This window comes from Microcoleus vaginatus HSN003, assembly GCF_022701255.1.
GTDB classification, from domain to species: domain Bacteria; phylum Cyanobacteriota; class Cyanobacteriia; order Cyanobacteriales; family Microcoleaceae; genus Microcoleus; species Microcoleus vaginatus_B.
The window spans coordinates 3,219,441-3,277,111 of record NZ_CP031705.1; the positions used below are offsets into that span (position 1 = coordinate 3,219,441).

General features: G+C 46.1%; 55 protein-coding genes and 1 pseudogene (2 of these 56 cut by a window edge). 26 read left to right on the forward strand and 30 right to left on the reverse strand.

Annotated features, from left to right (window positions below):
• The 3 genes in view from D0A37_RS13930 to D0A37_RS13940 are tightly spaced (at most 20 nt apart) and all read right to left on the reverse strand, a layout consistent with a single transcriptional unit that may run on beyond the window.
• Positions 1 to 365, reverse strand: the 5' end (the start) of a protein-coding gene (locus D0A37_RS13930) for an Hsp70 family protein (protein WP_242724974.1). The gene continues 1,267 nt to the left of window position 1, outside the view; 365 of the gene's 1,632 nt are visible here — the first part of the coding sequence; the start codon lies at positions 363 to 365; its stop codon lies off the left edge, out of view.
• A gap of 20 nt (positions 366 to 385) precedes the next feature.
• Positions 386 to 1,168: a nucleotide exchange factor GrpE gene (locus tag D0A37_RS13935; RefSeq protein ID WP_242724976.1), complete on the reverse strand. Its 783-nt coding sequence runs from the start codon at positions 1,166 to 1,168 to the stop codon at positions 386 to 388.
• A gap of 11 nt (positions 1,169 to 1,179) precedes the next feature.
• Positions 1,180 to 1,392: a DUF2997 domain-containing protein gene (locus D0A37_RS13940; RefSeq protein ID WP_006633566.1), complete on the reverse strand. Its 213-nt coding sequence runs from the start codon at positions 1,390 to 1,392 to the stop codon at positions 1,180 to 1,182.
• A gap of 82 nt (positions 1,393 to 1,474) precedes the next feature.
• On the opposite strand from D0A37_RS13940, the gene D0A37_RS13945 reads away from it, so the two are divergent.
• On the forward strand, positions 1,475 to 2,497 hold the full coding sequence (locus D0A37_RS13945) for a threonine aldolase family protein (protein WP_242724980.1): 1,023 nt from the start codon (positions 1,475 to 1,477) through the stop codon (positions 2,495 to 2,497).
• 196 nt (positions 2,498 to 2,693) lie between these two features.
• On the opposite strand, the gene D0A37_RS13950 is transcribed toward D0A37_RS13945, so the two are convergent.
• Together D0A37_RS13950 and D0A37_RS13955 are read right to left on the reverse strand one after the other, a co-directional pair.
• Entirely contained in the window at positions 2,694 to 3,092 is a 399-nt protein-coding gene (locus D0A37_RS13950) for a DUF4112 domain-containing protein (RefSeq protein WP_242724983.1), read from the reverse strand.
• A 70-nt stretch (positions 3,093 to 3,162) separates the two neighbouring features.
• The gene (locus tag D0A37_RS13955; RefSeq protein ID WP_242724986.1) at positions 3,163 to 3,501 is read right to left on the reverse strand and encodes a winged helix-turn-helix transcriptional regulator; all 339 of its coding nucleotides are present in this window, start codon (positions 3,499 to 3,501) and stop codon (positions 3,163 to 3,165) included.
• A gap of 116 nt (positions 3,502 to 3,617) precedes the next feature.
• On the opposite strand from D0A37_RS13955, the gene D0A37_RS13960 reads away from it, so the two are divergent.
• From D0A37_RS13960 to D0A37_RS14025, 14 genes and pseudogenes are all read left to right on the forward strand, one after another.
• Entirely contained in the window at positions 3,618 to 4,316 is a 699-nt protein-coding gene (locus D0A37_RS13960; protein ID WP_242724989.1) for a pirin family protein, read from the forward strand.
• Positions 4,317 to 4,463: 147 nt separating this feature from the next.
• Positions 4,464 to 4,670 carry a hypothetical protein gene (locus D0A37_RS13965; protein ID WP_242724992.1) on the forward strand — a complete coding sequence of 69 codons (207 nt, stop codon included), beginning with the start codon at positions 4,464 to 4,466 and terminating at the stop codon, positions 4,668 to 4,670.
• A 161-nt stretch (positions 4,671 to 4,831) separates the two neighbouring features.
• A complete protein-coding gene (locus tag D0A37_RS13970) occupies positions 4,832 to 6,475 on the forward strand; it encodes a WD40 domain-containing protein (protein WP_242724995.1) in 1,644 nt (547 codons plus the stop codon).
• Between the two features lie 412 nt (positions 6,476 to 6,887).
• Positions 6,888 to 7,958 (forward strand): annotated as a pseudogene (locus tag D0A37_RS13975) (ABC transporter ATP-binding protein); the annotation flags it as partial.
• Positions 7,959 to 10,554: 2,596 nt separating this feature from the next.
• Positions 10,555 to 11,355 (forward strand): ABC transporter permease, encoded by an 801-nt coding sequence (locus D0A37_RS13980; protein WP_242724998.1) that lies wholly within the window; start codon positions 10,555 to 10,557, stop codon positions 11,353 to 11,355.
• Positions 11,356 to 11,489: 134 nt separating this feature from the next.
• Positions 11,490 to 12,392 (forward strand): Rpn family recombination-promoting nuclease/putative transposase, encoded by a 903-nt coding sequence (locus D0A37_RS13985; RefSeq protein WP_242725001.1) that lies wholly within the window; start codon positions 11,490 to 11,492, stop codon positions 12,390 to 12,392.
• A gap of 44 nt (positions 12,393 to 12,436) precedes the next feature.
• Positions 12,437 to 14,629 carry a GldG family protein gene (locus D0A37_RS13990; RefSeq protein WP_242725003.1) on the forward strand — a complete coding sequence of 731 codons (2,193 nt, stop codon included), beginning with the start codon at positions 12,437 to 12,439 and terminating at the stop codon, positions 14,627 to 14,629.
• Positions 14,630 to 14,820: 191 nt separating this feature from the next.
• On the forward strand, positions 14,821 to 15,486 hold the full coding sequence (locus D0A37_RS13995; RefSeq protein ID WP_242725005.1) for a DUF4340 domain-containing protein: 666 nt from the start codon (positions 14,821 to 14,823) through the stop codon (positions 15,484 to 15,486).
• A 261-nt stretch (positions 15,487 to 15,747) separates the two neighbouring features.
• Positions 15,748 to 16,878 carry an ABC transporter ATP-binding protein gene (locus tag D0A37_RS14000; RefSeq protein ID WP_242725007.1) on the forward strand — a complete coding sequence of 377 codons (1,131 nt, stop codon included), beginning with the start codon at positions 15,748 to 15,750 and terminating at the stop codon, positions 16,876 to 16,878.
• Positions 16,851 to 17,063 (forward strand): hypothetical protein, encoded by a 213-nt coding sequence (locus D0A37_RS14005; RefSeq protein ID WP_242725009.1) that lies wholly within the window; start codon positions 16,851 to 16,853, stop codon positions 17,061 to 17,063. The genes D0A37_RS14000 and D0A37_RS14005 overlap by 28 nt, the downstream gene beginning before the upstream one ends.
• A 16-nt stretch (positions 17,064 to 17,079) precedes the next feature.
• Complete coding sequence (locus D0A37_RS14010; RefSeq protein WP_242725011.1) at positions 17,080 to 18,210, forward strand: ABC transporter substrate-binding protein; 1,131 nt, start codon at positions 17,080 to 17,082, stop codon at positions 18,208 to 18,210.
• A gap of 154 nt (positions 18,211 to 18,364) precedes the next feature.
• Entirely contained in the window at positions 18,365 to 19,276 is a 912-nt protein-coding gene (locus tag D0A37_RS14015; RefSeq protein ID WP_242725013.1) for an ABC transporter permease, read from the forward strand.
• Complete coding sequence (locus D0A37_RS14020; RefSeq protein ID WP_242725015.1) at positions 19,266 to 19,463, forward strand: hypothetical protein; 198 nt, start codon at positions 19,266 to 19,268, stop codon at positions 19,461 to 19,463. Before D0A37_RS14015 ends, D0A37_RS14020 begins: the two co-directional genes overlap by 11 nt.
• The gene (locus D0A37_RS14025) at positions 19,447 to 20,247 is read left to right on the forward strand and encodes an ABC transporter permease (protein WP_445242530.1); all 801 of its coding nucleotides are present in this window, start codon (positions 19,447 to 19,449) and stop codon (positions 20,245 to 20,247) included. Before D0A37_RS14020 ends, D0A37_RS14025 begins: the two co-directional genes overlap by 17 nt.
• A 135-nt stretch (positions 20,248 to 20,382) precedes the next feature.
• Here the strand turns inward: D0A37_RS14025 and D0A37_RS14030 are convergent, their stop codons facing one another.
• Together D0A37_RS14030 and D0A37_RS14035 are read right to left on the reverse strand one after the other, a co-directional pair.
• Positions 20,383 to 21,201 carry an acyl-CoA desaturase gene (locus D0A37_RS14030; protein WP_242725020.1) on the reverse strand — a complete coding sequence of 273 codons (819 nt, stop codon included), beginning with the start codon at positions 21,199 to 21,201 and terminating at the stop codon, positions 20,383 to 20,385.
• A 359-nt stretch (positions 21,202 to 21,560) separates the two neighbouring features.
• Positions 21,561 to 22,373: an acyl-CoA desaturase gene (locus tag D0A37_RS14035; RefSeq protein ID WP_242725023.1), complete on the reverse strand. Its 813-nt coding sequence runs from the start codon at positions 22,371 to 22,373 to the stop codon at positions 21,561 to 21,563.
• Positions 22,374 to 22,453: 80 nt separating this feature from the next.
• Here D0A37_RS14035 and D0A37_RS14040 point away from each other — a divergent pair, with 80 nt between their 5' ends.
• A complete protein-coding gene (locus tag D0A37_RS14040) occupies positions 22,454 to 23,686 on the forward strand; it encodes a methionine gamma-lyase family protein (protein WP_242725026.1) in 1,233 nt (410 codons plus the stop codon).
• A 190-nt stretch (positions 23,687 to 23,876) separates the two neighbouring features.
• Here D0A37_RS14040 and D0A37_RS14045 read toward each other — a convergent pair whose 3' ends face one another.
• Both D0A37_RS14045 and D0A37_RS14050 read right to left on the reverse strand, forming a co-directional pair.
• A complete protein-coding gene (locus D0A37_RS14045) occupies positions 23,877 to 24,194 on the reverse strand; it encodes a DUF2834 domain-containing protein (RefSeq protein WP_242725029.1) in 318 nt (105 codons plus the stop codon).
• Positions 24,195 to 24,243: 49 nt separating this feature from the next.
• On the reverse strand, positions 24,244 to 24,876 hold the full coding sequence (locus D0A37_RS14050; protein WP_278187202.1) for a Vat family streptogramin A O-acetyltransferase: 633 nt from the start codon (positions 24,874 to 24,876) through the stop codon (positions 24,244 to 24,246).
• 93 nt (positions 24,877 to 24,969) lie between these two features.
• Here D0A37_RS14050 and D0A37_RS29030 point away from each other — a divergent pair, with 93 nt between their 5' ends.
• The 3 genes from D0A37_RS29030 to D0A37_RS14060 are packed head-to-tail and all read left to right on the forward strand — an operon-like array spanning position 24,970 to position 25,995.
• Entirely contained in the window at positions 24,970 to 25,104 is a 135-nt protein-coding gene (locus D0A37_RS29030) for a hypothetical protein (RefSeq protein ID WP_278187203.1), read from the forward strand.
• Between the two features lie 8 nt (positions 25,105 to 25,112).
• The gene (locus D0A37_RS14055; RefSeq protein ID WP_242725033.1) at positions 25,113 to 25,574 is read left to right on the forward strand and encodes a GNAT family N-acetyltransferase; all 462 of its coding nucleotides are present in this window, start codon (positions 25,113 to 25,115) and stop codon (positions 25,572 to 25,574) included.
• 49 nt (positions 25,575 to 25,623) lie between these two features.
• Complete coding sequence (locus D0A37_RS14060; RefSeq protein ID WP_242725530.1) at positions 25,624 to 25,995, forward strand: DUF2237 family protein; 372 nt, start codon at positions 25,624 to 25,626, stop codon at positions 25,993 to 25,995.
• Between the two features lie 119 nt (positions 25,996 to 26,114).
• On the opposite strand, the gene D0A37_RS14065 is transcribed toward D0A37_RS14060, so the two are convergent.
• From D0A37_RS14065 to D0A37_RS14075, 3 genes are all read right to left on the reverse strand, one after another.
• Positions 26,115 to 27,374, reverse strand: coding sequence for a leucine-rich repeat domain-containing protein (locus D0A37_RS14065; RefSeq protein ID WP_242725035.1), 1,260 nt, complete (start codon positions 27,372 to 27,374; stop codon positions 26,115 to 26,117).
• A gap of 187 nt (positions 27,375 to 27,561) precedes the next feature.
• A complete protein-coding gene (locus tag D0A37_RS14070; protein WP_242725038.1) occupies positions 27,562 to 28,596 on the reverse strand; it encodes a M28 family peptidase in 1,035 nt (344 codons plus the stop codon).
• A 98-nt stretch (positions 28,597 to 28,694) separates the two neighbouring features.
• Entirely contained in the window at positions 28,695 to 29,897 is a 1,203-nt protein-coding gene (locus D0A37_RS14075; RefSeq protein ID WP_242725040.1) for a Coenzyme F420 hydrogenase/dehydrogenase, beta subunit C-terminal domain, read from the reverse strand.
• Between the two features lie 318 nt (positions 29,898 to 30,215).
• Between D0A37_RS14075 and D0A37_RS14080 the strand changes: the two genes are divergently transcribed.
• Positions 30,216 to 30,776 carry a hypothetical protein gene (locus D0A37_RS14080; protein ID WP_242725042.1) on the forward strand — a complete coding sequence of 187 codons (561 nt, stop codon included), beginning with the start codon at positions 30,216 to 30,218 and terminating at the stop codon, positions 30,774 to 30,776.
• A gap of 135 nt (positions 30,777 to 30,911) precedes the next feature.
• On the opposite strand, the gene D0A37_RS14085 is transcribed toward D0A37_RS14080, so the two are convergent.
• The 6 genes from D0A37_RS14085 to psbZ form a co-directional block, all read right to left on the reverse strand.
• Positions 30,912 to 31,172 carry a hypothetical protein gene (locus D0A37_RS14085; RefSeq protein WP_242725044.1) on the reverse strand — a complete coding sequence of 87 codons (261 nt, stop codon included), beginning with the start codon at positions 31,170 to 31,172 and terminating at the stop codon, positions 30,912 to 30,914.
• 2 nt (positions 31,173 to 31,174) lie between these two features.
• Positions 31,175 to 31,360 (reverse strand): hypothetical protein, encoded by a 186-nt coding sequence (locus D0A37_RS14090; RefSeq protein ID WP_242725046.1) that lies wholly within the window; start codon positions 31,358 to 31,360, stop codon positions 31,175 to 31,177.
• Positions 31,361 to 31,450: 90 nt separating this feature from the next.
• Positions 31,451 to 32,938, reverse strand: a complete 1,488-nt coding sequence (locus D0A37_RS14095) for a DEAD/DEAH box helicase (protein WP_242725048.1) — start codon at positions 32,936 to 32,938, stop codon at positions 31,451 to 31,453.
• A 774-nt stretch (positions 32,939 to 33,712) separates the two neighbouring features.
• Complete coding sequence (gene rimO, locus D0A37_RS14100; RefSeq protein ID WP_006633596.1) at positions 33,713 to 35,023, reverse strand: 30S ribosomal protein S12 methylthiotransferase RimO; 1,311 nt, start codon at positions 35,021 to 35,023, stop codon at positions 33,713 to 33,715.
• A gap of 214 nt (positions 35,024 to 35,237) precedes the next feature.
• Positions 35,238 to 35,831, reverse strand: coding sequence for a 6,7-dimethyl-8-ribityllumazine synthase (gene ribH / locus D0A37_RS14105; protein ID WP_242725051.1), 594 nt, complete (start codon positions 35,829 to 35,831; stop codon positions 35,238 to 35,240).
• A gap of 221 nt (positions 35,832 to 36,052) precedes the next feature.
• Positions 36,053 to 36,244 (reverse strand): photosystem II reaction center protein PsbZ, encoded by a 192-nt coding sequence (gene psbZ, locus D0A37_RS14110; RefSeq protein ID WP_190745261.1) that lies wholly within the window; start codon positions 36,242 to 36,244, stop codon positions 36,053 to 36,055.
• Positions 36,245 to 36,560: 316 nt separating this feature from the next.
• On the opposite strand from psbZ, the gene D0A37_RS14115 reads away from it, so the two are divergent.
• Complete coding sequence (locus tag D0A37_RS14115; protein ID WP_242725054.1) at positions 36,561 to 39,491, forward strand: CBS domain-containing protein; 2,931 nt, start codon at positions 36,561 to 36,563, stop codon at positions 39,489 to 39,491.
• A 447-nt stretch (positions 39,492 to 39,938) separates the two neighbouring features.
• Entirely contained in the window at positions 39,939 to 40,082 is a 144-nt protein-coding gene (locus D0A37_RS14120; RefSeq protein WP_242725532.1) for a DUF2127 domain-containing protein, read from the forward strand.
• Between the two features lie 244 nt (positions 40,083 to 40,326).
• On the opposite strand, the gene D0A37_RS14125 is transcribed toward D0A37_RS14120, so the two are convergent.
• From D0A37_RS14125 to D0A37_RS14140, 4 genes are all read right to left on the reverse strand, one after another.
• Positions 40,327 to 40,545, reverse strand: a complete 219-nt coding sequence (locus D0A37_RS14125) for a hypothetical protein (protein WP_242725057.1) — start codon at positions 40,543 to 40,545, stop codon at positions 40,327 to 40,329.
• A gap of 233 nt (positions 40,546 to 40,778) precedes the next feature.
• Entirely contained in the window at positions 40,779 to 42,485 is a 1,707-nt protein-coding gene (gene bicA, locus D0A37_RS14130; RefSeq protein WP_242725059.1) for a bicarbonate transporter BicA, read from the reverse strand.
• A 49-nt stretch (positions 42,486 to 42,534) separates the two neighbouring features.
• Positions 42,535 to 43,413 (reverse strand): universal stress protein, encoded by an 879-nt coding sequence (locus tag D0A37_RS14135; RefSeq protein WP_242725063.1) that lies wholly within the window; start codon positions 43,411 to 43,413, stop codon positions 42,535 to 42,537.
• 30 nt (positions 43,414 to 43,443) lie between these two features.
• On the reverse strand, positions 43,444 to 44,916 hold the full coding sequence (locus D0A37_RS14140; RefSeq protein WP_242725066.1) for a SulP family inorganic anion transporter: 1,473 nt from the start codon (positions 44,914 to 44,916) through the stop codon (positions 43,444 to 43,446).
• A gap of 1,104 nt (positions 44,917 to 46,020) precedes the next feature.
• Between D0A37_RS14140 and prfC (D0A37_RS14145) the strand changes: the two genes are divergently transcribed.
• Positions 46,021 to 47,655: a peptide chain release factor 3 gene (gene prfC / locus D0A37_RS14145; RefSeq protein ID WP_242725068.1), complete on the forward strand. Its 1,635-nt coding sequence runs from the start codon at positions 46,021 to 46,023 to the stop codon at positions 47,653 to 47,655.
• Between the two features lie 1,187 nt (positions 47,656 to 48,842).
• Here the strand turns inward: prfC (D0A37_RS14145) and D0A37_RS14150 are convergent.
• Positions 48,843 to 49,187, reverse strand: a complete 345-nt coding sequence (locus D0A37_RS14150) for a DUF4870 domain-containing protein (RefSeq protein ID WP_242725070.1) — start codon at positions 49,185 to 49,187, stop codon at positions 48,843 to 48,845.
• Between the two features lie 98 nt (positions 49,188 to 49,285).
• Here D0A37_RS14150 and prfC (D0A37_RS14155) point away from each other — a divergent pair, with 98 nt between their 5' ends.
• Complete coding sequence (gene prfC, locus D0A37_RS14155; RefSeq protein WP_242725072.1) at positions 49,286 to 50,914, forward strand: peptide chain release factor 3; 1,629 nt, start codon at positions 49,286 to 49,288, stop codon at positions 50,912 to 50,914.
• Positions 50,915 to 51,002: 88 nt separating this feature from the next.
• Here the strand turns inward: prfC (D0A37_RS14155) and D0A37_RS14160 are convergent, their stop codons facing one another.
• Positions 51,003 to 51,230: a type II toxin-antitoxin system RelE family toxin gene (locus tag D0A37_RS14160; protein WP_242725074.1), complete on the reverse strand. Its 228-nt coding sequence runs from the start codon at positions 51,228 to 51,230 to the stop codon at positions 51,003 to 51,005.
• Positions 51,231 to 51,325: 95 nt separating this feature from the next.
• Complete coding sequence (locus D0A37_RS14165) at positions 51,326 to 51,589, reverse strand: type II toxin-antitoxin system Phd/YefM family antitoxin (RefSeq protein ID WP_242725076.1); 264 nt, start codon at positions 51,587 to 51,589, stop codon at positions 51,326 to 51,328.
• A gap of 390 nt (positions 51,590 to 51,979) precedes the next feature.
• Between D0A37_RS14165 and D0A37_RS14170 the strand changes: the two genes are divergently transcribed.
• On the forward strand, positions 51,980 to 52,249 hold the full coding sequence (locus D0A37_RS14170) for a hypothetical protein (protein ID WP_242725078.1): 270 nt from the start codon (positions 51,980 to 51,982) through the stop codon (positions 52,247 to 52,249).
• A gap of 262 nt (positions 52,250 to 52,511) precedes the next feature.
• On the opposite strand, the gene D0A37_RS14175 is transcribed toward D0A37_RS14170, so the two are convergent.
• The 5 genes from D0A37_RS14175 to D0A37_RS14195 all read right to left on the reverse strand — a co-directional run bounded on the left by D0A37_RS14175 (position 52,512) and on the right by D0A37_RS14195 (position 57,173).
• Positions 52,512 to 52,925 carry a PIN domain-containing protein gene (locus D0A37_RS14175; protein ID WP_242725080.1) on the reverse strand — a complete coding sequence of 138 codons (414 nt, stop codon included), beginning with the start codon at positions 52,923 to 52,925 and terminating at the stop codon, positions 52,512 to 52,514.
• Complete coding sequence (locus tag D0A37_RS14180; RefSeq protein ID WP_242725083.1) at positions 52,922 to 53,272, reverse strand: hypothetical protein; 351 nt, start codon at positions 53,270 to 53,272, stop codon at positions 52,922 to 52,924. Before D0A37_RS14180 ends, D0A37_RS14175 begins: the two co-directional genes overlap by 4 nt.
• A gap of 141 nt (positions 53,273 to 53,413) precedes the next feature.
• Positions 53,414 to 53,749 carry a DUF5615 family PIN-like protein gene (locus D0A37_RS14185; RefSeq protein ID WP_242725086.1) on the reverse strand — a complete coding sequence of 112 codons (336 nt, stop codon included), beginning with the start codon at positions 53,747 to 53,749 and terminating at the stop codon, positions 53,414 to 53,416.
• Positions 53,749 to 53,979, reverse strand: a complete 231-nt coding sequence (locus D0A37_RS14190) for a DUF433 domain-containing protein (RefSeq protein WP_242725088.1) — start codon at positions 53,977 to 53,979, stop codon at positions 53,749 to 53,751. The genes D0A37_RS14185 and D0A37_RS14190 overlap by 1 nt, the downstream gene beginning before the upstream one ends.
• 257 nt (positions 53,980 to 54,236) lie before the next feature.
• Positions 54,237 to 57,173 (reverse strand): tetratricopeptide repeat protein, encoded by a 2,937-nt coding sequence (locus D0A37_RS14195; RefSeq protein ID WP_242725091.1) that lies wholly within the window; start codon positions 57,171 to 57,173, stop codon positions 54,237 to 54,239.
• 298 nt (positions 57,174 to 57,471) lie between these two features.
• Between D0A37_RS14195 and D0A37_RS14200 the strand changes: the two genes are divergently transcribed.
• Positions 57,472 to 57,671, forward strand: the 5' end (the start) of a protein-coding gene (locus D0A37_RS14200; protein ID WP_242725094.1) for a M48 family metalloprotease. It continues 2,353 nt past the right edge of the window; the window shows 200 of its 2,553 coding nt (coding positions 1–200); the start codon lies at positions 57,472 to 57,474; its stop codon lies beyond the right edge, outside the window.

The following is a 57,671-nucleotide window of genomic DNA, read 5'->3' on the forward strand; positions in this document are numbered from 1 at the left end:
TTCCAAATACTTGTGATGAACTGTTCTGCTACTGATTCGGGTGTGTAGGTTTCGCTGTCGATATTGCGGGGCGGCGGCTGAAAGTCGGCGGCTAAATTGCGTTTAAAAGCTTTGAAAAACCGCTCTGGCTGGGATTGCCCCAAACGCTGCGATCGCACTTTTTCTCCCAACACCAATTCTCCCGCATTTTTCACAAAAACTAAAGTCGGCACTACAGAGATTTCTCGAACATCTCCGCTCAAACTATTAGTTTTGAAAATCCGGGAGATGTCGCCCAATCTCAAAGTTTCTGGTGTTTTCGTATCCGGGTTAAGAATGCAGACAACCGTATTGCTGGTGCCGAAGTCAATGGCAACTGTAGTCATGTTGATTTAAAATTTAAAATTTAATTTTTCATTCCCGCTGGAAGGGTGCGACTAACTTTAGCAGGAGTAAGAATTCGCTCTCCCTCTCGATAGCCGACAAACCGAATATAAACTAATTCTCCTTCGGTTATATCCTCAACATCCGGCTGGTGCAACTGCGGATTGTAAGCAGTTTGTTCCCACGCAGAACCAATCGTTTCAAAATCCCAACTTGACAAGAGATTTTCTAAGGGAGTAAACAAAGCTGAGAGATTTTTGGCGGGCATATCCGGCTTGGCTTCTGCCATTTTGCGGGCGGCGGGATAGTTTGTTAACAAAGTTTGCAACTGTTCAAAGGTAGCGCGGCGAAAATCGGCCGTTAGTTGAGCTTTTTGCTGCTGCAATTCTGATCGCAGCCGGAAACACTGCTGCCTCAATTCTTCAATTTCGCTGGGATGAGTTGTGATTGTAGCCGATATGGGCAGTGCGAGCAAAGTGCGATCGAACTCTTGAAAATTCAAATTCAGCACTGTTGCCAGCCGTCTCAGTTGGTCTACCGTGAGTTTTCCCACGTCTCCCTGCCGCACTAAGCGAACCCCAAAGCGACTTAAGCCTGCTTTTTCGCCTAAGTCTTGCCAATCGAGAATGTCTAGCCGATTCATGCGTTCCCGCAGAATTTTATCGTACTTAAACTCGATCGCATCTCCCGCCTCAGATGCAGCATAAAGGTAGACTAAAATGAGAAAAATGCCCCCGACAGCCAGCGCGAAGCTGAAGGCAGGCACTGTTGTTGCATCAACTGTTGCACCGAGGATATCAAACATCTTTAACTCTTCTAAACTTGTTTTAAAGTCTGCGTTTGTTCAACGACCAAATTTTCTTCGCCTTGGTAGTATTCTGGCAGCAAGTCTTGAGATTCTACTTTTCCGAGGGCTTTTTCAATTCCGGCGGTGGTTTCGGTGCAACTAGAACCGGTGGCGTTGAGGACGGTTTCGGTAATTTTGCCGTCTTTGCCGATTCGGTATTCTATTTGGCGGTATTCTGCCATAATTCTGCCTCTTAGTTTAATGCTTGAGTGTTGACTGCTGAGTGTTGAGTTATATTATAGATTCTATTTACCAATTATTCTAATGAATTTTTGTAGCGACAATGCAACCGGGGTTTCGCCGGAGATTATGGCTGCGATTGCAGCGGCTAATTCGGGTGCTGTGATGTCTTACGGAGATGATGAATATACACAGCGTTTGCAAGTTAAATTTTCGGATCTGTTCGAGACATCGGTGAGTGTTTTTCCGGTAGCAACAGGTTCTGCTGCTAATGCTCTGGCCCTTGCGGTTATGACTCCTCCTTACGGGGCGGTTTACTGTCACGCGGAATCTCATATTAATCTAGATGAATGCGGCGCGCCGGAGTTTTTTACAGGCGGTGCAAAGTTAGTTACAGTAACAGGAAATCATGGTAAAATAGAGGCAGAAACTTTAGGAAAAATACTCGATCGCGCTGGTGCAGGTGTCGTCCATCACGTACAGCCGGCAGCCGTCACCATCACTCAAGCAACCGAAGCCGGGACAGTCTACAATCCAGCGGAAATTTCCCACATTTCGGAAGTGGTGCGCGCTCACAATTTGCACCTGCACATGGATGGAGCTCGCTTTGCAAATGCTGTTGTCAGTTTGGGCTGTTCTCCGGCGGATGTCACTTGGCGCGCTGGTGTAGATATTCTATCGTTTGGAGCGACAAAAAACGGCGCAATGGCGGCGGAAGCTGTGGTTTTTTTTAATCAAGAATTAGCAAAGACTTTCCCTTTTTACCGCAAGCGCAGCGGGCATCTTTTCTCGAAAATGAGGTTTTTGTCGGCGCAGTTGGAAGCGTATATCACGGATGATTTGTGGCTGAAAAATGCGGCTCATGCAAATAATATGGCAGCCAAATTAGCCGAAGGTTTGGCGGGAGTTGAGGGAGCGAAGTTTTGCCATCGGGTTGAAGCCAACGAGATTTTTATTCAACTTCCCGAATCGGTAATTGCATCGGTTTTAGCTGAGGGTTTTCTGTTTTATCGGTGGGATGAATGTACTGTTAGACTGGTAACGGCTTTTAATACTCTGGAAGCGGATGTTATTGCTTTGGTGGACGCTGTTAAACGACATCAGTAATTATTTCGTAAGGGCGAGTTTTACGAATAATATCTGACGAGTACCAACAATCTAGATAAACCCGCCCCCCAACAGAACCCGCATCAACATTACATTTGGATCGAATGCGGAAAATGTACATTGCGGTTTTTCGTTTGATGGGGAAGGGTTTGAGAGATTGTTGGTTATTTACAATTATTGTTTGTGAAACCAGCTCCTACATTTTAATAGGTTGAGGAATAGGTTCTGCAACTGCGGCTAGTTCCGGTTCAACTTCTTCGAGGTGTGCTTCTAAAAGCGCCAGATTTCTCATGTTTGATTTATAAAAAGCATCGAAGATATCTCCTACTAAAGGTACTGAACCAACCACGGCTTCTAGACCGATGTTGTAAATCATTTTCCCTAGAGTTTTTTGGGGAAGGTTGAATCGAGTTGCTAAATAAATTAGGTAGGCGGAAAACGCGGTATCTACTATGTCGCCCGCACCGGGAACTAAACCGATAATGGGGTCTAAACCAATGCGAAATTTAGTACCGGGGATGCCAATGGCGGTATCCATCAGGCGGCTGAGTTTGCGGATGCGGTTGAGGGTGGCGAGACGCTCTATGTTGTTCATATTATTATTGTTGAACTAGGTTGAAAGTTTGAAATCTGTCGGAAGACGGAAAAAAACATCTAGAAACCGCTCATTTTCCATCTTCGCTAATATGCTGAATTCCCCATTCGTGCATGGCATTAATAATCGGTTTGAGACTTTCGCCCAAAGGCGTTAGCGAATATTCAACTTTTGGCGGCACTTGCCGGTAAATTTCCCGGTGCACGATCGCGTCTGATTCCATTTCCCGCAGTTGCTGCGTCAGCATCTTCTGAGTAATGCCGTTGACAGCTCGTTGCAGCTCGTTAAAGCGCTTCACTCCTTGAAACAACTCCCGCAGAATCAAGACTTTCCAGCGCCCGCCAATCACCTCTAGAGTGCGTTCTACAGGGCAATTTGCTCGATCGACCTTTACTTCTTGGACTTGCATAGTATCTTTTTGGTAAGTATCGCACTTTTAAGTGCGTACTATCCATAATAACTTGACTCGGTTTAAAATAAAAACATCAAAGAAACACCCGATAAATTACACTGAGGATTCAGCAAATGATTACCGTCAGAAAAAGTGAAGCAAGAGGACACGCTAATCACGGTTGGCTGGACAGTTACCACACATTTTCTTTTGCTGGCTATTACGATCCAAATTATATGAATTTTCGATCTTTGCGGGTAATTAATGAGGATGTCGTTAGCCCCGGCAAAGGTTTCGGTACTCACGGACACAGCGACATGGAAATCATTACTTATGTATTAGAAGGAGCATTAGAACACAAGGACAGTTTGGGTACTGGTGCAGTGATTAAACCCGGTGAAGTGCAGCGGATGACTGCGGGTACAGGTATCCAGCACAGCGAGTTCAATAACTCGCAAACAGACCCGGTTCATTTGCTGCAAATCTGGCTTTTACCCGATACAAAAGGCTTGCCGCCGAGTTACGAGCAGCGGGATTTTCCCCTAGCAGAAAGGCGCGGAAAACTACGCTTAGTGGCGGCACGAGATGCGAGAGAGGGTGCTGTGAAAGTGCATCAAGATGTGGATTTGTATGCGGCTGTTTTGGATAAAGACTCGCGGGTTTCTCATGCTTTGCAGCCGAATCGCCACGCTTGGGTGCAAGTTGCTCGCGGCTCGGTTTTGCTCAACGGTTTGCCTTTGAAAAATGGCGACGCTGCGGCGGTTAGTGGCGAGGCTGAGGTGGTGATTGAAGCGGCAGCAGATGCAGAAATTTTGCTGTTTGATTTAGCATAAAATTGGGCAGCCTACCTACTCAGTAAGGTGCGTAATTCGCACCCTACTTAGGGTGGGTTACTACTTAGGAAATAAGTAAATAGGAGGAAGAAAGTAAATTTTATTTGTGGTATTTTTGCTAAAGTTAAGTGTTTAGGATAAATTTTTATGCAACAAAACCCGATCGCCCGAAAGCATCTTGTTTGGAGCCTGATCACTGGTTTAGCAGTCGGCGCGATCGCAGGCGCACCCCTCGGCTGGATGGCTAATGGGTATTATTCCGATCAGCGTTTGGCTCAAATTCTGATTTGCCGAGAAAAGAATAGAGATCAGCCAGTGGCTATTGTTGAGGCTAGGTGCGGTTCCCGATTCTAAATTTTTCTGCTAGCCAGACGGCTGTGTCAAATATTGTGAGGCTTGTGCGAATGTCGAAAGTTCGATCGCGCAGGCGTTTTGGCGTTGTCAACCGTCAATATGCCACAAACCGGAAAAGTTATCCGTCAGTTGATATGTGGGTATGTTAAATTGACACAATAATGAATTACAGCAGAACAATTCCGGCTATTTTGAGTGCTACGATCGCCCTGAGTTCGATCGCCCTCATCCCACTGACATCACCTCAAATTGCCCTAGCATTAACCGCCGACAAAGTTAAAACCGTTGCCCAACAAATTACTGTTCGCATCCAGGGGCCAAAAGGCGGTTCAGGAGTAATTTTAGAGAAAAAAGGCAGCACATACTATATTCTCACAAACTGGCACGTTGTCGATAAAGCCGGCGATTACGAGGTCGTAACTCCTGACGGCAAAGCTCACTCTGTATACTATAGCCTCGTGCGGCGAGTGCCAGGGATGGATTTAGCCGTCGTGCCCTTCAGCAGCGCTCAAAGCTATCCCCTGGCTCAATTAGCCAATTCCGCAGCAACTAAGGGAAACAAAGCTTATGTGGCCGGCTGGCCGATATCCGGCGGTTCTCTGAGACAGCCGATTTTTCTCGCCACCGAAGGTCAGCTTACCGGTCGCCAAACTCCCTGGAACGGCTATACTTTGGTATACAACAACTTAGTGAGAGCGGGCATGAGTGGCGGCCCGGTGCTCGACGATGCAGGGCGAGTTGTCGCAATTAACGGCATTGTCAGGTTAGAGGATAACTCTGATAAAATTGTGGCGGCGGGGATAGAAATTAATACTTTCAGGAAATGGCGATCGAGTGTTTCGCTGCCAGTAGTTCCCCAATCTCCTACTGCGGGAAACCCGAAAACTCCGGCGAATAATGCGCCTCGCACGCCCGCAAGTGCGATCGCCTTTGCTGCCACAAATACCCTCAAAGGGCCTTCAGAAGTTGTCAGTTCCCTTGCCCTAGCTTCAGCTTATTTTACTACAGGAAATAGCAACGGCACAATCTCAGTTTGGAATTTTCCCAGCGGGCAATTAAAAACTACCCTGCAAGGACACACGGAAGCAGTAAACGCATTGGCCGCGAGTGCGGATGGCAAGGTTTTAGCTAGTGCCAGCGACGACAAAACTGTGAAAATTTGGAATTTAGAAACTGGCGCGGCTGTACGCACTTTAAGCGGGCATTCCAATGCAGTTTCGAGCGTTGCCGTTAGTCCCGACGGTCAATTTGTAGCCAGCGGTAGTTGGGACAAAACGATTAAGATTTGGAACCCGAAAACGGGGCAATTGCTGCGGACTTTGACCGGGCATTCTGGGTTGGTGAATGCTGTTGCAATTAGTCCCGACAACAAAACTTTAGCTAGTGGCAGCAAAGACGGTTCAATTAAGTTGTGGAATTTAGCTACAGGCCAAGCAATTCGCACGATTAGCGGCAAAAACTTGTCTGTTTTGTCGCTAGCTTTTACTCCCGACGGCAAAAGTTTAGCGGCGGGAAACAGCAATGGTACAATCGGTTTGTGGAATGCCGGAAATGGACAGTTAATTAGGCGTTTAAGCGGGCATACCGACGGAGTTTGGTCGGTGGCATTCAGTCGGGATGGCACTACGCTGGTTACTGGCAGTTGGGATAAGAGTGTGAGACTTTGGGATGTGCGATCGGGCGAATTGAGAGGTAATTTGAGCGGTCATGCTGGCTACGTTAGTGCTGTGGCGATTAGCAGCGACGGTAAGACTATTGTTAGTGCGGGTTGGTTGGGGGAAATCAAGATTTGGAAAAGGAGTTGAGATTTTTTTGAACGAACCGCGAAGGCGCGTTAGGCGGAGGGGCGCGTAAGCGCTACTCAAGCTAGAAACAGCCCCGCGTCTGTAGCGAAGCCAGCTACTTGAGGGCTCGGTTAGGCAAAGAATCTACTGGTAGGGTGCGTCAGTTGGTAGCGATTCGATGTACATCGGCTAATCGTTTCCGCCCTGGGCACCCTACTACCTAGCATTTTGTTTCAAAGTCCGATCGACCCTTATGATAGATTTGGTTCTTGCCAGACTACACTGGAAGACAAAATCAAATTAAAAATTTCGCCATAAATTCGATCGACCCGCCGATCGGGCGGGACTCTCCACTTGGTGGAACAGGCGTCCCGCCTGTGGTTGGCAAAGTAAATCTAAAATCTAAAATCTAAAATTGCGTGACTTCTGACAAATGATTGAAGTAGAACACTTAAGCAAAACTTACGGTTCGACCGCAGCGATCGCGGACGTGTCTTTTTCGGTCGAATCAGGAGAAATTCTCGGTTTTTTGGGGCCAAACGGCGCGGGCAAAACCACAACGATGCGGATTTTGTCGGGATATTTGCCGGCATCCAGCGGTACGGCCCGCATCGCCGGCCTGGATGTTCACGAAAACTCGATGGCAGTCAGACAGCGAATCGGCTATCTGCCGGAAAACCCGCCACTGTATCCAGAAATGACTGTGGAAGGGTTTCTGTTTTTTGTCGCCAGGATTAAGCAAGTACCTGCAGGTGATCGCGCGCGACGAGTTACCTCCGCGATCGAACGCTGCGGCCTGGTTGATAAACGCAAAGTTTTAATCCGCAAGCTTTCTAAAGGATTTCGGCAGCGCGTCGGTATCGCGCAGGCGATCGTCCACGATCCGCCGGTCATTATCTTAGACGAACCAACCGTCGGCCTCGACCCCCGACAAATCATCGAAGTCCGCAATTTAATCAAAAGTCTTGGCGGCCAGCACACAATCATCCTTTCCACACACATTCTGCCGGAAGTCAGCATGACTTGCAACCGCGTCACCATCATCAATCGCGGTAAAATCGTCGCTGCGGGTACTCCCGAAAATTTGATGGGAGAGTTGGCGGTGGGAGAGGGCTACGAAGTCGAAGTTGAAGGCGAGGGTGATTTGGTAAACAGTCTGCTGTTGCCTTCTGTGGAAAATTTGCCGGGAGTTCGATCGGTCGAATTGATTCCAAACAATCAATTTTTAGTGGGTCGTTACCGCCTGCGGGCATTGTGCGAAGCCGACATAGAACCCGGACGAGAAATTGCCGCAGCTATCCTCGCCTCTGGATTCGGACTCTGCGAAATGCGTCGCTCTCGCGCTACTCTGGAAGATGTGTTTTTAAGGCTGACAGCGGCTGAAAAGAAACCGGAAGAAAATCTGGTTCACACCGAACCAGAGGTCGATCGAAATCTGCAAGAAGCTGCAGAAATTCAAGACTCGATCACGGATTCTCATCGATCCGAATCGCAACCGATTATCGAAAATCTGCAAGTTTCAGATCGGCAAGAGTCTATCTATGATTCTCATTCAGCATCGGAACCCGTTCCAGAAACTGAAGAGTTGCTTTATGATTCTCATTCAGCATCGGAACCAGTTCTAGAAACTGAAGAGTTGCTTTATGATTCTCATTCAGCATCGGAACCAGTTGCAGAAACCGTAGAGTTGAGAGAACATCCTCAACCAGAATCAGAACCAGTTGCAGAAACCGTAGAGTTGAGAGAACATCCTCAACCAGAATCAGAACCAGTTCCAGAAACCGTAGAGTTGAGAGAACATCCTCAACCAGAATCAGAACCAGTTGCAGAAACCGTAGAGTTGAGAGAACATCCTCAACCAGAATCAGAACCAGTTCCAGAAACCGTAGAGTTGAGAGAACATCCTCAACCAGAATCAGAACCAGTTGCAGAAACCGTAGAGTTGAGAGAACATCCTCAACCAGAATCAGAACCAGTTCCAGAAACCGTACAGCCGATAAAAGGGAAGCATCTCAGTTTGGGTGTCACAGGAACCAGATCATCTTACTCGCTACAGATATCTAAACAAGCAAGCAGGATGCTCACTTTTGTAAAAAATGTTTTTTACAAAAGTGAGATACTCCCGATAGAACCTTCTCCACCAGAACCGATTGTCCAAAATCTAGAAGTTTCAGAAACCGTAGAGTCGATCGAGCATCCTCAACCAGAACCGATAGTCGAAAATCTGCAAGTTGTAGAAACAGTAGAGTCGATCGAGCATCCTCAACCAGAATCAGAACCAGTTGTAGAAACAGTAGAGTCGATCGAGCATCCTCAACCAGAACCGATTGTCGAAAATTTGCAAGTTGTAGAAACAGTAGAGTCGATCGAGCATCCTCAACCAGAACCGATTGTCGAAAATCTGCAAGTTGTAGAAACAGTAGAGTCGATCGAGCATCCTCAACCAGAATCTGAACCAGTTGTAGAAACAGTAGAGTCGATCGAGCATCATCAACCAGAACCGATTGTCGAAAATCTAGAAGTTTCAGAAACAGTAGAGTCGATCGAGCATCATGAACCAGAACCGATTGTCGAAAGGCAAGAGTCGATCGACTATTCTCAACCAGAATCCGAGCCAATTACAGAAACAGCAGAGGAAATAAGCGATTTAGAACCAGGAATGCAACCAGTGGCAGATTTTCTGGAAACTGTAGAAAGACAAGAGTCGATAGAACATCCTCAACCAGAACCGGTTGTGGAAAATCTACTTATTGTAGAAACAGTAGAGTCGATCGAGCATTCTCAACCAGAAAAGATCGAAAATCTAGAAGTTTCAGACACGGTAGAGTCGATCGAGCCTTCTCAGCCAGAACCGGTTGTCGAAAATCTACTCATTGTAGAAACAGTAGAGTCGATCGAGCATCCTCAACCAGAACCGATTGTCGAAAATCTACTTATTGTAGAAACGGTAGAGTCGATCGAGCCTTCTCAGCCAGAACCGATTGTCGAAAATCTAGAAGTTTCAGAAACGGTAGAATCGATCGAGCATCCTCAACCAGAACCGATTGTCGAAAATCTACTTATTGTAGAAACAGTAGAGTCGATCGAGCATCCTCAACCAGAACCGATTGTCGAAAATCTACTTATTGTAGAAACGGTAGAGTCGATCGAGCATCCTCAACCAGAACCGATTGTCGAAAATCTACTCATTATAGAAACAGTAGAGTCGATCGAGCATCCTCAACCAGAACCGATTGTCGAAAATCTACTTATTGTAGAAACAGTAGAGTCGATCGAGCATCCTCAACCAGAACCGATTGTCGAAAATCTACTTATTGTAGAAACAGTAGAGTCGATCGAGCCTTCTCAACCAGAATCCGAACCGATTTTAGATTCACCAAAGTCGATCGAGCATTCTCAACCAGAAGCCGAACCGATTTTAGATTCACCAAAGTCGAGCCAACCTTCTCAACCAGAACCGATTGTCGAAAATCTCGAAGTTTCAGAAACACCAAAGTCGAGCCAACCTTCTCAACCAGAACCGGTTGGCGAAAATCTCGAAGTTTCAGAAACACCAAAGTCGAGCCAACCTTCTCAACCCGAACCGGTTGTCGAAAATCTCGAAGTTTCACAAACACCAAAGTCGATCGACGAGCATTCTCAACCAGAACTGATTGTCGAAAATCTCGAAGTTTCAGAAACACCAAAGTCGAGCCAACCTTCTCAACCAGAACCGATTGTCGAAAATCTCGAAGTTTCAGAAACACCAAAGTCAAGCCAACCTTCTCAGCCAGAATCGGTTGTCGAAAATCTCGAAGTTTCAGAAACACCAAAGTCGAGCCAACCTTCTCAACCAGAACCGGTTGTCGAAAATCTCGAAGTTTCAGAAACACCAAAGTCGAGCCAACCTTCTCAACCAGAATCCCAACCAGTTGTAAAAAAACGGCCACTTAAAAAAAAGCCACAACCGACTAGCGATTCTCAACTAGAACAGCCACCTGTTACCAAAAAGCGACAAATAGAAAGAAAAAAACAGGATAGCGACGGCACCGAAACACCACCCGCAGGCGACTCAGAATGAACCAATTACCAATGCCCAATTACCCATTCCCAATTCCTAAATGTTAGTAATGATTAGTAATATTATCGCAATTTACCGCAAAGAACTACAAAGCTATTTTGCCTCACCATTAGCCTATGCCATAGCAGCAGTCTTTTGGCTAATCACAGGCTACTTTTTGATAGCCATCCTCCTCGCCCCCGACGGGTTAATTCCCCAAATTGGTCAGCGAGACCAAATGGGAATTACCGAACCTCCCATCGACGTAGCCTACGAATTCCTGCAACTCTTCCTGCGAATAATGGGTTCCCTTTCCTTGTTCGTATTACCCGCACTCTCAATGGGACTTTACGCAGAAGAACGCAAACGTGGAACCTTAGAACTATTAGCCACATCGCCCTTAACAAACTGGGCCGTTGCTACCGGCAAACTCCTCGGTGTTTTAACATTTTATACCACAATGTTGCTGCCCCTGCTGTTCTGCGAGGCGATCGCCCTCAGTTCCTCAAACCCACCCGTACCCCTGGGAGTTATTCTGCTAGGACACGGCGGCTTAATATTACTAGCAGCAGGAGTATTATCCCTGGGAATGTTTATTTCCTCCCTCACCGACAGCACAATTTTATCCGCCATCCTCACCTTCGCTCTAGTATTATTTCTCTGGGTGATCGATGCAGCCGCCGTCGCTCTCGGTGGCCCCTTTGGAACAGCATTAGGACATTTGTCGCTCCTAACACATTACACCAATCTTGTCAAGGGAGTTTTTGATACCACCAGTTTAATTATGTTTGCCAGTTACATCATTTTAGGAGTATTTCTAACCGCCCAATCCATCGATGCCTTGCGATATCAGCGTTCTTAGAAAAATCAAGGAAGGGTTCCGGGAATAAAGAGGGGAGAGTCGGAGATTCGGAGATTAAACGAGAGGCCACCAATTCCCCATTCCCAGTTCCTAATTCCCAATTAATGTTAGTTATTCCACTAATTACTTGAAAAATGAGATTTATTAATCCCAAAATCGACTTTGCGTTCAAAAAAATATTCGGTTCCAGCGACAGCAAAGACATCCTGATTAATTTTTTAAACGCCATCCTTTATGAAGCACAGCCGGTCATCGAAGACTTAGAAATAATCGACTCCCCACCAGAACCTCAAACTGTCGCAACCCAAGAGACACACCTAGATGTCAAAGCCACAATTAACGGCGACAGAATCGCCCTCGTTGAAATTCAACTGATCAACGTGCCTTCCTTCGGGAATAGAGTTTTGTACAACGCTGCCAAAAGCTACAGCCAGCAATTAACAGGAAAAGAACGCTACGAAAGGCTAAAAACAGTAATTTCCTTGAAAATTGCCGACTTTGAAATGTTTGAAAATCAGCCGGAATTTATGTCTCGGTTTGTGTTTCAAGAAAAAGAGCAACAATTTGAGTGTCCCGATACTGCAATAGAATTAGTATTTATCGAACTGCCAAAATTTAGCAAGGAATTAGCAGAATTAGAAACAACAGCCGACCAATGGATTTACTTTCTCGAAAATACTAGCACTCTGGAGACAGTACCAGAAACACTCAGTGCAGTTCCCGAAATTCAGAAAGCTTTTAGAATTGCCAGCGAGGACAACTTCAGTCCGGAAGAATTAAATGAATTGCAGAAGCAAGAACTGTGGATTCAAGACCAGCAGATTGCCATAGATTTAGCAAGAGAACAGATGACAAAAACCGCTCAACTATCGTTAATATTGCGTCAGCTAGTGCGACGTTTAGGCACAATACAACCGGAAACCGAAAACTGCATCCGTCAATTAGGTATACAAGAATTAGAAGAACTAGGAGATGCCGTGATCGATTTCAACAAGCCGTCAGATTTAACAGCATGGTTGCAGGCTAATGCGATATAGAATAACATCCTCGAACCGGAATTTTTTCCCTCAATATTTACATTATGAAAATTAGCAAAACAAATTGGAAATACGTTTTTTTGCTGGGCCCCCTCCTCATCGCAGCGGGGGTAACAGCAGCACTTGTATCTGGAGTATGGGACCCCCTGACAGTCGGTTTAGTTATTGCCGGAGCAGTGACGATCGCACTTTGGCTGCTATATTTGAGTTACGAACAAAGCTTTTGGGGGCAGCGTTCCACTCAAGCCAGCACCAACGCCCTGATTGCCACCCTCGCCGTCTTTGTGATTCTCGGAGTAATTAACTTCATAGCCGTTCGCTATCCCGTTCGCATCGACTTAACCGAAAGCCAACAATTTACCCTCGCCCCGCAGACTCAACAAATACTGCGAAACCTGCAACAAACAGTCAAAGTTTGGGTATTTGACCCCACCCAAAATCCCCAAATCAAAGAATTGCTGCAAAACTACAAACGCGAGGGAGGCCAAAAGTTTCAATTCGAGTTTGTTGACCCGCTAGCCCAACCTGGAAAAGCGCGGGAATTTAGCATTACCAGCATCGGGGAAGTTTACCTGCAATCCGGCGACAAAAAACAAGTTCTGCAAAAAGGTGGCACTGCTTTCGGTAGCGACCCAAATCAAGGTCTTTCAGAGATCAAACTTACCAATGCCTTAGAAGAAATCCTGAGCACTCGCGTTGCTACAGTTTACTTTTTGCAAGGCAAAGGAGCCCGCCCGCTACAGGAAGGTCAAGGCGGAATTCAGCAAGCTGAAAAAGCTCTAAAAGATAAATACTACAACGCCCAAACGCTGAATTTGACCGAACGCAAAGAAGTGCCAGAAGATGCAGATGCTTTAATCATTCCTGGGCAGGACAAACCGTTTTCCGATGCAGAAATTAAAGCACTAAGAGCTTATCTCGATCGCGGCGGCAGTGTATTGTTAATGGTAGACCCGGCAACTGATACGGGATTGGACAAGTTGCTGCAAGAATGGGGGGTCAAACTAGACACCCGTTTGGCCATCGATGCTTCGGGCACTGGTCAAAGATTTGGCCTGGGCCCTACGGTTCCCACAGTCAGGCGCTACGGCGAACATCCGATTACTCAAAGTTTTGGCAACGGTATTTCATTTTATCCATTTGCGCGTGCTGTGGAAACCTCGCCAGTAGCAGGGATAGAGGAAAAACCGCTGATTTGGACGAGTCAGGAAAGTTGGGCGGAAAGCGATTTGACGACTAAGAAATTGGAGTTCGATCAAAAGACCGATCGACAAGGCCCGCTATTATTAGGTGTAGCTTTAGTTCGATCGTCCACTGACAGCACTCCCTTAAAGCCCTCACCTTCACCAACACCAACTTCGCCCTCGCCTTCACCCCAAGCCTCACCGACAGATTCACCATCGCCGACAGATTCACCATCGCCGACAGATTCACCATCGCCGACAGATTCACCATCACCGACAACTTTCCCATCGCCGACAGATTCACCATCACCGACAACTTCGCCATCACCGACAACTTTCCCATCGCCGACAGATTCACCATCACCGACAACTTTCCCATCGCCAACAGATTCACCATCACCGACAACTTCGCCATCACCGACAACTTTCCCATCGCCAACAGATTCACCATCGCCGACAACTTCACCATCACCGACAACTTCGCCATCACCGACAACTTTCCCATCACCGACAACTTTCCCATCGCCAACAACTTCACCATCACCGACAACTTCGCCAACAGCTTCCCCAATCAGCTATTCGGTGATTGTCTCGCAAGAAGCTACGCCTCCAGCATTACCGACGACTTCGCCAACACCGGCAGCATCTCCCACAGAATTTCCCACAGAATTTCCCACAGAATCGGCAGAAAGTTCGCCAACACCAACACCCGCAGCATCTCCCGCAGCATCTCCCACAGCATCTCCCAGTCCAACCACAACTCCTTCTGTACCTTCAGCTTCTGGAAAAACATCGCGAATGGTAGTAATTGGCACATCTCAATTTGTGACTAACGGTTGGTTTGACCAACAACTCAATAGCGACGTGTTTCTCAATTCAGTCAGTTGGTTGAGTAAACCCGACCAGCAAAGCTTTTCTATTAGTCCGAAAAAAGCTACCAACCGCCGCCTTAACATGACGGCCATTCAAGTAGGATTGCTGGTTTTAGCTTGGCTAATTTGGCCTTTACTCGGACTGGGAATTGGTGGCGCTATCTGGTGGAAGAGAAGATAAGTTAGTTGACTGTTGATTGTTGACAGTTGACTGTTGTCAGTGGGTAATTGTCAGTTGTCAGTGGGCAATTGTCAGTTGTCATTTGTTAATCCTTTGCTGTGGCTAATAACAAATAACCAATAACATTAATCAACAGTCAACAGTCAACAGTCAACAGTCAACAATGCCCAATGCCCAATGCCCAATGCCCAATGCCCAATGCCCAATTCTCAGTTATTATGAAATTGCAGAAAAATACCTTAGTATTGATAGCCGTCGCGTTGAGCATGACTGGGCTGGTTGCTTTGTTCGAGATGCAAGTGTCTCCGAAACAGGAAGCCGCTAAGGAAGAAAAACAGAAAATTTTTGCTTTTAACTCCGATCGCATACAATTCTTTACAGTCAAAACTCCCGAAAAAATCTTGACTTTTGAACGAGTTTATGCGACAAAAGGAGGCAAGTCTAGCTGGGAAATGAAATTGCCAGTGCAAGCACACGCGAGTCAGGCATCGGTGGATTTTTTGCTAGACAGGCTGGCAACAGGAAAGAGCGATCGCACGATTAATACTACTGCTGCTCAACTGCCAGAATTCGGTCTCGACCAACCCCAAGCTACAGTCACAGTAAAACTGGACAACCAAGAAACTCACCGCCTAGTTTTAGGCAAAACAGACTTTAGCGGCCGCTTCTTGTACGCTCAAGCCAATCCGCCGGAAGCGCCCCCTCAAAATTCAGCCGAAAATTTGCCCGTGCTGCTAGTGCCTTTTGACTTTAAAAATGCCCTCCAGCGACCTTTGTCAGAGTGGAAAAAAGCAGAACCACCCAAAGCAGAGAAACCGCAAAAACCCTCTCCCACGCCAAGTCCTGAGAATCAATAGATGGCCGTTCGATCTGAGTGAGATGTTGCACCATTCTCAATAAGCCTTTTATGAACAGGCTTTCGGGCCTGTTCCACAAAGAGTGAATTTTCTTGTGGAACAGGCCCGAAAGCCTGTTGCTGACAATGGTGCCCTCTGGGATAGAATTTAAAGAACAAATCCCAAAACCTGTTACATCCAACATTCCTCACCTAAAATACAGAAAAGTCTAAACTTAAACTGTATTTAAGTGGCGTGCATTACCCCCAGGAAAGGGCGAATATGTTTCAGACAGCACTCAACCAAGGTACGACAGCAACGGATACAGCGCTTGACGTTGAACTCCGCAAGGTCTTTAAGGTATTTAACGGCGAAACCGCAGTCCGTGGAGTTGACCTCAACATCCGCCAAGGAGAATTTTTTAGCATCCTCGGGCCTAGCGGCTGCGGCAAGACTACGACGCTGCGCTTAATCGCTGGCTTCGAGACTCCCTCGGCGGGCGAATTGATGATTCGTGGCCAGTCGATGACCAACACTCCAGCTTACCGCCGTCCGGTAAATACTGTGTTTCAAAGCTATGCTTTGTTCGGACACATGAATGTCTGGGATAACATCGCTTTTGGATTGCGGATCAAAAAGCTGGGGAAAGCGGAAATTGAAGAACGGGTACGGGAAGTTTTGCAATTGGTGAAAATGGAATCTTTCGCCAACAGGTTTCCCGGTCAAATGTCGGGCGGCCAGCAGCAGCGGGTGGCTTTGGCGAGAGCTCTGGTAAATCGACCGGCGGTTTTGCTGCTGGACGAACCCCTCGGTGCTCTGGATTTGAAGTTGCGGAAGCAGATGCAGTTGGAACTGTCGAATTTGCATCAAGAATTGGGTTTGACTTTTGTGATGGTGACTCACGACCAAGAAGAGGCGATGAGTCTGTCTGACCGGATTGCGGTGATGCACGAGGGGAGGATTGAGCAAATTGGCTCTCCGGAAGAAATTTATGAGTGCCCGCAGACGGCTTTTGTGGCCGATTTTATTGGCGATACGAATTTGTTTGCGGGTACGGTAGAATCGATCGACCGATCGACTATCACAGTTCGCACCTCAGCCAATCTGAAAATAGTCGTTCAGCAGTCGGATATGTGGAGTGGTGTCACAGGCGACTCGGTTGTGGTCAGCGTTCGGCCCGAAAAAGTATATTTGAATCTCTACCAGCCGGAAGTGTCGGTCAACTGTTTTGAAGGGCGGCTCAAAAATACTATGTATATGGGGACGCACGTTCATTACGTGGTTGAGTTGGCGTCGGGCGATAAAATTACGGTGCGCCAGCCAAATACCGGCGGCTCTTTCCCAGACCCGCACACGCCGATTTACGCTTATTGGGGAACTACTGATTGTCTCGCTTTGACCGATCGAGGATAATTGGGAAACGAAGGAAGAAGGAAGAAGGAAAAAGGAAAAAGGAAGAAGGAAAAAAGAAGAAGGAAGAAGGAAGAGGGGGAGAATGGGAGAATTTCCCCATTACCAATTATTCCTTATTACAAATTCTCAAATCTAAAATCGAATTTCCCAATCCCCAATTCCCCAATCTAAAATCTAAAATCTAAAATCTAAAATCTAACTGTGCCTCCGACTAACTTACCAATTTCCAGGATTTTCCCGGCTAATTCTACACGCCGTCAGTTCCTAAAAAATTCGGCGGCGGCAATTTCCGGGTTAGCTGTTTCGAGTTGTGGCTGGCGACTTGCAGACGTACAATCTGCTCCTCCCGTCAAAGGTTCGGCAGACCAACTTTTTATCTATACTTGGGCAGGCTATACCGATGAAGCTTTGCTCGATCGCTTTGCCGAAAAAACCGGCATTCGCGTAGTGGCCGACGTGTTTAGTTCCAACGAAGAGATGCTGGCGAGAGTTCAAGCCGGGGGCGGCCGCGCCTACAGCATCATTTACCCGTCTGACTACATGGTGGTTCAAATGACGGAACTCGGGCTGTTGATCCCATTAGACCAGTCGATTTTGGGCGGGATCGATCGGCTCAGAAAACAGTTCCAAAACCCTGTATATGACCCAGGGAACCGCTACAGCGTGCCTTTGAGTTGGGGAACCACCGGCTTGATTTACAACAGCGAACAACTCAAAGAAGCTCCTGAAGATTGGAACTATTTGTGGGAGCACAAACAGGAGTTAGCAAGGCGAATGACCCTGGCTAGTGATGTTCGAGAAGTCATGGGCGCTGCGTTGCGGATGCTGGGCTATTCTCTGAATTCTACCAACGCAGAGCACGTGAAACAAGCTTACGAAAAGTTGGTGGAACTCAAACCGGCGATCGCATCTTTTACTACTGATGCTTGGCGACCTCAAATGCTGACGGGGGATTTGAAGGTAGCTATGTGTTATTCTTCTGATGCTAATGAAGTAATTTCAGATAACGATAAATTGAAGTATGTCGTCCCCAAAAGCGGTTCTTCTCTGTGGACTGACACTTTAGTAATTCCTAAAGGTGCTCCCAATCCCGAAGCAGCTTATCAATGGATTAACTTTATGCTGCAACCCGATGTCGCTGCTTCTTTAGTAGAGCGACTCAGTTTTTCAACTCCTTTGGAAGATGCTTTTACTTTGTTGCCGCCGGAAGTCCGCCAAAACGACATTCTTTTCCCTCCGGCATCTGTTTTGAAAAAGTGCGAAGGTGTGGCTCCGGTAGGGAAATTTATGGAAGTGTACGATCGCTATTGGACTAAATTAACCAGCGGCTAATCATCAAACCGAGGGCGGGTTTTACAGGCAATCTCTAATTATAACCCACTATTTACACAAGCTCGCCCCCGCACAGCCGATCGCCGACTCTATCCGTATTATATCCGCGTTAATCCGCATTCATCAGCGGTTAAAAACTCAAAAAAATTGATCTATGGCTGTTTCAACTAGAACTCCCCCTCCTATTCCTCCCAATTCTTCTTTGAAGGCTGAAACGGTTTCCCCGTGGTCGGCGTGGGCTGGGCCACTGGCCTTGCTGGGCCCTTCTGGCTTGTTGCTGCTTTTATTATTAGTCATACCAACTTTGGTGATTTTTCAGCTTAGTTTGGTGCCGAATATTAAGCCGGGAGATTTGGTGAATCCTTCGGGAATCGGCAATTACCTGCGAGTGTTTGAGCCACTGAATTTACAGGTGATTGGTCGATCGCTCTATTTCGCAACGGGGACTACTATTCTGTGTTTGCTGCTGGGATTTCCCGTCGCTTACTGGATCGCCCTCAATGTCTCGAAAAAGTGGCGGAATTTAACTTTGTTAGGGTTTGTGTTGCCGCTGTGGACTTCTTCGCTGTTGCGATCGTATGCTTGGATTACAATTCTGCGTCCTACGGGGGTTCTCAACTCGCTGCTGGCACTTGTAGGCATTCCTCCTCTGGAATTGCTTAATCAAAGTTCCGCAGTTTTAATCGGCATGGCTTACAGTTATTTGCCTTATATAGTGACCATTCTCTACGCTTCTTTGGAAAAGTTAGACCGCAGGTTGCTAGAAGCATCTCAGGATTTGGGCGCGAATCCAGTGGAAACTTTCTGGAAAGTGACAGTACCTCAGACCATGCCGGGAATTGCTGCGGGTTCTTTGCTAGTATTTATTAGCAGTTTGGGCGATTTTGTCGATCCCGAGTTGCTCGGTGGAGCTTCGAGTATGACGGCAGCTCGTTTGATTTACAATCAGTTTTTGGGGGCGACTCAAAATTGGGGGCTGGGTTCGGCTCTGAGTATGGTATTAATCTTTGCAGTGAGTATCGGAATTGCCCTTTTGCTCAAATATGGCGATCGTAATGCAGTTTAGGATGTTGAAGGAAGAAGGAAGAAGGAAGAAGGAAGAAGGAAGAAGGAAGAAGGAAGAAGGAAGAAGGAAGAAGGAAGAAAACAATCCTAACCAATTAACAATTACCAATTACCGATTACCGAGAAATGGAAAAGACAGCCGAAAATCCACAGGAGGAAATACAAGCCGATATGTACTTAAAACCTAAATTTAAGATTTCTTGGCAGGTGATATTTGCCGTTGTGATGTTTTTTTATATGTACCTGCCCATCCTGGTACTCACATTTTACAGCTTTAACAAATCGCGTTTTAGCGCCGGCTGGGAAGGATTTACTTTAGATTGGTACGTTAAATTATTTAGCGATACGCGGATTTTAATTGCCCTGAGAAACAGTTTAACAGTGGCTGTTTGTGCAGTTGCAATCTCGGCGGTACTCGGCACTTTGATGGCCGTTGGTTTAGCCCGCTACCGCTTTCCTGGCAAGAATTTATATCAGGGAGTTTCCTACTTGCCGATTATTATTCCAGATATTGCGACCGCAGTTGCTACTCTGGTATTTTTAGCGGCCCTGGCTATTCCTCTGAGTTTGTGGACAATTGTCGCCGCTCACATTGTGTTTTGTCTGGCTTACATCGCCCTAGCTGTTTCTACTAGATTGGCCGATTTAAACCCGTATTTAGAAGAGGCTGCCTTGGATTTGGGTGCAACGCCTGTTGAAGCTTTTATTCAGGTTTTGCTCCCTCAATTAATACCCGGAATTGTTTCAGGTTGTCTGCTGTCTTTTGTCCTCAGCATGGACGATTTTTTGATTGCGAGTTTTACCGCAGGTAGCGGGACTACAACTCTGCCGATGGAAATTTTTAGCCGGATTCGGACTGGAGTAAAACCTGATATTAATGCTTTGAGCGTGCTGTTGATAGTAGGTTCGGGAGGATTGGCGTTTTTAGCGGAATATTTGCGTGGTCGAGGCGAGCAAAAACGGGCTCATTAGTCATTGGTCATTGGTCATTGGTCATTGGTTATTACTCACCAAAAAACCCGGTTTCTTAAAGAAACCGGGTTTCTGAGGCGGTAAGGTACGCAGTTGACAGCCTACAGACGTTCTGCCTCTAGGACCCAATTGCTGCTATTTTGCTGCTGGTAATTTCACCTTAGTAGCCAAGCCTAGTGCTTCCAAAACTTGAATAGTCATCCAAGTGAAGTCAATTTCCCACTTTTCCATCCCGTGACGCGCAGAGTATTGATAAGCATGGTGGTTGTTGTGCCAGCCTTCACCGTAAGTCAGGACAGCCACCCACCAACAGTTAGTAGAACTATCGTTTGTTTCGTAGGTGCGGTAGCCAAATTTGTGAGTGGCGCTGTTAACAAACCAGGTGCAGTGATACACCAAAACTAAGCGTACAAAAATTACCCACACTACAAACGGCCAGCCTGCTGCTAAGTAAAGCAAGACGCCAAAGACGATTTGCATCGGGAGAAAGTAGTTTTGCAAAAATTGGTAAAATGGATCGCTCGAAATGTCTTTTGTGCAGCGGGAAATTTCAGCGTGAGCTGGACCTTTATATAGCATCCAGCCGATGTGACTCCACCAAAAACCCTTTTGGGCATTGTGAGGGTCGAGCGCATTTTGGTCAGAGTGGGTGTGGTGCAATCGGTGCAGCCCAACCCAATCAATTATTCCTCCTTGACAGGCAAGGGCTCCACAAAATGCTAGAAAGTATTCTACGAATTTTGGTGTCTGAAAACTGCGGTGGGTGAGCATACGATGCCATCCGAGAGTTATTCCCAAACCGCCGGTTATCCAGTGCATGAATACTGTTAAACCAACTGCCGTCCAATTGAAGTTACTGGGTAGCAGTGCGAACAAAGCGCCGATATGAAGTCCTGCTAAACTAATAACGTGCTTCCAATTGTATTGGAGTTTTTCTGGCGTTGCAATTGTCATTCTCTTTTTGATTTCTGATGAGATCCCGAGCTGAATTCACGCATAATAGTTTGGATTGAACAGTGAACTTTTTTGCTGCACTCTTGCCCAAACTAATAAATAATGAATGATAGATTTTGGATTAGGATTGAAAATTTTTACCGTTTTGTCTTGACAATAAAAAATTTGGATGCTAAACAAAATTTTCTCTTCCCAAATCTATTATAACTGATTCGGGTTTTGGTTGGGTCGATCGCACCAGAGGATGCGAGGTTACTTCAACCCAACCTGTATGCGATCGCAAAAAACAGGATTAGACATTGGTCACGAGCCATTAGTCCAGAACTGATGACCTACAACCAATGACTAATTGCCGATCGCTATTTTTCGGCTAATTTCACTTTGGTTGCCAAACCAAGTGCTTGCAGCAGTTGAATTGTCATCCAGGTGAAGTCGATTTCCCACCATTGAAGACCGTGGCGAGCTGAGTATTGAAAGGCGTGGTGGTTGTTGTGCCAGCCTTCACCGTAGGTGAGCAGGGCAACCCACCAGCAGTTCGTCGATCCATCGCCCGACTCGTAGGTGCGGTAGCCAAATTTGTGGGTAGCGCTGTTAACCAGCCAAGTGCAGTGGAACACCACCACGATCCGCATAAATACGCCCCAAACCACGAAAGACCAGCCGCCTAATAAATAAAGCAACACACCGAAGACAACTTGGATGGGGATAAAATATGCTTGGAGAAACTTGTATACTGGGTCGTCGCTGATGTCTTTAGTAAAGCGAGGGATTTCCACTCTGATGGGCAGATCCGAGAGCATCCAGCCCATGTGGCTCCACCAGAAGCCTTGATTGGAATCGTGGGGATCGGTTTCGGTGTCGGAATGTATGTGGTGTAACCGGTGCATTCCTACCCAGTCGATCGGGCCACCTTCACAGGAAAGAGTACCGCAAATAACTAGAAAATACTCTAGCCATTTCGGTGTTTGAAAACTGCGGTGGGTGACTAGGCGGTGATATCCCAGAGTAATTCCTAAACCACCTGTTACCCAATGCAGAAAGACTGCTAGCCCAACCGCAGACCAGCTAAAGTTACCAGGCAGCAAAGCAAATAAAGCACCGATGTGCAGAAAGGCCATAAAGCCTACGACAGGCCAATCAGGAGAAGTTTTTTTGGAAGTTGCAATCGTCATGAATATATTATGTTTACAAACTAGGGGCCGCATCTACGCCATAATGAACAGCGCGCACGCAACTGGTGAGCGAGGTATAGATGAATAGCGTTTCACGGCTACAGGAAGCAGAACAGGCACTCTTTCAGATTTTTTCTGGTATTGACACTACAGTCAAGCAAAATCTTCAACGAGTCTTAAAAGCTTTTCGCAGCCACCGGGTTGGAGTCCACCATTTTGCAGGGGTTACGGGTTACGGCCACGATGATTTGGGTCGAGAGACTTTGGACGGGTTATTTGCCGAAGTGGTAGGGGCAGAGGCGGCGGCTGTCCGGGTACAGTTTGTTTCGGGTACTCACGCGATCGCCTGTGCTCTTTTTGGCATCCTGCGTCCTGGTGATGAAATGTTGGCAGTGGCTGGTTCTCCCTACGATACTTTAGAAGAAGTGATCGGCTTGCGGGGGCAAGGTCAAGGTTCACTGCTTGAGTTTGGCATTAGTTACCGTGAGTTGCCTCTAACTCGCGAAGGAAGTTTGGATTGGCAGGCATTGAGCTCTACTATTTCAGCAAAGACTCGCCTGGTTTTTATCCAGCGCTCTTGCGGCTATTCTTGGCGGTGCAGTTTGTCTATTTCTGAGATTGAAAAAATCGTCGCCGTAGTCAAACATCAGAATCCTAACACAATTTGCTTTGTTGATAATTGTTACGGGGAGTTTGTCGAGGATTGCGAACCTACTGCTGTGGGTGCGGATCTGATGGCTGGTTCTTTAATCAAAAATCCGGGGGGTACGATCGTCCCTGCTGGGGGTTACGTTGCCGGCAGGGCTGATTTGGTGGAGGCGGCAACTTGTCGCTTGACGGCACCGGGAATTGGCAGCAGTGGGGGCGCTACTTTTGACTTGAATCGCTTGCTGTTTCAGGGTCTTTTTTTGGCTCCCGGGTTGGTGGGAGAGGCGATCAAAGGAAATCATTTAACGGCTTATGTTTTTTATAAGTTGGGTTATCGAGTGAATCCTATGCCTTTGGCTAGAAGACGAGATGTGATTCAGGCGATCGAATTCGGTTCTGCTGATAAGTTAATTGCTTTTTGTCGGGCGGTTCAGCAAAATTCCCCCGTCGGTTCCTATTTAGATCCCGTGCCGGCTCCGATGCACGGGTACGAGAGTCAGTTGGTGATGGCTGGGGGTACTTTTATTGATGGGAGTACGTCGGAGTTTTCGGCTGACGGGCCTCTCCGGGAGCCTTACGTGGCTTTTTGTCAGGGGGGGACTCATTGGACTCATGTATCGATCGCTCTTGAGGATGCGATCGAGGCTGTGGGCCCAGCTAAGTAAGTTGTAGGGGCAGTGCCTCTTGGCGTAGGGGTGCTCCTTGTTCTTCGCTGAGTTTTGAATTAAAGAGTAGATTTTTTGCAAGAATCGGAGGATTTTTAACCGCAGATGCACGCAGATTGACGCTGATGTTGGGTTTTTAGATTGTGTAGGTTGGGTTTAGCGGAAGCCAAACCCAATAACTACAAAACTCTCAAGGTGTTTCTTCAAGTTGGCGCTGCCGCATTAGAAGAAATAAAGGCAAACCCAGGGAAACACCCACCAGTAAGTTACTGGCAATATAAATCCACAAATTTTTCATTTTTAGACGCGAACCTTCGCTAAATACAAAAGTACCAAAAACCAGGGAGGACACTATTACATCCATGCCGAAAAAACCGGAAATTTGATTTGCAAACAAGTCCCTGAAGAAAGCGTTAATATTCAACCCTTCTTCTAAGAGAAACGGGACAAGCTGGGAGTAGGGCAAAGCAGTGCCTAGAATACAGAGGATTAAGTACGCAATTTTCAAGATTTTGAAACCTCCAGTTTGTTAATTAAAAATCGCTGTATTTGGGAGTTTACTCAGCATTGCTGAGTGCTTGAATATCGCTTTGCATAATGATGCTGACATTGCGCGAAATCTTGTCGATTTCCCAATCCCACCACCGAATTTCTAAGAGTTGTGCAATTTCAGCATCGCTAAAACGCTGTTTGATTGGATGGGCGGGATTTCCACCCACAACGGTGTAAGCGGGAATGTCTTTTACTACAACGGATTTGGCGGCAATGACGGCACCGTCGCCGATTTTGACTCCGGGCATAATCAGGGATTCATAGCCGATCCAAACATCATTGCCAATGACGGTATCGCCTTTACTTGGCAGTTCCATTAATAAATTCATGGCTGTTTCCCAACCTTTCCCAAAAACAGGAAAAGGATAAGTTGAAATGCCGTCTATTTTGTGATTTGCACCGTTCATTATGAATTTGACGTTGGTGGCGATCGCACAAAATTTGCCAATAATTAATCGATCGTTTCCGTAGTTATAAAGTACATTTCTTTCAAAGTTTTCTGGATCTATTGGATCGTCGTAATATGAGTAATCACCGACGATAATGTTGGGGGATTTAATAAAGTTTTTGATGAAGCATACGCGCCGCCAGTCTGCCATCGGATAAGGTCGGTTTGGATCGGGCCCAATTTCTGTCATAAGTTTAAATCCTGATTCGTTAAGCTGCTGGATTTATGTAGTGTTAATTCGAGTGAGGTTTGCTTCTGCTTCATTAACATAGAGTAATAGAGTTTGTCAAGGGGTGGGCGAGAAATTTTGGGTCGATCGCCCTGCCAGAAATCAGACAAAATGGTAAAAGCCAACATCCATCATCGTTCCGAAGCGGTTAAAAATCCCAAATTAATATTAAAGAAGCGATCGCAGTGAGATAATTTATGAGAGTACGAACCTACGAAATCGGTGATACCCAACAAATTGTAAAACTGTTTTACGACACCGTACACGAAGTAAACATCCGCGATTACACACAAGCACAAGTAGATGCTTGGGCACCAGCAGATATGGATATCGAAAGTTGGACTAAAAGTTTAAGCAGTAAATTTACTTTCGTAGCAGAAGAGGGCGATCAAATTGCAGGTTTTGGGGAATTAGAAGCAAGCGGCCATATCGATCGCTTTTACTGTCATCAAGATTTTCAAAGGCAAGGAGTTGGCAGGCTAATTTTAAAACAAATTGAGTCAAAAGCCCAAGACTTAGGAATTAACAAGTTATTTACCGAAGCCAGCATTACAGCTCGACCTTTTTTTGAAAGCCAGGGATTTATTGTGATTAGAAAACAAGAAGTAGAACGGCGAGGACAACAATTCATCAACTTTGTCATGGAAAAAAATATATAAACAACGATTTGTGTAAAATTAGATCCAAGTGTTTTACTCAGGAGTTGCGATGGTGACGGAAGCTACAAATGTGCTGGGCGGAAAATTAGAGACTTGCTGCACTTCGCCCATGACAGGATATTATCGGGACGGCAAATGCAATACAGGTGGTGGCGACTTTGGGGCTCACACCGTTTGTGCTCAACTGACAGAAGAGTTTTTGCAATTCACTAAATCGAACGGAAATGATTTGAGCACTCCGGTTCCCGAATTTAACTTTCCCGGTTTGAAGCCTGGGGATTGCTGGTGTTTGTGTGCGTCTCGGTGGAAGGAAGCAATGGATGCTGGATGTGCGCCGCTTGTGGTTTTGGCTGCGACTCACGCCTTAACTTTGGAATACGTTTCTTTGGATGAATTGAAGCAGCACGCTGCTGATTTGTAGGAGGATGTTGGTGTGCGATCGCTTTTAGTCAATAAGGGCGATCGGGTTTTTCTAATGAATATCAAATTTATCATTCGCAACTCAAATATTTAAGTGCGATCGGGCGTCACTGTAAAGTTTTATGGTTGAGTTTGTGGTTGCCACTTACAGATAGACTCTGGTTTGAGAGGGCAAGTTTTGGGAGCGATCGGATTTCCGCTGAGCCTGATTTCAGTCAGTTTAGTCAAAGATTCTAGCGGTTTGATGTCGCTGATTTGATTGTTGGCGAGGACGAGCTCCGTCAGGTTAGTCAAGGATTCGAGCGGTTTGATGTCGCTGATTTGATTGTCGCCGAGGACGAGACTTGTCAGGTTAGTCAAGGATTCTAGCAGTTTGATGTCGCTGATTTGATTGTTGTAGAGGACGAGACCTGTCAGGTTAGTCAAGGATTCTAGCGGTTTGATGTCGCTGATTGGATTGTTGGCGAGATTGAGCGAAGTCAGGTTAGTCAAGGATTCTAGCGGTTTGATGTCGCTGATTTGATTGTGGTCGAGGGTGAGATTTGTCAGGTTAGTCAAGGATTCTAGCGGTTTGATGTCGCTGATTTGATTGTTGCGGAGCTCGATCCCATTCAGGTTAGTCAAGGATTCTAGCGGTTTGATGTCGCTGATTTGATTGTGGTCGAGGTTGAGATAAGTCAGGTTAGTCAAGGATTCTAGCGGTTTGATGTCGCTGATTTTATTTTTGCCGAGGAGGAGCACAGTCAGGTTAGTCAAGGATTCTAGCGGTTTAATGTCGCTGATAGGATTTTTTACGAGTAAGAGCCGAGTCAGTTTAGTCAAGGATTCTAGCGGTTTGATGTCGCTGATTTTATTGTTTTCGAGTAAGAGCAGAGTCAGGTTAGTCAAGGATTCTAGCGGTTTGATGTCGCTGATAGGAGTGTTTTCGAGGACGAGAGTTGTCAGGTTAGTCAAGGATTCTAGCGGTTTGATGTCGCTGATAGGATTGTTGCTGAGACCGAGCCCCGTCAGGTTAGTCAAGGATTCTAGGGGTTTGATGTCGCTGATTTTATTGTTGTCGAGGAAGAGAGACGTGAAACTCGAAAGTTTTTGATTAGCCGCATCGCAGTCAGTAGTCTCAGCTTTCTGCAACAGCACCTCAACAGTATGTTTAGCTTCAGGAGTCAAAGAACCTTTTTTGCGACACCAATCAGCAAATGTTGGTCCAGTTTTTTTCGGTTGCGGTTCAGAGACTAACGCGGAAGGTCTATTGTTTCCCGGTTGCGAATTGGAAATTAACTCGGAAGGTCTATTTCCACATGATGCTAGGACGATCGCACAACAAGTAAGTGCGATCGACTTTGGTAAATTCATGTGTTTGTGTGCAACTATAAGTGTCATAATCTTTTACCTCTAATTTTCCCAACTGTATACAACAAAGACACTGCCTTACCGTGTCCGTGCAAAACATCTATTACAAACTCTCTGAATCACCTCACTCAGGCAACTTATACTAATTTTTAGGTGGGTCATTTTGCCTGATATTCTATGCCCAGCGAGATATTTCCCCGCTGGGCACCCTACGCAACTAATTAATATTAATTCCCACCAAATCTGCCACAACTTTCTCCAATCCAGCTATCACCTTCGTCGTCCGTTCCCAGTCAACCTTATCGGGTGTATCTTGCGCCGTGTGATAGTAAGGATAGCGATAGGGAGCAGTATCTGTCACCATCAGCCCTGGATAACCATGTTGCCAAAAAGACCATTGATCAGACCAACCCACACCAGGAATGCCACCCGGAATTGCCGCACCTTCCGAGGGAAATTCAGCATGGCGGCGGAAAGATGCGATCGCCTCTCTAACCAATTTACTTGAGGATGTATTGCCAATAAATCCGATAAAATTTCCCGAGGTAGGATAAAACAGGTTTAATGGTGCTGGATATTTCTGACTGTTTTTGGCATCTGAGTAATAACCAATTGTTTCTAAACTGAGCATCGAAACAATTTTTTCATTACGCTCTCTGCATCTTTTCGCATAAACCAAACTCCCCATATCAGCAGTCCAGAAAAAAGGCGGTTCCTCATTCACAAACTCAACAAAACGCACAGTTTTTTCAGGCTTTTTACCTGCAAACATTCTCGCTAAAGCCAGAACTCCCGCCGCCCCAGTTGCGTTATCATTTGCCCCTGGACTACCCACCACAGAATCATAATGTGCCCCAATTACAACAATTTCCTCTGCCTTTTTTCCCCCGGGAATCTCCACTTCTATGTTATAATAAAATTTATCATCAATTTTATATCCTTGTCGTTCAACTTTATAGCCAGCAGTTTGAAATGAGGCTTCGAGAAAGTCAGCAGCTTCTCCAAGTTTTTGATATTGTATAAAGTTGCGCTCTCCGATTTCACCAGAGAGCTTTTCCACATCGCGCTGTAAAGCATCTCGGAGCGAGATTTCCTGTGCTGTTAAAGGGGGAATTGTCCCGCTGTAGCTTTTCCCGGGCATTGCAATCATACTCAACCATATCCCACTAATTAGACTAATTAAGATCGTACTAAAAATAGCCAGTCTAGTTAACGTTCTGCGATTCCATAATTCGATTGTTCCCAAGTGCATTTGTTTTCTATCTTTGGCTATCCTTGAGTAGCAGGGTGCGTCAGTTAGCGTTATTTTTTCCATAATCCAACAGCTCCTGACTGACGCACCCTACAAGTTTACACATCTGGTAACTTATACTGCCCCACAATCCGCTTAGCATATTCCGGCACATGAGCCTCTAATTTCTCCGGGTAATTGCGCTTCACGTACAGATAATTGCGAGTGAAATGAGAATCAATTGAAAAACGGGCATATTCCAAACCCTTCGGCCCAATTCTCTCAATAAACACTCCCATTAACTTCGCCGCCCACATTGGCAAAGTCACTCCTTTTTCATAAGCCGGAATGCTTTGCTGAACCGCCTCTTTTCTGTTTCCCTGAGACATCACCGGCTGAGTATTTAACTGATCCGTTACCAAATCTAACATCTCTTGCCCCGTGTCATTTCGCACTACAATCCACTGCCAACCAAAAGGTGCGCCCATGTAGCCCACAACTAAATCGGCTAAAGAATTCACATAATCAAAACAGCTCAAACAAGAAGGAGCAAAAACATCTTTCAATTCCTTAGTATTGAGTCCGAAAAACGGCACTTTCTCGCTCGAACCATCTTCGTGTTTGAAGTGAACGTTAAAGTCTTGCATAAACTCGTAAGAAACCACTGTTTCAGGAGAGCGGCTAGTCGTGTCTAGGAATTTCTGCAAGCCCGCGCGGCTGACATTATCGACACAGGGAGTTCCCAAAACGTAGAGCTTTTCTAAACCGAGTTTTTTCTCGACTGTTCGCAAGGCTTGAATTTGACAGCCGACGCCAATTACTAACAGTCGCTTCATCCCCGATTGTTCGATTTGTTCTAATACTGAAAGATTGGGAGAGAGAGTTGGTTTGTTAACTTTTGCTGCCAGAATTTCTTCGCGATTTCTAGCAATAATCGGCATCGGCTGAAAGCGGTCTTCCTTAGTATTTTGGACGCAAACAACGCCTTCTACAATTCCTTTTTCGAGCATTTCAATGGCAATTGTGCTGACGATTCCCGTCCACTGAGCGCCCTCGATCGGCTCTTTTTTCCGAGCAGCCATCATATTTTGACTGACTCCGAAATACCAATCGTCGGGATTGTCGAGATTGCGCGATCGCCCGTGAATCTCTGCTTCTAATTCCGCGATATGCTGTGTTAAGAAAGCACAAGATTCCTTGACATAATGGATGTAATATGTATCGCACAAACCGCACTCGCTGCACAGTTCTTTAGCGGGGCGGCGGCTACCCGGTTTGAGGGCCTTGGATTTTTGGTGTTTAGTAGAATCTGTTGCGGTCATGTAAATTACTTATTTTATGCAGATATGGCTTTTGTTAGGATATCACAGCCATTCCAATTATTAAGTAGTCGCTCTAATTAAACGTAAAACTTTGTTTGGTATTCAGAAACCCGTCAGGGCGAGATATCTTGGCACTGCCCCTACATAAACCCGGTTTCTAGGCGTTATATTTTTGGGGATGAATATCCTTACTTTTTTAGTCCGCCCAGGCGGATTTTGCTTGTGTAGGAGTGAATTCTCTTCATCCGGGATTATTAGTATAGATCCGGATCGAGCGGGCGATCGCACGAATACATTGCCAAATAAAGCTATAAAAAAATGGTAAAAATGTTTGTGACAACAGCCGTCGCTGGCATCATGATGAATCTCGCAATTTCGAGCTTAGGATTTGCTGCTTTAGTTCGCCCTGTTCCTGCTATGAATCAAACTGTTGCGACTCTAGAAAGAATGCTCAGCGCGACACAAAAGCCGGCGGCGCTGAACTATTCGCGCCTGGGGATTGGCGGCGTTCGGTTGGGGATGTCTGTAGAAGAGGCAAAACGCAAGTTGGGAAAACCGCAGCGCGACGAAACTAAACCTGCTGGGCCTGGCATCGGGGGCAAGATTCGCACGCTAACATACTCAGGATTGACGGTAGCTGCATGGGGGGGAAAAGTTTATTTGATTTCTGCTACCAAGCCCAAGTTCGTCACAATTGATGGTGTGAAGGTAGGAGATAACAGCCAAAAAGTCGTTAAAACTTACGGTTATGGGTCGCAATCTGTTCAGGGTGGAGTGACTCGCTTGACTTACAGCAATGACCAAAAGGCTTCTAATTTGATTTGGGAAATTAAGGGCGATCGCGTGCAAAAAATTATTGTGAGCACGCAGCTAAACTGAAATATTAAACAACAGTGCAAAAGTCCCGGTTCACAAGTTTGTAGTAATGACTTTATTCCTTATTTATGAGGTTTTTTAGTTCTTCGGTGAGTTGACAGGAGGGCTTTTTCCTGATGTACGATCGTCCGCGTCTCCTTAATCCTCTTCATCCTCATCCGACAATTTTGTCATTTCCTCAGCAACTAGCGTCTGAAAGTCCTCTCCGCAGTGAACGTTGAGATGGATTGCAGCACTCAGGAACTCGGCTAAAATTTCAGCTTTTTGTCGATCGCTCAAATCAGGTAACTGAAGCTGATGGATTAAAGTAATCACATTTTGACACTCAGTACCCAATTCATCAATTAACGTTCTCAGTGTAGAATTAGTTACAGAAATTGTCCCATCTCTAACTTGCATCTTTATTTACCCAATCGTTTTAAAGCTTGCTGAATTCCTTTCTCAAAAGCTCGAATTTCACTTTCCCAATGGCGGATTAAGCCTTCATCGGGAAAATCCTTCTCATATTCCAGTCTAATCTTTTCTTCATGTTCTGCAATCCGCTTGTTCAACGAACGAAGAGCTTTTTTGTGATTTTTATTCCCCATAGAGTCTCACACCCATAAAAAAAGTAGAGATGCGATCGATCGCATCTCTACAAAAGTTCTAAATCAGGTGCACATTGTGCACCTTACCAATTAGCTGTTCTGGGGAACAGGAGCACTCGGTGCTCCTGAAAAAGTCGGCGCTGGTACAGAATTACTCGGTGCACCAGTCTTAGCCCGCTTCTTGATCAAGATTGGCTTGACGCTGTTTTCTCCACCAATCGGGGGATCTTCTTGTTGAGCGTAATCCGCGCCCATCCAAGCAGGACGGCTTTGATCGAAAGCCATTTGCAAAGCAGCAGCGGCGATCGCGTGGGAGTCGTACTCCTCGGATAACTGAGATACCAGAGGCAAGAAAGATGCCATCCGTTCGCCAGCCAAAGCTTCGCGAACTTTACCCTGCATCTTTTCCAACTGACGAGCTTCAATTTGCGCCCGTGTCGGAATGTTTCGCACCGTCAAGCTCGATCGAACGTGGCGTTCAATCAAACGCAGTTTGCGGCGATCAACCGGTTGAATCAGCGTAATTGCCGTTCCTTCGCGACCAGCCCGGCCCGTGCGTCCGATCCGGTGAACGTAGCTTTCCACACTGTCGGGCAAATCGTAGTTAATCACGTGAGTCAAGTGATCCACGTCCAAACCCCGCGCCGCAATATCAGTCGCCACTACCCAGCGCACCTGACATTGGCGGAACCGATGCAGCAAGCGTTCCCGCTGTGCCTGATTCAAATTACCGTGATACTCATCAACGCTGTGACCGGCTGCTTGCAGTTGGCTGGTGAGTTCTGCCGCCGACTGCCGAGTCCGCACAAAAATCAGTGCAGATTCCGGGTCTTCCATTTCTAAAATTGGCTGTAGGGCTCTTGCCTTCGACCAGCCACGGGGAATCATGTACACGCCTTGGCTGATGCGCTTTGGCGTTGCTTTTGGCTGTTCTACGGTGACGTTGACTGGGTTGCGTAAATGTCTCGCCACCAATTTGCGAATCGTAGCTTCCATCGTCGCCGAGAAAAACGCTGTTTGCCGCTCTTTTGGTGCTGCATCCAGAATTTTTTCCACATCTTGGATAAAGCCCATGCTGAGCATTTCGTCAGCTTCATCCAAAACCAGCCACTTCAGCTTGTCTAGTTTCAGGCTGCCCCGACTCAACATATCCAATATGCGTCCGGGTGTACCCACAACGATGTGAACGCCGCGTTTCAAACGCTGCATTTGGCGATCGATCGATTGACCGCCGTACACTGTCAGAACTTGCAGAGAGCGACCGACTTTTACCGGGCCGTCGCTGCTGATGCCGCTCAAATCACGGATGGCTTCAGTTACTTGCATCGCCAATTCGCGAGTCGGCGTCAGCACCAGTGCTTGCACCGCAGTTACATCTAAATCAATCCGCTCCAAGATGGGCAACGAGAATGCTGCCGTTTTGCCTGTCCCTGTTTGGGCTTGGCCCACAACGTCGCGACCTGCTAGCAAGTGCGGAATTGCTTGTACTTGGATGGGAGTAGGTTCTGTAAAGCCTAGTGTTTCCAGATGGAGAACGAGTTCTTCCGAAAGACCTAAGCCTTCAAACAATAAATTCATTAATGCTCCTAATAACGAGTCTTAGCCTTCTAAGTTGCCCAACTCGGATGCGGATTTCTGCTCTAGGGCAGGAACTCATAAGAGTTCTTTATGGTGCTGCGCCTGCGCGCACCTTCTTAAATAGCAATCGAGTATAGGGCAGCTCCGTCGATGGTGACTAAATTTACCAATTCGACAGCCGTCTTTGATTTTGTGACATCGCCGATACCAACCGCCAGGGGTCGGGTTATAGGCTTCCAACATTCTTAAAACAGGACATTGGACTTCCTTTGAGGTACTTGCAAGCTTTCCCTCTTAGGCATTTTATAGTGAGGATCATGACCAGCCCCACTTCACTACATAGTAGTAACAGGTTGTTTGGTTCAGGCGCTATCCCGCAATCCGTCGCCTGCGGGATTGAGCGGGGGATGGGGCGACCGTTACCGCCTATCCATCTCAACACTCTTTCGGGATACCGTTGTGGTGTAGGGCGGACGGCGAAGCAATCTCAAATTATCCCCGCTTATTTCTGGCTTGTTACCATCATAACTCTTTACATTCAGAAACAAAACATTAAATTCGTTAAAATTTTCCGATGTTCTGTAGAGATTACCGCACCCCGACGGGGAGGGTCGATTGCCAGAGAGGGGCTAAAAAAGTTTAGAACCCCTTTGCTACATATCTTTGCACAATTGTGTACTAACCGTTACTTTTGTTGCACAATCCGCTAATCATTTTTGGCTCGTGTCCGGTTTTTGTTCGCCGCACCGTCTCAGGCGACAGTTCCAGCAACACTTACACTTGACCGTAGAGGTCGTAGACATCTGCACCAGTAATTTTCACAGATACGATCGAACCCAGTCGCGCTTCTCCTGTCACATAGACGAGTCCATCTACTTCTGGGGAAAACCGAGCGGATCTACCAATCAACTCGCCTGTCTCTGGTTGTTCTTGTTCTATCAGGACATCAACTACCTGACCAACAGACTCTTGATTCTTCTTCAATGATATAGGTTGTTGTGCCGCCATTACCGAATTTCGCCGCATTTCCATTATTTCTGCAGGTATTTGCTGAGGCAAGCTGAAGGCTGGGGTTCCTTCTTCTGGCGAAAATACAAAAACTCCTACGTGATCAAATTCATGGCGCTTGACAAATTCCAGCAAGTGTGCTGCGTGTTCGTCGGTTTCGCCGGGGAAGCCAACAATAAAAGTTGTTCGCATCACGGCGCCGGGAAGTGCTGCTTTGAGCCGATCGACTATGGCATCATTGATCCCAGCTTGAAAAGGCCGATTCATCGCCCGCAGAATTTCCGGGTGCGAGTGTTGCAGGGGTAAATCCAAATACGGCAAAACGTTGGGCGTTTCGCGGATTGCCTCGACAACTTGCGGAGTCAAACCTGTAGGATAGGCGTAGTGCATCCGAATCCACGGTACATCTACTTCACCCAAAGCCCGAAGCAGTTCAGCTAGTTTCGGTTCGCCATAAATATCTTTGCCGTAGTTGGTGGTAATTTGAGAAATTAAGATAATTTCCTTTACCCCTTCGGAGGCTAATTGCTTAGCTTCGGCGACGATAGATTCGATCGTCCGCGATCGTTGATTTCCGCGCAAGTGCGGGATAATGCAAAATGCACAGCGATAGTCGCAGCCTTCTGCTATTCGCAGATAAGCGACACCTTCCGATGTCGTGCGGTAGCGGGGAGTAGTTTCGTCAGCGATGTAAGTAGGTTCTGAGGAGACGAGGGAAACTCGATCGCCCTTTTCCACCTGCTGCATAACATTGACGATTTTGTGATAGTCGCCGGTGCCGACAATTGCGACTGCTTCGGGCAATTCGTCCAGCAATTCCTGCTGAAAATGCTGTGCCATGCAGCCGGTGATGACTACTTTTTTATTAGCTTCTGCCAATTCTACCAAGGTGCGGACTGACTCTTCTCGCGCAGCTTGGATAAAACTACAAGTATTGACTACAACATAATCAGCTAATTCTTCATTAGAATCCACTTGATAGCCCGCTTGAGCCAGCAAGCCAATCATGTGTTCGGTATCGATGCGATTTTTTTCGCAGCCGAGGTGAGTAAATGCGATCGTTGGCTTCGTTGCCATGCAGTAATAGTTAGTGTTGCGCTATTTCTAAGAACATTTTATGATATCACACTCCTTGCCAATTGGCAAGATATTGGTCTAATTTGTCTATCGGCTGCGACCAGTGGGACTTTTACCTTGGGGGCGGGCATAATCACCACCCCACAAGAGTCTTAAGATTTTCCCCGATGCAAATCTTGATGTTTTTTGACCTTAAAAATACTGCTAGCCAAACTTACGAGGGGATTTGATCCGACGATACATCCGGGGCGATCGCCAGATTTGCATCACCCGAAAGCACTTGAGCAGCAGACCCAGTAGTTAATCGATGATCGTAAGAGTGTGTTCCCAAACCCTTAACTTGGCGCATCAAAGTGCCCATTTCCAAAGCACTCATCGCATAATTCCAGCCCAAATTGCTTTTAATTCCAGCCCTTTCCAAAGCTTGCTGCATCGTGTCAGTCGTCACCACCCCAAAAATCACCGGCACCCCTGTCTGAAAAGCAGCAGCAGCAATTCCCTTAGCAACCTCACCAGCCACAAAATCGAAATGAGGAGTTTGGCCCCGAATTACCGCACCCAGACAAATTACCGCATCGTAGCGGTGAGAAAGAGCAGCTTGGCGCGCCACCAAAGGAATCTCAAAACTTCCCGGAACCCAAAAAAAGTCCACCTGAGAGCCATGAGGATTAATATCAACCCCGTGGCGTTTCAAACAATCTTGACATCCCTCCAAAAGTTTGTTAACCACCAAATCGTTAAAACGACCGATGACAATAGCAAATCGCAAAGATTCGGTGTGAGTAAAAGTTCCCTCAAAAACAGTCATAGTGTTCTACTTTAGATTTTAGGTTTTAGATTTTAGATTTTTGTTTGTGAGAAGGCAAAAGTCAGAAAGCAGCAGCATCTCATCTGAATCTCAAGTGCAAAAACATACAGGGTCGCGCGGTCTGGAAAATTCCTAGCTTCTGCCGAATGCCTTTCAATCCCTGGCGAATGCCTTCATCCTTCTATCTTTTACCTTCTTTCTTCGAGAGAGTGGGGGTAAAATTAAACGACTAAAAAGTTCAATACACCCACTGCAATAACCAGCAAAAACCAGAGACCGGAACCGGCAACAATCAGCGCTTTAGACTGATTCCAGTTTTGGGGAGAGGCATAAGCAACCGGCACGCCAACGACCATCACAAAAGACAGCAGTACCAGACCCAGTAAAACCACTTGAAACAGAATTGATAACATCTTTTCTCCTTTCGATATAACCGTGCGTTGACCAGAAATAGTTTCCCAGAACCGAAAAAAATCTTCCAAATTCTAGTTTTTGACAGTTTCCCGATAGTCGATCGAGAGATTGTCGGTTGATTGATACGAAAGAACCAGGGCAAATTCGGGCGTTGCGCGAACAGGCGTCAGCGGCTCTTAAGATTTTTATCAATTTTATCATTGTTCGTTACAGCACAGAAAACTCGAAAGGTTAACTTAAAGTCCGATCGACACATCCGGTTTCAGAGAGCGAGAAATTGCTACTGTTTGAGTTAGAGATGCGGGATTTTCGGCTATGGACTTAGTTTTGTGCCACACAACAGCAGATTTTGACGCCTTGGGGGCGGCGGTGGGACTTTGCGTGCTGCGCCCCGGTAGCAGGATCGTATTGACGGGCGGGTGTCATCCGACGGTGCGAGATTTTTTGGCGCTACACCGTGACGAGTACCCACTGATTGAACGCCGATCGGTCAATCCGCAACAAATTCGATCGATTACTATAGTTGATGCCTCAGGGCGCGATCGTTTGGGAAAAGCCGCCGAGTGGCTGGATTTGCCACAAGTGAGCGAAATTGCTGTTTTCGACCACCACCTAGAGGCGCATTCCGACATCCCCGCTACTGTTACACAGATCGAAGCAGTCGGAGCCAGCACAACATTAATTGTCGAAAAGCTCAAAAATCAAGCAGAAAACAGCGACACACCATCTCGCCTTCTGCCTTCGGAAGCAACAGTAATGGCTCTCGGCATCCACGTCGATACAGGTTCCCTCACCTTTGAGGGCGCAACTGCGCGAGATGCAATAGCTTTGGCGTGGTTGATGGAACAGGGAGCGAGTTTGGGGGTAATCGCTGAATATGTAGAACCCGGTTTGTCTCCTCAATTGCAAGATTTGCTCAGAGAAGCGCTGAATAATTTGCGATCGGAAACTTTGCACGGTTACAGCGTAGCCTGGGTGCTGCTATCTACTGAAGCTTATGTTCCGGGACTTTCTTCCCTGGCTTCTCGCTTACTTGATTTAACTGAAACCGATGCTCTGCTTTTAGGTAATGTTTATAACTTTGGCGAAAACGAAAACACCCGCAACATCGATCCCGAATCGCCAGTTTCCAATCGATTAACTATTATCGGTCGATCGCGCATCGAAGGAACAAACCTCAGCGAATTGTTCAAACCCTTCGGCGGCGGAGGCCACGCCCGCGCCGCTTCCCTCGCCACCCGCGATGTTGACGCCCTGCTGACTTTAAATCAGTTAGCTGACGAACTCAAAGCTCAAATTCCCCACCCTCCCACAGCCCGCGAATTAATGTCGTCTCCAGTGCGGAGTATTCGCCCGGAAACATCAGTGGGAGAAGCTCACCGTATCCTCCTACGTTACGGACATTCGGGGCTTTCTGTGGTCGATGCCGACGATCGACTCGCTGGCATTATCTCGCGGCGCGACATTGACATTGCCCTGCACCACGGTTTCAGTCACGCCCCGGTGAAAGGTTACATGACTTGGCAGTTAAAAACGATCGCCCCAGATACCTTGCTGCCGGAAATTGAATGTTTAATGGTCATGTATGATATCGGACGCTTGCCAGTATTGGAAAACGGTCAACTGGTGGGAATTGTGACTCGGACTGATGTTTTGCGGGAATTGCACCAGCAAAAAGCGCGAGACAGGGGAAGCAATGCAGAATTTTCTCATTGTCCCGTGCCCGAATCGGTTGAGCAGTTGTTACGATCGCGCATCAGTCCCGAATTATGGCAATTATTGTCGATCGCCGCCAATATTGCCCACAATCGCGGCTGGCAACTTTATATTGTGGGTGGAGCAGTCCGGGATTTACTCTTAGCCACGGATGATACACTGGCGCTAACAGATATCGATTTGGTTGTGGATGGAAAGTGCGGTTCAGATGATTCCGGTGCTGGTGTCGAGTTAGCTTCATCGCTGCAAAAACTTTACCCGGAATCGCGTTTGGACGTTCACGGTCAATTTCAAACCGCCGCGCTTTTGTGGCCCAAAGACTCTGCTTTCGGCTCGCTGTGGGTGGATATCGCTACGGCTCGCACTGAATTTTACCCTTATCCGGCTGCAAATCCTGAAGTTGAAGCGAGTTCAATTCGCCAAGATTTGTACCGCAGGGATTTTACAATTAATGCGCTGGCTGTGCGGTTGGGTGTTCCTCGCAGTGGCGAATTGTTAGATTTTTTTTGCGGTTTGCTGGACTTGGAATCGAAGCAAATTCGAGTTTTGCACGCCAATAGTTTTATCGAAGATCCGACGCGAATTTATCGCGCTGTGCGGTTTGCGGTGCGGTTGGGGTTTGAAATTGAGCCGCAGACGGAAGGATACATCCGCAACGCTTTGGCCAGCGGGATTTATTACCGAATTCAGGGGGAAAATGGCCGAACTCCGGCTTTGGAAACTCGACTGAAAAGCGAATTGAAATACATTTTGCAAGCTCCTTACTGGAAAGTTGCTTTGCAAATGCTGGGAGATTTGCAGGCTTTGCGCTGCATTCATCCTAGTTTGGAGTTGGATCGGGAGTTGTGGCGGCAACTGCGTTTGCTCGATCGGTGTTTGAATGGAAGGAAGAAGGAAGGTTCGGCAACGGATTATGTAACGGATGTAACGGATGTAAAGGAGGTCAGGAAGAAGGAGGAGGGAAGAGGGAAAAAGGAAGAAGGAAGAGGGAAGAAGGAACAAACTATCCCCAATTCCCAATTCCCAATTCCCCATTCCCCATTCCCCATTCCCAATTCCCCATTCCCAATTATCAATATTCCCGATTGGCAGATGCGGCTGGAAGTTTTGATAGCTTATTTAGCACCGGAATATCGCGGCAAGGTGGCTGCAAATCTTCAGTTACCTGCTGACAGCATTAAGCGGTTGGAAGTTTTGGAAGCCGGAAAGAATCAGTTAGCAGAGAATTTGCCTAAGTGCGAGTTGCCAAGTCAATTGGTGCTGCTGTTGAGAAATTATGAGTTGCCGGTGTTAATTGCGATCGCCCTACAAAGTCCGCGAAAATTCCGCCGCCAAATCTGGGAATATCTCACCAAATGGGCGAATGTTGAGCCGCCTTTGAATGGCAACGATTTGAAGGCTTTGGGTTATAAGCCGGGGCCTGGGTTTAAACGAATGTTGGATGATTTGTTGGCGGCGAGGTTGGATGGCGATTTGGGCGATCGGGCTGCTGCTATCTCTTTCTTAACAGAACGTTATCCTCAAGCTTAGTAAGGTGCGTCAGCAGCGCGTTATTTTTTCTCTACTTGATTAGCTCATTGCTGACGCACTCTACTGAATTTTTAGTTTTCAATCCCAAACAGGCTCACCAGGCGATCGCACATTATTGATATTTCGAGAATTAAGGTGAAGAAACATCACGCTCCTGCTTTAATTGCAATTGTCCTTTACAAAACATTTGTGGCTTCCCTCTTGGCAGTCACTTCAATCGCTTAGCTTTTTTCCCTGAAAAATCATCAAGTTTGAGAAAGTTTTTCGCAATCTTATTTGTTAGAAAGCAAACTAAAAATTATTGAATTCATCCTAAATAAACTTCTCATGGTCAAGCCTAAAAACTTACTGTTTAGCGGACTTACCGCAGCATTTTATGCAGTTTAAACGGCTGTTTAAGCAGTTGGTTTGTGGTACGAAAAAGACTGGACAACAATCTTAGTTTTAGTGCTGGTAGGCATCAGTATCCCCCCTGAAATATATGAATTAGTTCACGGGGTCACGGTACTTAAGTTAGGGATATTTATCGGAAATTTAGCTATCTTATGGTATTTGATCCACCCTTGGCCGAAGCCTGGTAAGGGAGATTAAAGTTTTGATTATTCAGAGCAAACTCACTTGATTGTATAAATGTCAGCATTTTCCATTTTAGTTTCATAAAACGGCTTATAAGTCAAATAAAAACCTCAATCTTTACAAAAACTTTCGGATTGTAAAGATTCGATAAAGCTACGAGGGGTTATACCCCCTATGAGTTATAGTGAGACATATATAGATGCACCCTGATGGCTTTCCCGTTCCACAAGAGCGGGATTTTTATTGGAAAAATATTGTATTAAGTTTTAATGCACCTGGTACAGATAGAATTGGTGGAAAATTTCAATAAAACGATCGCAGCAACGGTCATCACTACAATTGCCACTAATGGCGAAGGCACCGCTTTCGTGAAGCGAGGCAGAATAAATAAGCCAATATTTGCTCCTACATCAAATACGATGTCACAGTTGTACAACTCAATTCCATTTTTGATGTAGGTCTGTACTTTTTTATACACAAACTGGGCTTCGTGCTTCTGTAAGCAAAATATGGTCCTCCCACTCGTAAGTTTCACTTACTTATATTTTTTTTCATTCTGTACACTTCTTACTTAGCTTTTGAATTTTGATAGCCTGCAATCTCCTGCAGACAAGGCTGTTACTGGTTTTGAACAGCCCCTGCACGGATACGTTTTGATTAAGACAAAGGCTGTTACTGGTTTTGAACAGCCCCTGCACGGATACGTTTTGATTAAGAAAGAGAGGGAAAAGGTTTGCCCATTTCATCGTAGCTATGGCCTTGCTTTTCACGAACCATCGCTAAACCTTCTTGTAGTGCAGTCAGGCGATCGCCCATCCAGTGATGTCCGGGAATTAAACCAGCAATACCTAACTTTTCTAAGCGACGTTTTACCTTCCCTGTTGCCCCAAGAACAATCACTTGCCGCCCAGCCTCAATCGCCTCTTTAATCGCATTTTCGATTGCCAAAGAAGACGTTACGCCCAGCATAGGAACTTCACCTAAATCGACAATCAAAACATCATAATTGGCAATAGCGCTATGTTCTCTAGCAATGGCTTTGGCAATACCAAAAATCATTGGACCACTGAGATGGAACAGTAAAACGCGCCCGTTTGCTAAATCTAAAAGTTGCTTTTCTTCCTCAGTGAGGACAATTTGATCGTCAGTATCAGTAATCGCTTTCACAGATTTGGATTGAAGTTGCTCAAGGCTGTCAATCGTCAAGATATTAGCAATAAATACCCCTACGGCAACAGCTATCATTAAATCGACAAACACCGTGAGAAATACCACAGTATAGACAATGCCGGCTGCCTTCCAAGAAATTTTGTGAACCCGTTTGAGGAAAGCCCAATCAATAATATTGATCCCTACTTTTAAGACAATCCCAGCTAACACAGCCAGGGGAATGCCAGAAGTTAGAGGAGCCGCCCACAAAACGACGATTAACAGCACTAAAGCCCGACTAATACCAGATAATGCAGTGCGTCCACCGGCTTGGATGTTAACTACAGTCGCCGTTGTCGCTCCAGAACCAGCAACTCCACCACATAAACCAGTAATCACATTAGCAATACCTTGCCCGATTAACTCTTTGTTAGATTTGTGTTCGGTACGAGTGAGACTGTCAGACACGAGGCAAGTTAACAAACAATCAATTGATCCCACCATGCCCAACACCATTGCATTAACAAACATTAACTGCCAATTTTCAGTGCTAAAAGTAGGCATTTGGAATTGAGGCAAACCGGGAGTAATTTTTCCAATAGTGGCAATAGTGCGAATCTCAACACCACTAAATAAAATTAGAGAAATTGCCGTACCGATAACTAAAGCCACCAGTTGCGGTGGTACAACCTTTTTCCATGAAGTCGGGTAAAAGAACAGAATTGCTAAAGTTATTAACCCTAAAAAAGTTTCCCAAGGATTGAGATTAGTGATGAGAGTCGGTAGATTCTTGATCACATCAATGACACCACCTTTAGGAGTTGCTTGTCCTAAAAAGGGTGCTATTTGCATAAAAATCAGAATCACACCAATTCCTGTCATAAATCCAGAAATCACGTTATAGGGCAGCATCGTAATATACCGCCCCAATCGCAAAACCCCAAAGAGGATTTGAACTAATCCTGCCATCATCACCACAGTAAATGCCATTGCCATGCCATTTTCAGGATTATTAGCCGTGAGTCCGCTAATAACTGCGGTGACAATTACTGTCATCGGGCCTGTTGGTTCAGAAATTAGACTCGGTGTACCGCCAAATAAAGCAGCAAAAAATCCGACTAATATTGCCCCCCATAATCCGGCAGAAGCCCCCGCACCGGAAGCAATACCAAATGCTAATGCCATCGGTAAAGCAACAACCGCTGCCGTTAACCCCCCAAGAATATCTCCTTGTACGTTACGGAAATGGATTTGATTGATTATTTGCATGGAAACTTTTCCTCCCTTAAAAAATCAAGCTGAATTTATTTAAATTGAGTTAACGGAATAGCAATACAGGGATATTGCTACTTCTCAGCAGTTGGGCAGTGGTACTACCAATCACTAAATGGCGAATACGGCTATGTCCGTAAGCTCCCATTAGCAAAAGGCTGATATCATGCTGGCTAATATAGTTGGCGATCGCTTTTTCAGATTCACCCTCTATGACGCTACAGACTGGCTCAAATCCTGCTTCTTGCAATCTTTCTTTTCCTTCACTGAGTCTAGCGTTCGCCCTTTGATATGAGTCATTTTTCGTCACTTTTAGTAGATGTAATTCCAAACTTTTGAAGAAAGGATTTTCTACTAAAAATTGCAGTATCTTCTTTCCCGTTAGACTACCATCGTATGCCACTAAAATACGCTCAATCGCTTTAAATTCACGGGGAGTCACTAAGCAAGGCTTATGACTACTCCGAACAATCCGATCTACATTTGCCCCTAAATGTCCCGATGCAAAATCCGCCGCTTCTCCTCGTTTACCTAAAACAATCAAATCTGAATTATTTTCAAATTCATGAAAAGAATCTACCAGAAATCCTGCTTTACTAGATAACTTAAAATCTTCTATGCCTTCATTTTTTAAGGTTTCGGCAGCCTTTTGCAAAATTAATCTGGCTTTTTGATTGTTCAGCTTGGCTTTTTCATGTTCTAAACTCACTAATTCATTCAGCAATTTTTCAGAAGCGCCCAGACCAATACTACCACTTAAGTTACCAGTGTAAGCTACTTTTTGACTACGAATATCGGTGATAAGTAGCACCTGGATTTGGGCAGGGAAGCGAATAGAAAACCAAGCTCCATATCGATAAATACTTTCAGCGAAAGACGAACCATCGGTACAAAGCAAAATAGTTTTCATCGTGGTTTTAGCCATTGAAAAATAAAGGATTGAAAGGTTAAAATACTACGGCTTTTTCAGGGCATCGGAGTTTTGAGAAAGTGCCAATTTATTCAGCAAGGTCGTACTCGCTTCATTCAGCCCGATTAGCTCCACTTCTGCTCCATTGCGGCGAAATTTAAGCACGGCTTTATCGAGTACCTCCACTGCCCCTTGATCCCACAGGTGAGCATAGGTTAGATCGATGGTGACGCGCTCAACCAGTTCTGTAAAATCAAAAGACCCTAAAAACTCATCTCTCGATAAAAAGAAAATTTGTCCCGCTACCTTATAGATGCGATGAGAACCATCGTCACTCAATACTTTATCCACAAATACCAACTGGGCAATTTTGTTAGAAAAGAATACGGTACTCATTACGATGCCTGTCACTACGCCGAGGGCAAAATTTCGGGTAAAAATTGTCACAAACATCGTCGTTAACATGACGGCGGTTTCAGTGCGGGGGATGCGGGGAAGATTTTTGAAGGATGACCAGCGAAATGTACCGATTGACACCATGATCATCACGGCTACTAAGGCAGCCATCGGCATTTGCTTGACCCAATCTTGCAAAAACAAAATGGCAAATAATAGGAAAACCCCCGACGCTAACGTTGATAGTCTCCCCCGTCCGCCCGACTGCACATTAATCACTGATTGCCCAATCATTCCACACCCAGCCATGCCCCCAAAGAAGGCAGTAACGATATTGGCAATGCCTTGTCCTTTGGCTTCTTGGTTTTTATCACTGGGGGTATCGGTGAGTTCATCCACCAGTGAAGCGGTTAAGAATGAAGCCAATAAACCCACGATCGCCAAGGTCAGGGAATAGGGCAAGATAATCTCTAGTGTCTCTAGAGTTAACGGGACTTGGGGTAGGGCAAAACTGGGTAGCGCAGTGGGTAACTCTCCCATATCCCCGACAGTGGGAACATCGAGTTTGAGAGCGATCGCAGCTATCGTCATCACCGCTAGCGCCACTAAGGGAGAAGGGACTGCTTTGGTAAAACGAGGCAGAATGTAAATAATTGCCAAGGAAAGGAGAGTCAGCACATAGACTGCCGGCGGAACATTCGTCAGTTGGGGCAACTGGGCGAGGAAAATTAACACCGCCAGCGCATTGATATAGCCAATCATCACTGCTCTGGGGACAAATCTCATTTGGCGTCCCAGTTTTAGCACCCCAAACAAAACTTGAAAAACCCCTGTTAACAAGGTTGCGGCAAATAGATACTGCAAGCCATGATCTTTAACTAAATCAATCATTAGCAGAGCCATCGCTCCTGTGGCAGCGGAAATTGCCCCCGGTCTGCCTCCTAAAAATGCCGTTAGGACGGCGATAATAAATGAGGCATAAAGCCCAACTTTGGGATCGACTCCGGCAATGATCGAAAAGGCGATCGCTTCTGGAATGAGTGCCAATCCCACGACTGCGCCTGCCAGAATGTCTCGTCGAGTGTTAAAAAACCACTCTCGCCTTAAAATTGTTGGGTTCAAGTTTCCTCCTAAAGTAGCTGTCTGAAAAAAAGGCAAGACTATTGACGCACTTCATTTGATCCCACCCATCATGCGATGTGAGAGAAACGAGTACGATCAGGAGAAAATAAGCTGTTGCGGGCGCTTTAATTCAGAATCTATAAAGACTGCACCGCACTATGTATTGGTGAAAACCAATAACTCGTTTCAAGTTATAAAGGAGCTTTTCTACAAGCTCATTCCTTGAGTGTTTCTGAGGGATTAGGGTCTGTTTTCAAGCCCGAAGATACCCCTAAATCACCCTTTTTAAGGGGGACTTTGACGCTCATTCTCCCCCCTTTTTAAGGAGGGCTGGGGGGTTCTTCTTCGCAACAGATCGGTAAATATAGAGTTTGAAAACACTCCATAGCTAACTTACTGACTGCAACGCAAACTAATCCAACTCAGACCAGCATTTACTCGCCAAGCTTTGTACTGTTGGATGACAACAACTTTTCGTCACATTAATACTTTAGTTCCACGCTAGGGTGGACAATTCCCAATACTTAGGGCTACTGAAGAGATTGCTTTTTGCTGCATTACTTGCATCTGTTCACGGATGAATACCCACAAGGGAACTTATGGTTTGAAGTCAGCATACCACGACGACTCTACAATTTGCAATAAAAATATATATTTCCTCTTCCTAGCCAGGAAACACTTGCTCCAGATCCTGCGCGATCGCCAACAGTTCCATCAATGTCAACCGCGCTCCAACCAGGCGATCGCTATGCGGTTTGTTGGATTGAACATCCAATGGCATCGTTAACTTAATTACTTGCGCTTCCTAACGATAAGCTCTTACACCAACGGCTAAACTTGTTGACTCGCCTCCTAAGTGCTATTAATATAAGTGGAGTCCTGTTTTCTATACTTTAAACTGTGGTTCACTATATCCCTACAAGAACGAACCGAATCAGCCTGCTGACGATCGCCCAACAGTGCCCACCCTAACTATTGCCCTGTGATCATTACCTTAATTCTGGCATTGCCGTATTGCGTTTCAAGACCGGCATTGCCTATGCAATGAGCCGATCGTTTTAGCGATTCTAGGCTCTCAAGATAGGGCACTATAAGGATTTTGTCATGGTTGTAACGTCATCTGAGTTAGAGGACGGGATTGCTCAAGCCGTTGAGCACCGTCGTAATTTTGCGATTATTTCCCACCCCGACGCTGGAAAAACAACACTAACGGAAAAGCTGCTGCTCTACGGAGGAGCCATCCAAGAAGCAGGAGCGGTAAAAGCGAAGCGGACACAGCGAAGTGCCACCTCGGACTGGATGGCACTGGAGCAACAGCGGGGAATTTCCATTACCTCCACCGTGTTGCAGTTTGAGTATCAAGGGCACGTCCTCAACCTGCTGGACACCCCCGGACACCAAGACTTTAGCGAAGACACCTATCGTACCCTGGCAGCCGCTGATAACGCGGTAATGCTGATCGATGCGGCGAAAGGACTGGAGAGGCAAACTCGCAAGCTGTTTGAGGTGTGTCGCTTGCGCCGCCTGCCAATTTTCACTTTCATCAACAAGCTCGATCGCCCTAGCCTAACTCCCTTTGAGCTAATGGACGAAATTGAGCAAGAGTTGGGCTTGGCAACCTATGCCGTTAACTATCCCATTGGCACCGGCGATCGCTTCCAAGGCGTTTTTGAGCGCAGAACGCGCAAGATTCACCTATTCCAGCGAACCGCCGCCCAGGGCAGAAAGAAAGCGTCAGATACCATGATTGACCTCGACGATTCTCAGATTGAATCGCTCATTGAGCGAGAGTTGTATGACCAGTTCAAAGAAGAGTTAGAAATCCTAGAAGGTGCAGGTGCAGAACTGGATTTGCAGGCAGTTCACCGGGGTGAAATGACGCCTGTGTTCTTCGGCAGCGCTATGAATAACTTCGGGGTGGAACTGTTCTTGCAATCCTTTATGGACTACGCGGCAAAGCCAGAAGCTTACGAGAGCAGCTTAGGTGAAGTATCGCCCACCTACCCAGAATTCACCGGGTTTGTGTTCAAACTTCAGGCAAACATGGACCCGAAACACCGCGATCGTATCGCCTTTGTGCGGGTGTGTTCTGGTAAGTTTGAAAAAGACATGGTGGTGAAACACGCTCGCACGGGGAAAACCATTCGCCTGTCCCGCCCCCAAAAGCTATTTGCCCAAGAGCGAGAGTCCGTGGAATATGCTTACCCCGGCGATGTGATTGGGTTAAACAATCCGGGAGCGTTTACCATTGGTGACACGGTGTACACGGGTGAAAAGTTGGTGTATCCCCCGATTCCGTCCTTCTCTCCTGAACTGTTTGCTTACTTGAGAAACGCTGACCCCACGCAGTACAAAAACTTTAACAAGGGAGTTGCAGAGCTGCAGGAAGAGGGAGCAGTGCAGATTTTGCACTCCACCGATGAGAGTAAACGGGAACCGATTCTGGCAGCCGTGGGACAACTGCAGTTTGAGGTGGTGCAGTTCCGCTTGGCTCAGGAATATGGCGCAGAAACCCGTTGGGAACCTCTGCCCTTTACCGTCGCGCGTTGGGTAACAGGGGGTTGGGACGCTTTGGAAAAAGTCGGACGACTGTTCAACACGCTTGTGGTAAAAGACCGTTGGGAACGCCCCGTGCTGCTGTTCAAAAATCAGTGGAATGTGGAGCAGGTGATGTCTGATCAGCCGGAACTCGAACTCAGTCCCATCGGTTTGCCGCCTGCTAACTTAACGAGTTTCTGACAAACCATCGCCCTCCCAATCCCTGCTCTATTCCATTAACTAAGAGGAATTCAGGTGTTTCCCTGACTAAGCTGGAATCATCCACGAAATCCGATCGTATTTGATGTCTTTGTTTCCAATTTTATTGAGTCCAGCCATCTTCATTTCCCCAAGCTCAAGATCGCCATCCGGCAATCTTATGATTCATAAGATGGCTCATAAGTCAACATAAAACCTAAATCTTTACAATAATCGGCTAATTGTAAAGAGTTGCTAAAGCGATGAGGGGTTATACCCCCCATGACTTATAGTCAGATACATAGATGCACCCTGATGGCTTTCCCGTTCCACAAGAGCGGGATTTTTATTGGAAAATATTGTATTAAGTTTTAATGCACCTGGTACAGATAAAATGACGTGGGGATGCAAAGATTAAAGATATAGCAGAGCTAAAGCTCCAACTAGGGCGCAGAGCGATCGAACATCCGCCCTAACTCCGCGAAATAACCCAAAGGCCTTAGCATAGTTTGGGAAGTGGCATCAACTGAAGATGAACTTAGCCTCAGTAACAGCCCTGCAATAGGGGGAAGACACTATTGCGACTTTAGGCAGATGACGGTTCGGCATCACTTACCGAGCTAACCACATTGATTTAAACTCAGATGTTGCACCATTTTCAATTACTTGTTTAGGAACAGGCAAGATGCCTGTTCCACAATAAAATTCATCTCTTGTGGAACAGGCATCTTGCCTATTCTTGACAATGGTGCAAGATGTAAGTTTAAACAGAGATGTTGCACCATTTTCAATGCCAAAGATAAGCTGTGCATTTAAATTGTGTGTTGAAGGCTGGCTTTCCTGGCAACCCACAAGAGTGAAAGTTTATTTGACCATGCAATTTAAAGGCGGATTAGCTTAACAGGTAGAATTAATAGTTTATTTGGCTCTATTTTTTGAAGTTTTATAGATTAAGAATATTTAACTCAGGATGTTAGTTCACTTTTCAGGAATTCCCAACTGCATGATACTTATTTACACAAAAATTCAAGTTTTTTCACTAACTTTTGTCTGCGATTATCAACCCTCTTTGTCACTGAAGCAGTGTACGCTGCCAGTTGGGGGTAACGAGTGTGGGTAAAAAAAATTAACAACCCGATTTTTTGAAAAAATCGGGTTGTTGCAATCGATGGTGAAGCGCGATTTGCTGTCTAAACTATTCGGAAAATAAAAGGGTAGCGGTAAGGTTGATTAGGATCTTGCAAAACCTGCAGGATAGCCATTATTGTCAGTCCCCAGTGCACCAGATAACCTAGGGGCACTAGGATAATGCCAGCAAGACCGAGAGTGAGGACAGTTAAGGCCCCAATAACGAGGCTGTAAAGCCATACATTAAGGTGAAAATTGATGGCTTCTGTGGCGTTTTCTTTGACAACGGGGTCATCTGATACTAATAATACAGCGATCGGCGCTCCGATCGAGAACAGTAACGTACTGAAAAAAATCGCCCCGTGGCACACCAGTGATAGCAGCTTCCGTTTGTCAGAGTCGTACATATTACTTTTCCTTGACTTTAGTGATAATTTTACCTTTAATAGCAACTGTAGCACAGGCTATAATGGCGATCGGGTGATGATTCCCCTACCTAATTGTGATGACAACAGAACTCGAAACTGAACTGCTAACTGCTGTTGAGCGCCGGCGCAACTTTGCTATTATCTCGCACCCTGACGCGGGTAAAACTACTTTGACAGAAAAGCTGCTGCTGTACGGAGGTGCAATTCACGAAGCAGGTTCTGTGAAAGCACGGCGGGCTCAGCGACACGCTACATCTGACTGGATGGCGATGGAACAGCAGCGGGGAATTTCTATTACTTCTACTGTTTTGCAGTTTGAGTATCAAAATTATCACATTAATCTGCTCGATACTCCGGGACACCAAGATTTTAGTGAAGATACTTATCGAACTCTGGCGGCGGCTGACAATGCGGTGATGCTTGAGGATGCTGCTAAGGGTTTGGAACCGCAAACTCGGAAGTTATTTGAAGTTTGTAAGCTGCGAAGTTTGCCTATTTTTACTTTCTTTAATAAGCTCGATCGCCCTAGCCGAGAACCTTTGGATTTGTTGGACGAAATTGAGAAGGAATTGGGGTTGCAGACTTATCCGGTAAATTGGCCGATAGGTACGGGCGATCGCTTTAAAGGTGTTTTCGATCGCAGAGGGCAGAAGATTCACTTGTTCGAGCGCACTAAACACGGTTCTCGCGCTGCTGTTGATACTGTTATCGAATTGGGCGATCCGCGTATTGAAGATTTGTTGGAACAAGACCTTTATTATCAGCTCAAAGAAGAGTTAGAACTGCTGGATGAGTTAGGAACTGAACTGGATTTAGACTTGGTTCGGGCTGGCAAAATGACGCCTGTTTTCTTTGGCAGCGCGATGAGCAATTTTGGGGTCGAACTGTTTTTAGATGCGTTTTTAGATTACGCTATGAAGCCGATCGCCCGCAAGAGCAGCGCCGGAGACTTGCCGCCAACTTATGAAGATTTTACCGGGTTTGTGTTCAAATTGCAAGCGAATATGGACCCGAGACATCGCGATCGCGTGGCGTTTATTCGGGTTTGTACGGGCAAATTTGAAAAGGACATGAATGTGACTCACGCTCGCAGTGGTAAAACGGTGCGTTTGTCAAGGCCTCAAAAGTTATTTGCTCAGGATCGCGAGTCGATCGAGGTTGCGTATCCGGGCGATGTGATCGGTTTGAACAATCCGGGGGTATTTGCGATCGGGGATACTATTTACACCGGCCAAAAACTGGAATATGAAGGGATTCCCTGTTTTTCTCCTGAACTTTTTGCTTTTTTGAGAAATCCCAATCCTTCTAAGTTTAAGCAGTTCCGCAAAGGCGTTTCGGAGTTGCAGGAAGAAGGCGCAGTGCAAATTATGTACTCGGTTGATGAGTCGAAGCGCGAGCCAATTTTGGCGGCTGTCGGGCAACTGCAATTTGAGGTGGTGCAGTTCAGAATGCAGTCGGAATATAATGTGGAAACGACGATCGATATGTTGCCTTATAGTGTAGCTCGTTGGGTTGACGGCGGTTGGGATGCGCTGGAAAAAGTTGGGCGGCTGTTTAATACGGTGACGGTGAAAGATACTTGGGGAAGGCCGGTTTTGCTGTTTAGAAATGAGTGGAATTGCCGTCAGGTGGAAGGGGAACACCCTGTTTTGAAGTTAAATGCGATCGCCCCTGTGGTTTCTGGTTTGGCTGTTAGCGAGGAGTGAGATTACCGCAGGCAAAGGACACAACACTGTTGTGTCCATACAAATGATATTTATTCGGCTTAAATACGCCGGATATAAGAAGTTACAATCACGGCTCTAACAGTTTTTCTAAGATGGTGTAAATGTCTTTTTTGTCACCATCTTTACGTCTCCCTAGTCCCACGACAACAACTAGAACTCGATCTTGTTCGACTTGATAAACTATACGATAGCGCTGTCCAACAGCTCGGATGCTGCGAAATCCTGATAGGTTATCTACAAGGGCTTTGCCTTGCTTTTGTGGTTCAACTTTTAGTTGATCAATGCGATCGCGCAATTTTTCCTGTTATCGTCGATCTTTGACTGCCTCCAACATTTCCAGTGCCAGTGGCGTAAGCTGGATCTCATATTCGATCACGTTTTCTTCGTGATTCATAGTCCCAATTTTGCTTTGGCATTTTCCCAGGGAATAGTTTCGCCTTGGCTGGCTTGGGTGATGCTTTGGCGCAATTTGGTAACGAATTCTGTATCGGTGAGAATATCTAAGGTTTCTAACAGTTCAGTCAAATGCGTGTAGCTCATTGCAGCCATAACGGGAACGCCATCTTGAGTGATGATGATAGGCTCATTGATAAGTTCTTGGGGTAGGTTTGGAAGCTGCTGCTGTGCTTGGGCAATGGTGAGTCGTTTGGACATGGTTGTACTAAAGCAACATTACTTTTAATTTAGCATTTCGGCCCAACTAACTGGTTTCCAGCCGCTGACGCTGGTAACGAGTAAATCCAAAATCCAAAATCCAAAATCTAAAATCCAAAATCGATTGACGGCGGCCCCCCTCTGCGGCTACGCTTTGAAGTGAGAGGTTGCTTGCTTGTAGAGGAGGCAGCCCGCGTCACCCAAAAATCTAGTTGCACTGCCCAAAGCTGCGCTAACAGCAATGGACAGCTAACCGCCAAACTGGTACAAGCAGTCTGGAGGCTAACGGAGTATCTTAACATCCTCTGTAGCCGCCCTGCTATGTGTTGAAATGCGGGGCGGCTGGGTTTTTGGGTTTTTCTAGAAAACCCAAAACCAGGAGAACATATTATGTCACAGGAATTCGTGCCTGACGACAACAAATCTGAGCGCCCAAATGACGACTCAGCAGCAGTATGCGAACAGGAAGTGGTGCTGTTAACGGTTGTCGGTTCGCCCAAGGGTGTCCGGGAAACCATACTCACTTTGTACCGACTGGGATTTGCAGAAGTGGGCGATTGGAGTCCCGTACAGCGTGCGGCTAATCCGAAGCAGGTGATGAGCGTGCTGATCCGTCGGAAGCGGGCTGATGGTACACCGCCGAGACAATCTGGGCGGTAAGCTGCAAGGTTAAGTTTTTTTAGGGCTTACGCATGGGGCCGAGAAACCGGGTTTTTACGAGAATACTTGGTTGTGACCCACACATTCGGTAAAAAACCCGGTTTCTTGGTCGGAGTGCGTAAGTCCTATTAATCTGATATCTTGCACCATTATCAACTACCTGTTTAGGAACGGGCAAGATGCCCGTTCCACAAAACTCAATTTTATTGTGGAACGGGCATCTTGCCCGTTCTTAACAATGGTGCAAGATGTGAGATTAATCTTATTCCAAACGTTTTAATAACTCTTTAGGTGATAGAATTGGTAAGGTGGCACCAGCAAAATCTCCTGCATCGCGTGTTACAATCGCCTCTAGGTTATCTGACAGCGCACAAGCTAACTGTACGGCATCTTCAAAATCCGTTAAATTAGATGCAAATGCTATTTCCAAAACGTGGCGATCGACGGCAGATACTTTCATTAATGCTAGTGTTTCAGCAATAGCTTGCCTAGCGCGATCGAGGCTGCGAGTTTGCCTTCGGACAATGTAGAAGATATTTGTTAAAGTTGTTGCCGTTACATATCCCTCAATTTGCTCTTTTTCGATCGCCTCAAATAAAGCATCAGCATCTTCTACAAACGGTTCTCGTTCTAGCAAACTATCGAGGATAATGTTGGTGTCTATTAATACCTTCATTTTAGGTATTTCTCCACCAAACGTTCTTCTAGCATGGCTGCCACTTCGGCATCTGTTGGAGGTGGCGTATCGGTTTTTGCTAGCCCTCTGAGTCGCTTGGCCGCACCTTTGCGATCGCGGGGCAATCTAATTTTAACTTCCGCATCTGTTGCGGGTGGTGCATCAGTTTTTGGTAGCCCCGTCATGGGTTCCACAAAGTCATCTAGCAGAGGTTGGCGGGGTCTGAGTTCCTGTCTGATGGACTCAACAATCGCGTTGACTAGAGCTAATCTGTCGGTAACTGATAGTTTGTGCGCTTCTCGGCTTAAGGGCAGCCAAGGAATTTGGGGTATTTGGGATTCGTTCATATTTATATTTTGATATTTTCTGGGTCTATTTTAGCAAATTTAGGGCTTACGCACGGGTAGCCAGAAACCGGGTTTTTCCCTTGAATATTTCGTTGTGATTCGTAGATTCAGCCAAAAACCCGGTTTCTTTAAACGTTTTTATTAAAACAAACTGATAATACCGCTATTAGGAGTGTCACTTAAAGCTGCGATCGCACCATAGTTCTCTCTGAGTAGCCCCTCGATATCCCGCGTCGAGCAATTTCCGCGCCGTATCCAAATTACCTTGGGAGGAAACCCCAACAATAGACTCAATTCGCTAAAATCCGCATCCTTGGTAACGACAATATAGTCATGCTGACGAGCATACTCCCAAACTTCGCGAGCCGGTGCGGTAGGTAATCCAATTGCATCAACATGAGCGGAATCTGGATAAATATCAGCAAGGAGATTGACAAGACGAGGAGAGAGATTTTGGTCAAATAACAGTAGTTTCATCACCCAACAACTAACATAAACTGCTCTCGTTTAGCTGCGAAACTCAAGCAAGCTAAAATATCCTGTTGCGTGAGATAGGGAAAATCCTCTAGGATTTCTTGATAAGTCATCCCAGAAGCGAGATATTCCAACACGTCATAAACCGTAATTCTCATACCTCGAATACAAGGTTTACCACCTCGCTTACCCGGTTCGATCGTAATGATCTTAGCGATGTCTTGTTCTGACATGGCATTTTTCCTTTAGCTACTGTTTTCAATTTTAGCATCAACAAATAGCGATCGGTACTTACCCCGTAGTTTCTTTGAGGGCTGACGCGCGAATGGCAAGAAACCGGGTTTTTCCCTTGAATACTTGGTTGTGATTCGCAGATTCGGCCAAAAACCCGGTTTCTTTGTCGGAGTGCGTAAATCCTGTGAACTTTCGGTGTAAGTTAACTCGACACATCCGCCTCCTGAATGCCGCATCTTTACTCCTTCGCATCGAGCTAACTGCTGACTGTATCGTCACCCAAATTATCGAGAAATTCTTGCAGCGAATCGCGGCAACTGCGAAGGCGATCGTTGTTAGGAGCAATGGCTAAAGATCGATTAAATATTTCCAGAGCTTTTTGGTAATTCTTGATTGCTTCCTGTGGCTCAGATAATTTTGTCTGTAACACACCCAGGCATACCAGCGCACTCCCTTTGTTGTTGAGAGCAGCGATATAATCCGGTGCAATAAGTAAAGCAGAATTAAAGGCGGCGATAGCCTCAGAGTAAGACTGTTTTGCCGCTTCAAATTCACTTAGCCCTGCTTGCAGATCACCCAGAATTTGCAGCGCCATCCCTTTGTTGTTGAGAGCAGCGATATAATCCGGTGCAATAAGTAAAGCAGAATTCAAGGCGGCGATCGCCTCAGAGTAAGATAGTTTTGCCACCTCAAATTCACTTAGCTGTGCTTGCAAATCACCCAGACATCGCAGCGCACTCCCTTTGTTGTTGAGAGCATTGATATAATCCGGTGCAATAAGTAAAGCAGAATTCAAGGCGGCGATCGCCTCAGAGTAAGATAGTTTTGCCACCTCAAATTCACTTAGCTGTGCTTGCAAATCACCCAGACATCGCAGCGCACTCCCTTTGTTGTTGAGAGCATAGTTATCATCCGGTGCAATAAGTAAAGCAGAATTAAAGGCAGCGATCGCCTCAGAGTAAGATAGTTTTGCCACCTCAAATTCACTTAGCTGTGCTTGCAAATCACCCAGTCTTAGCAGCGCACTCCCTTTGTTGTTGAGAGGAGCGATAGAATCCGGTGCAATAAGTAAAGCAGAATTAAAGGCAGCGATCGCCTCAGAGTAAGATAGTTTTGCCACCTCAAATTCACTTAGCCCTGCTTGCAAATCACCCAGTCTTAGCAGCGCATTCCCTTTGTTGTTGAGAGCATTGATATAATCCGGTGCAATAAGTAAAGCAGAATTCAAGGCAGCGATCGCCTCAGAGTAAGACTGTTTTGCCGCCTCAAATTCACTTAGCCCTGCTTGCCAATCACCCAGACATCGCAGCGCACTCCCTTTGTTGTTGAGCGTAGCTTTACTATCGGGAGTTATAATCTGTTGACGATCGTAAGCTGCAACTGCCTCCAAATATTCCTGTTTTGCCTCTGCGTGTCGAGCCAACTGAGCATAGTAATCTCCCTCCAATTGTGAAATTATACCAAGCCAAAAATCACTTTTAATCCACAACTCACCTCTAACTGCCAGCAGCGACTCGCATTCCCCGTAACGACTCAGCCGCGACGCTTCCTCAAACACCTTTTCCCATTCCTTCACACCCCGCAGCCAATCCAAGCGATTAGCATGATAAATTGCCTCAGCCGCCTTCCCCAATTTCCGGTAATGCTGCTCTAAAACTTCATGAGCCCTGCGAGTTTTATCGTTATCCCGATCCGCATCCAAGCGCCGCAATAAATCGTGAATTCGATACCACTTTTCATCCCGCTGCGGCTCCTTCCACACAAACGAAAAACTCGTCAAAATCTCAAAATTTGCACTACTTGCCTGGAAGTGACAACCCGCTCCCAATTTTATGTACAAATCCTCATCAAAAGCGCGACAAGCACTCAGCGAATGCACCGCCGATCGCACTTCGCGATCTACATAACTGAGCAACCGATCCGTTAACTCCGCAGTCTTATTTTCCAACCTCGGAACCCGCGCAAAATCAGACGACAGCAACTCAATTCCCCGCTTTCTTTCGGCCAGCACCACATCCGCGCACAAACCCAAATAAAACGGATGTACCTGCAACTTCTCCCAACTCTCATCAGGATTGACGCTGGCATATCTAATCACAGCATCAGCCAAATCAGCCTTGTCAATCTCGACTTTGTGCAAGTAATCCCTAGCATCGGCGGGAGACAAATGCCAAACCAATTGTGCATCTATATAATCTGCGGGAATTGGGAACTTAGACGCATTGGGCCACCGCAGTTGTGTGACAGGACAATCTCGCCCCGCCACAGCAACCACAATCCCCGCTTTGAAATCCAGCGCCCTCAGCAACCGCCGAAACCACTCATCTTGATACCAAAAATTTATTCCCTGAGAATTACGTTTTTCATCCCACATTTTCTCGTGAGTATCGAACAGCATCACGAGGCGTTCTGGTTTGTGTTTCCCAGCCATTGCGGCATTCAAATCGCCTGCAAACAATTTTGGCAAACAGTCGATTAACTCAGTATCAATATCTTTGCGGCGAATTTCCTCTGCCTTGTCGTCGCTGACACCGAGGCGCTTTTGAATTAATTTCATCGCTCGCTTAATCCCGCCCAATTTATCTATGCCTTTCAGCACCGCTACAGCTTGCGCCACCACCGGAAATTCGGCAAAAGTTTCAACTACAGGTGTCAACAATTCCATGACATCATCGGGAAAAAGTTGTTCGAGAGTTGCGTTTGACTCGCCTTTGTTCAGCAAATACCAAAAGCAAGCAAAATCATAATTGGGAAACTTAAATTTATATCTCTTTGCTGCTTCTGCCAGATTGCGCCGCAGCATCAGCAAGCCATAAAATCTATCTTGCGGTTTATCTTCTTTAATCGGTATCAATCCGAAATCGTGCCTGACTACGGGTATGGGAGTATAGGTTTTAGGTTCAGCGTGGCGGACGAAATCAGCAACTTCGGCGGCTTGTGATTCTGGGAGTGCGCGCCATTGTTGCCAAACCTGCGGCGAAAATCTTTTGCAGCAGTTAACCTGCAAGTGTTTTAGCAGCAATGACTTGCCGTTGCCTCCATCGCCGTAAAAATACAAAATTTGTTCGCGGGGCGGGTCTTCGTTTAAATAAAAGGCAAATCGACGGGTAAATTCGTGTCTGTCGGTGAATAGTTGCAATTGGCGATCGCCGCTAATAGATTCGCTTTCAAAATCTTCGTCGTCAATTGGCATAAATGTGCAGGTGACGTGTTAATTTAATTATAAGCAAAAATTAGATTGAATCGGCGATTGAAATCGCTTCTTGTCAAACAAAGTCCGCCTTCGCGGACTAAAAGAGCAAGGAAGTATTTAACCACTAATTGGCATAATTCATCAGTCCTCTTTAGAGGACTTTAGCTTTGAGGCAGGGGTTTAAACCCCTGCCGGATCGTGGCGATCGTGCAATATCTCAAAAACAAATAATTTTACTAAAATTATTTAAGTACCTTGCGGCAAAGGTTGCAACAATTGGTGACAGAAAAATAGAGCTGTGTTAGAACAGGTATCGATCGACCAGCCAAGCTATCTTAGAAAGGACGCTAGCGAAAGCACAGTCATGGCACCTTCCACTAATCCAAATCCGGCGGATTCATCTGCAAAACAGTCTCTAGAGGCTGGGCTAGCAGCTTTGAAACAGCAGGATTACCCCACCGCGATCGCCCTTTTAGAATCCGTTACCCAAACCGCAGC

Coding starts and splice junctions, on each gene's coding strand:
- bicA (WP_242725059.1), bottom strand. CDS start 42,485: ATGCAAATAATCAATCAAATCCATTTCCGTAACGTACAAGGAGATATT.
- D0A37_RS14080 (WP_242725042.1), top strand. CDS start 30,216: ATGGTAAAAATGTTTGTGACAACAGCCGTCGCTGGCATCATGATGAAT.
- D0A37_RS13960 (WP_242724989.1), top strand. CDS start 3,618: ATGATTACCGTCAGAAAAAGTGAAGCAAGAGGACACGCTAATCACGGT.
- D0A37_RS14180 (WP_242725083.1), bottom strand. CDS start 53,272: ATGAACGAATCCCAAATACCCCAAATTCCTTGGCTGCCCTTAAGCCGA.
- D0A37_RS14030 (WP_242725020.1), bottom strand. CDS start 21,201: ATGACAATTGCAACGCCAGAAAAACTCCAATACAATTGGAAGCACGTT.
- D0A37_RS14115 (WP_242725054.1), top strand. CDS start 36,561: ATGGACTTAGTTTTGTGCCACACAACAGCAGATTTTGACGCCTTGGGG.
- D0A37_RS13950 (WP_242724983.1), bottom strand. CDS start 3,092: ATGAACAACATAGAGCGTCTCGCCACCCTCAACCGCATCCGCAAACTC.
- D0A37_RS13945 (WP_242724980.1), top strand. CDS start 1,475: ATGAATTTTTGTAGCGACAATGCAACCGGGGTTTCGCCGGAGATTATG.
- prfC (WP_242725068.1), top strand. CDS start 46,021: ATGGTTGTAACGTCATCTGAGTTAGAGGACGGGATTGCTCAAGCCGTT.
- D0A37_RS14035 (WP_242725023.1), bottom strand. CDS start 22,373: ATGACGATTGCAACTTCCAAAAAAACTTCTCCTGATTGGCCTGTCGTA.
- D0A37_RS14170 (WP_242725078.1), top strand. CDS start 51,980: ATGTCACAGGAATTCGTGCCTGACGACAACAAATCTGAGCGCCCAAAT.
- D0A37_RS14135 (WP_242725063.1), bottom strand. CDS start 43,413: ATGGCTAAAACCACGATGAAAACTATTTTGCTTTGTACCGATGGTTCG.
- D0A37_RS14075 (WP_242725040.1), bottom strand. CDS start 29,897: ATGACCGCAACAGATTCTACTAAACACCAAAAATCCAAGGCCCTCAAA.
- D0A37_RS13985 (WP_242725001.1), top strand. CDS start 11,490: ATGAGATTTATTAATCCCAAAATCGACTTTGCGTTCAAAAAAATATTC.
- D0A37_RS14185 (WP_242725086.1), bottom strand. CDS start 53,749: ATGAAACTACTGTTATTTGACCAAAATCTCTCTCCTCGTCTTGTCAAT.
- D0A37_RS14090 (WP_242725046.1), bottom strand. CDS start 31,360: ATGGGGAATAAAAATCACAAAAAAGCTCTTCGTTCGTTGAACAAGCGG.
- D0A37_RS14095 (WP_242725048.1), bottom strand. CDS start 32,938: ATGAATTTATTGTTTGAAGGCTTAGGTCTTTCGGAAGAACTCGTTCTC.
- D0A37_RS14190 (WP_242725088.1), bottom strand. CDS start 53,979: ATGTCAGAACAAGACATCGCTAAGATCATTACGATCGAACCGGGTAAG.
- D0A37_RS14040 (WP_242725026.1), top strand. CDS start 22,454: ATGAATAGCGTTTCACGGCTACAGGAAGCAGAACAGGCACTCTTTCAG.
- D0A37_RS14050 (WP_278187202.1), bottom strand. CDS start 24,876: ATGACAGAAATTGGGCCCGATCCAAACCGACCTTATCCGATGGCAGAC.
- D0A37_RS13965 (WP_242724992.1), top strand. CDS start 4,464: ATGCAACAAAACCCGATCGCCCGAAAGCATCTTGTTTGGAGCCTGATC.
- D0A37_RS13970 (WP_242724995.1), top strand. CDS start 4,832: ATGAATTACAGCAGAACAATTCCGGCTATTTTGAGTGCTACGATCGCC.
- D0A37_RS14175 (WP_242725080.1), bottom strand. CDS start 52,925: ATGAAGGTATTAATAGACACCAACATTATCCTCGATAGTTTGCTAGAA.
- ribH (WP_242725051.1), bottom strand. CDS start 35,831: ATGACTGTTTTTGAGGGAACTTTTACTCACACCGAATCTTTGCGATTT.
- D0A37_RS13995 (WP_242725005.1), top strand. CDS start 14,821: ATGCCCAATGCCCAATTCTCAGTTATTATGAAATTGCAGAAAAATACC.
- prfC (WP_242725072.1), top strand. CDS start 49,286: ATGACAACAGAACTCGAAACTGAACTGCTAACTGCTGTTGAGCGCCGG.
- rimO (WP_006633596.1), bottom strand. CDS start 35,023: ATGGCAACGAAGCCAACGATCGCATTTACTCACCTCGGCTGCGAAAAA.
- D0A37_RS13935 (WP_242724976.1), bottom strand. CDS start 1,168: ATGTTTGATATCCTCGGTGCAACAGTTGATGCAACAACAGTGCCTGCC.
- D0A37_RS14070 (WP_242725038.1), bottom strand. CDS start 28,596: ATGCACTTGGGAACAATCGAATTATGGAATCGCAGAACGTTAACTAGA.
- D0A37_RS14055 (WP_242725033.1), top strand. CDS start 25,113: ATGAGAGTACGAACCTACGAAATCGGTGATACCCAACAAATTGTAAAA.
- D0A37_RS14085 (WP_242725044.1), bottom strand. CDS start 31,172: ATGCAAGTTAGAGATGGGACAATTTCTGTAACTAATTCTACACTGAGA.
- D0A37_RS13940 (WP_006633566.1), bottom strand. CDS start 1,392: ATGGCAGAATACCGCCAAATAGAATACCGAATCGGCAAAGACGGCAAA.
- psbZ (WP_190745261.1), bottom strand. CDS start 36,244: ATGTTATCAATTCTGTTTCAAGTGGTTTTACTGGGTCTGGTACTGCTG.
- D0A37_RS14025 (WP_445242530.1), top strand. CDS start 19,447: ATGTACTTAAAACCTAAATTTAAGATTTCTTGGCAGGTGATATTTGCC.
- D0A37_RS13980 (WP_242724998.1), top strand. CDS start 10,555: ATGTTAGTAATGATTAGTAATATTATCGCAATTTACCGCAAAGAACTA.
- D0A37_RS14195 (WP_242725091.1), bottom strand. CDS start 57,173: ATGCCAATTGACGACGAAGATTTTGAAAGCGAATCTATTAGCGGCGAT.
- D0A37_RS13955 (WP_242724986.1), bottom strand. CDS start 3,501: ATGCAAGTCCAAGAAGTAAAGGTCGATCGAGCAAATTGCCCTGTAGAA.
- D0A37_RS14060 (WP_242725530.1), top strand. CDS start 25,624: ATGGTGACGGAAGCTACAAATGTGCTGGGCGGAAAATTAGAGACTTGC.
- D0A37_RS14065 (WP_242725035.1), bottom strand. CDS start 27,374: ATGACACTTATAGTTGCACACAAACACATGAATTTACCAAAGTCGATC.
- D0A37_RS14165 (WP_242725076.1), bottom strand. CDS start 51,589: ATGTCCAAACGACTCACCATTGCCCAAGCACAGCAGCAGCTTCCAAAC.
- D0A37_RS14000 (WP_242725007.1), top strand. CDS start 15,748: ATGTTTCAGACAGCACTCAACCAAGGTACGACAGCAACGGATACAGCG.
- D0A37_RS14150 (WP_242725070.1), bottom strand. CDS start 49,187: ATGTACGACTCTGACAAACGGAAGCTGCTATCACTGGTGTGCCACGGG.
- D0A37_RS13990 (WP_242725003.1), top strand. CDS start 12,437: ATGAAAATTAGCAAAACAAATTGGAAATACGTTTTTTTGCTGGGCCCC.
- D0A37_RS14015 (WP_242725013.1), top strand. CDS start 18,365: ATGGCTGTTTCAACTAGAACTCCCCCTCCTATTCCTCCCAATTCTTCT.
- D0A37_RS14020 (WP_242725015.1), top strand. CDS start 19,266: ATGCAGTTTAGGATGTTGAAGGAAGAAGGAAGAAGGAAGAAGGAAGAA.